The organism is Sphaerotilus mobilis, assembly GCF_004216565.1.
Lineage (GTDB): Bacteria > Pseudomonadota > Gammaproteobacteria > Burkholderiales > Burkholderiaceae_C > Sphaerotilus > Sphaerotilus mobilis.
Genome location: NZ_SGWV01000009.1, coordinates 565,148 through 621,741, shown reverse-complemented (window position 1 = coordinate 621,741; position 56,594 = coordinate 565,148). Strand labels below are relative to the sequence as shown.

Genomic DNA, 56,594 nt, shown 5'->3' with positions numbered 1-56,594 from the left:
TCGCGGCGCCAGCTTCGGCGTGCTGCGCAAGATGCGGCAGGACGTCGCCACCTTCGACGCCCAGGTGGCCGAGGCGGCGAATGCGCTGTCGGCCCTGGGCGGATTCCAGCGTGCCATGGCCGCCGGACTGGCTCCGGAGAACGCCCGCCGCCTGGCCGCCGGCCTCGCGGCGCGGGATGCGGGGGCGGTCGCGCAGGCCTACATCCGGGCCCAGTTCTGTGGCCGTTGGCCGGGTGGATCGGCCATGCAGCCGGCCGATGGCTGGTTCGAGCCACTGCCCGCGCCCGCCGGCACATCGCGCCAGCCGGACGGCGCGCGCGCCGAATGGCAGCGGCCCCATGCCGCGCCCGTCGACGGCGCGGCGCACCGCGCGTGTCCGGCCCATGGCTCGCACATCCGCCGCATGAACCCGCGTGACGACCCGGTCGTGCCACCGCGCCGCCGCGTCGTGCTGCGGCGCGGCCTGCCCTATGGCCGGCGCGGCGAGGCGGATGTCGGCCTGCTCGGCCTGTTCTTCTGCGCCAGCATCGAGGACCAGTTCGAGCACCTGCTCGGCGCCTGGGCCCAGCAGGTGCCGATGGGCACGGACCATGTCGGCACCGCCCGTGACCCGCTGATCGGGCAGCACGACAACGCCGCCGCGCTGTTGGAGATCTGGCTGCCCGACGGCGGCGTCCTGTCGGCCCGCTTCGACCGCCCGAGCGTGCTCACGCGCGGCACGCTCTACCTGCTCTACCCGGCCCGCTTCGGGCTCGACACGATCTGCGGAGACCGGCCATGAACGCCCCCATCGAGCCGCCACCGGCTGACCGCTTCTGCGACCTGGTGCTGACCGGCGGCGTCACCAGCGGCGTGCTCTACCCGACAGCGGTCTGCGAGCTGGCCCGGCACTACCGCTTTCACGCCCTGGGCGGCACCTCGGTCGGTGCGATCGCCGCTGCGATCGCCGCTGCCGCCGAATACCAGCGCCGGCTTGGCTCGGACGCCGGCTTCGACGTGCTGGCCCGTGTGCCCGAGACGCTGGCCAAGGCCGTGCCCCGCCCACGCGGCCGGGTCCACGAGGTCACCCAGGACCTGGAAGCGACGCCGACGACGCTGCTGTCGCTGTTCCATCCCAACACCCCGGCCGGCGTGCGGCTGCTGCGCCTGTTCCTCGCCGCAAGCCCGACCGCCCGGCCCGATCTGACGTGGGTGCAAAGGGTGCGCGCCGCGCTGCCCGAGCTGTGGCGCTCCTACGGGCTGGCGCTGGGCCTGACCGCGCTGCTGCTGCTGGCGGTCGTCGTCGCCGGCCTGTGCGCATGGCTGGCCGGCGGCGGTGGCTGGGCCACGGCGCGCACCTTCGCGCTGACCGGCATGGGCCTGATCGGCAGCCTGCTGATCGGCGCGGTCGTGCTGGCCGCGCTGCTCTGCCGCGACCTGCGCAAGGGCGTGCTGGGCAACCACCTCGGCCTGTGCACCGGCCTGGGTCAGCCCGACAGCGGCAAGGGCCTGACCGACTGGCTGCACGACTCGATCCAATGGGCCGCCGGCCGCCTGTCAGACGAGACGCCGATGACCTTCCGCGACCTGGCCGAGGCGCCCGAAGGCGAACTGCCACCGCCCGCCGATCCGTCCGGCGCACGCCGCCGATCGATCGACCTGCGCATGGTCACCACCTGCCTGAGCCACGGCCGGCCCTACGAGCTGCCGCTGGCCGACGGCGAGGACAGCGCCACGCTCTACTTCGCGCTGGAGGAGTGGCAAGCCTATTTCCCGCGCGCCGTCATCGACCTGCTGCGCGACACCTGCGCGGCCTACGAACCGGGCGCCGCAGCAGCGGTCTGCACGGGTCTGCCCGCCGGTCCACGCCTGACGCTGCTGCAGATGCCGCGCGAGCGCATGCCGCTGGTCGTCGCCTCGCGGCTGAGCCTGAGCTTCCCCGGCATCTTCTCGACCGTGCCGGCCTGGCGCCTGGACCTCGACCAGCGCTGCTGGCGCCGGGTGCGCTTCTCCGATGGCGGGATCTGCGCCAACTTCCCCATCCACCTGTTCGACGCCGCCGTGCCGCGCTGGCCGACCTTCGGCATCCTGCTCGACGACGCCGACCTGGGCAGCCAGGTGCCGCCGCACGCGACCATGATCCAGAGTCCGGTGACCCAGCAAAAGGGCTACGTCTGGATGCCCCGCAGCCACCGCGAAGGCGCCGAAAGCCATTGCCAGGACCTGCCCGAACGCGGCGTGCTGGCGGCGGTCTTCGCCTTCATCGCCCAGGTGCTCAACACCGCGCGCCGCTGGCAGGACTACACCCTCACCGGCATGCCCGGGGTGCGCGAACGGGTCGTGCGCATCTCGCTGGCGCGCGGCGAGGGCGAGCTGGACCTGCGTGTCAGTGGCGACGAGATCCAGCGCCTGGGCCAGACCTACGGCCGCTGCGCCGCCGGGCTGCTGCTCGACGCCTTCCTGCCACGCACCGACGGCCAGCCCTCGCCGGGCTGGTCCGAACACCGCTGGATCCGCTGGAACCTGATCGCCGACGGCCTGCGCCAGCGCCTGGCCGGCCTGACCGAAGCGGCCGAATCCGCCCCGCACAGCCCGCCACTGGCCGAACAGATCGAGTCCGCCCGGCACACCAGCCCATTCCGAAACTCCCGCAACCCCCGCAACCCCCACGATCCCCACGACGCCCCGCTCGCCGACGAGCAGCGCGCCGCCCTCGCCACCCTGCTCGACAGCCTCAGCGCCGTCGAACGCCAGACGGCCCAGATCTGGTGGGAGCAGCCCTACCAACCGGAACCCCGGCCGAGGGTGACCGTGAGGCCGGGCCTGTGAACACCACCCTGACGCGGCCCCTTGCCAGCGTCCGTGCCCTCAGCGGCCTCGGCATCGCCGCCGATCGCCACGCCGGCGCGCACTCGCCGCGCCAGGTGCTGATCGCCGGGGACGAGGCCTACCAGCGCTTCGGGCTGGCCGACGGCGTGCTGGGCGAGAGCCTGCGGGTGGCCGGCCGCACCGACGACTGGCGCGCCGGTGAGCTGCTGCAGGTCGGCGACGAGGTGCTGCTCTGGCTGACCTTCGCCTGCGAACCCTGCGGGCGGCTGGACCGGCACCGGCCGGGTCTGTCTGCGGTGATCGGCCGCCATCGCGGCATGCTGGCCCGCGTGCTGCGCGGCGGGACGATGCACCCAGGCGACCGGGTCCTGCCGGTCGGATCGGCCCTGCCGGCCGATGCGGACCTGTTCAGCGACGACTGGCGAGCGCGCGTGCTGGCCGTGGCCCGCGCCGTGCCGCCGGGGCGCTGGATCCGTTACGCCCAGCTCGCCGGCATGGCGGGTGTCGCGATGACGTACTGCCGCGCCTTCCCGAGGGTGCTGGCGGGACTGCCGGCCGAGGTCGGCGAGCGGGTGCGCACCGCCGCTCAGGCCACGTCCGGTCAGCCGTGGGATGGGGCGGGCCTGTTCGAGGCCAAGGTCGATGTCGATGTCGATGTCGACCCCGATGCGGCCCTCGCCGCTGCGCCGCCTCAGCGCCCGGGCGTCGAGAAGCGGTAGCCCAGGCCGAGGCCCAGGCTGTCGGCCTGGAAGCGCCGGCCGTCGCTGTGACGGGCGTGGATGCGTCCGGCCGACAGGTGCAGCGACCAGGGCGCGCCGATGTCCACATGCAGGCCGGCGCCGGCCTTGTAGGCCGGACCGTGCGGGTTGGTGCCGGCCAGCAGCTGACCGTAGACCTGCACCCGCTCGCCCGGCTCATGCCGGTTCTGCAGGCCGATGCCCGCCAGCAACTCGCCATAGCCGGGATAGGTCAGGTAGGCGTTCCACGCCACGCTGGCCTGCAGCGGCAGGAACCAGCGCTCGCTGAGCTGGGTGTCGAGCTGCGCGGCCAGCATCTGCAGCGGGTCGCGGTCGATGCCGCCGTAGCGCACGTTCGTCCCGGTCTGCTGGAACAGGCTGAAGCGCGACGCCCGGAAGACCGGCGCTGCATCGCCCGCCCGTCCGGCCGGCCGGACGTGGTAGTTCAGCGCCAGCCCGTAGGCCAGGTTGCGCGAGCTGCCACGCGGTGCCGTCAGGTAGCCGGCCGACAGCGCCAGACCCAGGTCCGGGCTGAGCGCATATTCGGCCGCTGCCTTCGGGTAGAGCAGCAAGCCCGCGCCGGTGTCGATGACATCGGGCGCATACCCGCCCGAGCCGACACCCAGTTGCGCAGACAGGCTGGTGCGCGGCGACAGCCAGACGCGCTGGCCCAGTCCACCCAGCAGCTGGTTGTAGAGCGGCCGGCCGCGATGGCCCACACCCAGCGCGGCGAACCAGTAGGTGTCGCGGTCGAAGAAATGGGCGTACTGCAGGTCCGCCGTGCCCAGCGTGCCCTTGAACGAGCCCTGCGGATCGCGCTGCCGGTACTGCTCCAGCGACAGCGTCAGCATGTTCTCGCGGGCCTGCCCGGCCGACAGCCGCGCCTCCAGCGGCGTCAGCGCCTCGCCGTGGGCGTCATAAGGCCCGGCCAGAAAGGCAAACGGCCACTGTACGAAGACGTTGGCATAGCGGTCGTCGATCGCCGCATCCTTGAAGCGCATCTGCGCCAGGTTCAGGCCGACCGACACCTGCGGGAAGGCATAGCCGAGCCCGACATGCCCCTTCACATAGCCGCCAGTGCCCGACAGGAAGCGGCTGTGCCCGGCACTGCGCCCACCGCCCCCACCGCCCGCCGCCAGCCCGGCCGTGGCAAACAGCCGCTGCGTCAGCGGCTGCTGCAGGTGCACGCCCACGTCAAAGGCCATGAAACCGCCGTATTCGCCCTTGAACAGCGGCGCATAGGCCCCCATGCCCAGGTAGACCCGCTCGCTGACCCGGTTCAAGACATGAAAGCCGCCCAGATCGATCGGCGCGTCACCGGGCACGTGGATGCTCTGGTAGTCGAGCACGACCAGGCCTTCACCCCGGAACAGGCGGGACGGCGTGTCCGGGGTGTCGGTGACGGCGGCAACAGGCATGACCGGCGCCGCCTGCACCGACACCACCGCACCGACCAGCCCGACCCCCGCAGCGCGCGCAAGCCACTCCAGGACGCGCCGCGCCCGCCCGCTCATCCCGGTCCGGGCCAAAGGAAATCGAGAACCATGCATGCGGCAGATTCTCGAATGCACCTGTGGTGGCAGATGCGGCCAAGGGCCGATGGATACGGCGCGTTTCGGTGAGCTTGCACGTGCATGCGGGCGGCGACGCCCCGTGTCGGTCGCCAGCAACCGTCATGCGGGCGTGGGCGCCGTGATCGATGCCGGGATCAATCCGCCGGACGGACGCTGGCGAGCAGGTAGGCCCGGATCGTCGGGTCCTCCGTCAAGCCGACGGCGCGTTCATGGGCCTCTTGTGCGACGGCATGTTGGCCCGTGGCGGCGGCCACCCGCGCCAACGTGACCCAGTAGGGCTGATAGGTCGAGACATCACCCGGCGCCAGGCGCGAGAGCAGCAAGCCCGCGCCGGTCGCATCGCCTGCCTCAAGCAGGGCGGCAGCCTGGGCCACGAACACGCCCACGGTCGGGCTGTGCTGCGCGAGCAGGCGGTAGAGGGTGGCCAGCGCCTCGTGGTTCGTGCGGCCCGTGATCGGGGTCTGCACATGAACCGACTGGATGGCCGCTTCGCACTGGTAACGGCCGAAGACCCCGCGTTGCGCAGCGGTGGTGAGATGCGCCTCGGCTTCGATGATCAGGTCGCGGCGCCACAGGCGTGCGTCCTGGTGCTTGAGCGGCACAAAGGCGCCGTCGGCCGCCCGGCGAGCGGGTCGACGGGCTTCGCAGTACAGCATCAGCGCGAGCAGACCTCGCGCTTCGGGCTGGTCGGGCAGCAGGGCAACCAGCAGGCGACTCAAGAAGATCGCCTCGCCGATCAAGCCCTGCTGTCCGGTGTCGGCACCGGGCACCGCGTCCCAGCTGGTGCCGTAGGCGGCATAGATCGCGGCGAGCACGTCGTCCAGCCGGTCCGGCATGTCTTCGGCGCCAGGCAGTTCAAAGCGCAGGCCGGCATCGCGGATCTTGGCCTTGGCGCGCACCAGCCGCTGACCCATCGTGGCCGGCGCGACGAGGAACGCCGCAGCGATCTGGCCGGCGTCCAGCCCCAGGACCGTCTGCAGCATCAGCGGCGTGCGTACAGCCGCGTCGATGGCCGGATGGGCGCAGACGAACAACAGCCTGAGCCGGTCATCCGGCAGGTCGGACGCCTCCGGCTCGGCCTCGTCCTGGAGGATGGCCAGATCGATCGCCGAGGCGTCGACCACGCCCTGGTGACGGCGCATGTTGTGCAGGCTGTTGCGCGCGGCCGTCAGCAGCCACGCTTGCGGATTGGCCGGCACGCCATCGTCGGGCCAGGTCCGCAGCGCTGCGAGGAAGGCTTCCGACAGCGCGTCCTCGGAGGCTGCGATGTCGCGCGACCGGCCCACCAGCAGGGCCAGCAGCCGGCCGTAGGCCTGACGTGCCGCCTGTTCGGCGGCCTGTCGTGCGCTCACGCGCTGGGCGGCGCCATCGGCGGCAACACCGGCCGCACCTCGACCGAGGCGCTGGCGGCCGAAGGCGCCCGCGCCGCCCACGCCAGCGCCGCGTCGAGGTCGGGCACCTCGATGACGAAATAGCCGCCGAGTTGCTCCTTGGTGTCGGCAAACGGGCCGTCCTGCACGACGCGCTTGCCGTCGCGGATGCGCACGGTGGTGGCCATGTGAGGCCCCTGCAGGCCGTCGCCCTTGACGATGACGCCTGCCTGCGCCATCGCCCCGATGAAGGCGTTCCAGCCGCCCCAGTAGCCGGCGGCCAGTTCCGGATCGTTGCGCTTGGCGAATTCGCTCTCGGTCTCGTTCAAAAGCAGCATGTATTGCATGGTGTCGGTCCTCAGTGATTTGAAAAGCGTAGCGGATCGGATGGTGGTTTCAGCGGGGCAGGGCGCGCGCGCGTGCCACCCAAGCGGTCGCGAACAAGACCGCGGCGACAACCAAGACGAGCACGAGGATCGCGAGCTGCCCCGGCAAGGCGTCAAAGACGCCGAAGTGCACGTCGCCGGCAAACAGCGCGACATAGCCTGCCAGCGACGTGGCCAGGACCGGCAGGGCCATGCCCGGGCGGACGAGCAGAGCCATCGACCCGAGCAAGCCCCCGAAGACGCCGACGGCAAAGCCAGCCGTCATCCAGCCCGGCAGCGAAAAATAGATCTGCGCCTGCGCCGCCGTCATGCCAGCCGCCATGGCCGACCGGCCCTCCGGTGTGAGCGTGCCCACGAACTGATAGATGCCGTACAGATTCCACAGCACGCCAAGGGCGGCCATGGCCCAAAGCCAGGCAGGCGCGCGAATGCCGCGCGGGTCGAGTGTGTATGCCGTCATGTGTCGCTCCTTCAAGGAGACAGCGACGAGGCGCCGGAATGGCTCCTCTTCTCGCTGCTCATGGGGATGACACCCGGGCCGGGTCGATTTCGACATCGACGACCCAGAAAAAACGCGCGCGCCGGACCGCCCACCGCCCACCCCACCCCGCCAACCTCGCTCGGTCTGGCGTCTGCCGGGGCCGGTTCCTCGCCGCCGCCTCGCATGACAACATCGCCAGCACCTCCTTGCCGAAGCGCCTGTCATGACCGATCTGTCCATCTCCCGTGCCGCCGACCTCATCGCTCAGGCAAACGCCCTGGTCATCGCGGCGGGTGCGGGCATGGGGGTCGATTCGGGCTTGCCGGACTTCCGGGGTGACAGTGGGTTCTGGCGGGCGTATCCGGCGCTGGGGGCAAGCGGCCTGCGATTCACCGAGGTGGCGTCGCCGGAGACCTTTCGGCGCGATCCGGCCCTGGCCTGGGGGTTCTACGGGCATCGGCTGGCGCTGTATCGGCGCACGGTGCCGCATGACGGCTTCGCGATCCTGCGGCGTTGGGCGGCGGCGATGGCAGGCGGGGCGTTTGTCTACACCAGCAACGTCGACGGGCAGTTTCAGCGGGCGGGCGTCGATCCGGCGCAGATCCATGAATGCCACGGCGCGATCGGGCGCTTGCAGTGCTCGCGCCCCTGTTCGCTGGCGACCTGGTCGGCCGACGGGCTGGTGCCCGACATCGACGAGGCGGCTTGCCGCTGGCGTGGACCCTTGCCGACTTGCCCGCACTGCGGCGCGCTGGCGCGGCCGGCGATCCTGATGTTTGGCGACAGCGCGTGGATCGAGCGCGAGTTCGAGGCCCAGGCCGAGCGGCTGGAAGACTGGCTGGCCGGCGTGCGGCATCCGGTGGTGGTGGAACTGGGCGCGGGCACGCACATCCCGTCGGTGCGGCATTTCGGCCAGCGGGTGGTGACCCGGCATGGCGGCCGGCTGGTGCGGATCAACCCGCGCGAGTCGGCCGTGGCCTTGTCCGATGACGTGGGCTTGCCGATGGGCGCGCTGGCCGGCCTGCGGGCGATCGACGCCCTGTTGCCCGGCCGATCGGGCTGAGCGCCCGGACGTGGGGCTTCAGCGGCTTCAGCGGCTTCAGCGGCTGGCCGCTGCGGCCGGCGCGGGTGGCACGGGCGGCGGCACGAGCGGCGGCAAGCCGACCATGGCGCGGGCTTGCGGGTGGCCATTGGTGGCGGCCTTGCGCAGCCAGACGAGGCTGAACAGCCGGTCCTGCTCGACGCCACGGCCCTCGCGGAACATCGCCGCCAGCGCGAACTGGGCATCGGGGTCGCCCAGGTGCGCCGCCTGTTCGTAGAGCTGGGCGGCCTTGCCCACGTCCTGCGGCACGCCCTCGCCGGTCTCGTAGCGGCGGGCCAGGCGGGTGCGGGCGGAGCGGTCGCCCTGGTCCGCCTGACCTTGCAGGACCGCCACGGATTCGCCCGCCGGCACCGGCTCTGCGGCGTGTGCGGCAGGCCAGCAGCACAGGTTGATCAGCGTCGACAGGGCAAGGGCGATCCAGGGGCGCATGGGGGGTCTCGTTCACAAGGGGCCGGGGTGAGGGCGAATTGTTCCAGCCAGCCGTGCGGGCTCGTGGCCGCACCGATGCACGCGGCGGGCGCTGCTGCGCACAATCACCGCGCGTCCGCTGCGGGCGCCCTGCTGTGTGCAGTGTTGTGTGATCACCGAGACAGGTCCGCCATGTCAGCCTCCACTTCCCGCCGCCGCTTCCATGCCCTGCTGGCCGGGGCCGCGCTGTCTCCGCTGGGCCTCCTCGCCCACCCGGCCCGTGCCGCCGGCGCCGCGATGCCGCTGTTCGATGCCCACATCCACTACAGCCACGACGCGGTCGAGCTGCTGCCGCCGCAGCAGGCGGTGGCAATGTTGCGGGCCGCCGGGCTGCGCGGGGCCTTCGTGTCGTCGTCGGACGACCGTGGCACGCAGCTGCTGGCCGCCGCCGCGCCCGACCTGATCGTGCCGCAGCTGCGCCCCTACCGGACCCGGGCGGATGTCGCCACCTGGGTGCGCGAGCCGCTGATCGTCGACTACGTCGAGCAACGCCTGGCGCGCCATCGCTACGTTGGCCTGGGCGAGTTCCACCTCTATGGCGAGGAAGCCGCGCTGCCGGTGCCGCGCCGGCTGGTCGCGCTGGCGCGCGAGCACGGCCTGATCCTGCATGCGCATTCGGACATCGACGCGGTCGAGCGCCTGTTCGCCCTGTGGCCCGAGGCGCGCGTGCTGTGGGCCCATTCCGGCTTCGAGCGGCCCGAATCGGTGCGCGCGATGCTGCGACGCCATCCGCGCCTGTGGTGTGACCTGGCCTTCCGTGGCGACCATGCCGACGGCGATCGCATCGAGCCGGCCTGGCGCGAGGCCTTCGACGAGTTCAGCACCCGCTTCGTCATCGGCACCGACACCTTCACGCCTGAACGCTGGCACGTCATCGGCGACCACGCCGAGCGTTCGCGCCGCTGGCTGGCGTCGCTGCGGCCGGCCCAGGCCGAGGCGATCGGCTGGCGCAACGCCGAGTCGCTGCTGCGCGGGGTGGCATGACGCCGCCACGATCGACACCAGGGTGGGCGGTCAGGCTGGGGGTCTGGCTGGGGGTCTTGCTGGGGGTGACGGCCCTGCCGGCGCGGGCCGCCTGCGGCGACACGCTGCCGCAGCCCGGCCGGGCGGTGATCGCGGCCAACGGCCTGCAGCTGGCCCATGCGCCGACGGTCTGGCCGCTGCCGGTGGGCGAGCCCTTCGGCCTGGACATCGAGCTGTGCGGCACGGCGGCTGCGCTGCTGCAGGTCGAGGCCGACATGCCGGCGCATCGGCATGGCCTGAACTACCGCGTCCAGCTGCGCCAGACCGCCCCGGGCCGCTACCGCGCCGACGGCCTGCTGCTGCACATGCCCGGTCGTTGGCGGCTGCTGTTCGACCTGGGGCCGGCCCAGTCGCCGCAGCGCCTGGTGCGGTCGGTCGATGTCGACTGAGGCCCGCCGGGTGCGCGGGACGCTGGCGACCCTGGCCGTCGCGCTGGCCCTGGCCCTGGCGCTGGCGTTGTCGCTGTCGACCGGCCTCGCCGCCGCAGCAAGCCGGGCGGAGCTGGCCGACGCCGAGGCGGCGCTGGAGCTGGCCGCCTTGCGCACGCTCGGACCCTGGCCACCCGCCACGCCGCGCGATGCCGGCAACCCGGTGTCCGGCCGGCCCGACGCGATCGCGCTGGGCCGTCGCCTGTTCGCCGACCGGCGCCTGTCGGGCGATGGCTCGCTGGCCTGCATCGACTGCCACCAGCCCGCGCAGGCGCTGGCCGACGGACTGCCGCGCTCGGTCGGCCGGGTCGTGCTGGCGCGCCATGCGCCGTCCTTGTGGAATGCCGGCCTGCAGCGCTGGCAGGGCTGGGACGGCGCGGCCGACAGCCTCTGGTCGCAGGCCATACGGCCCTTGCTCGATGCGCGCGAGATGGCCGCCACGCCCACCCATGTCGCCAAGCAGATCGCCGCCGATGCCGAGCTGGCCTGCCGCCACCGCGCGGTGTTCGGCACGCCGCCGGATGCCGGCACGCCCGCTGCGGCCGAGCGCACGCTGGTGCAGGTGGCGCAGGCCATGGGCGCCTGGCTGGCGACGCTGGTGTCCGGCCGCACCGCCTTCGACGATTTCCGCGATGCCCGACTGCGTGGCGATGGGCCGGCCGAGGCGGCTTACCCGGCCGCTGCCCGGCGCGGTCTGCGCCTGTTCATCGGCGAGGGCGGCTGCACCGTGTGCCACGGCGGGCCGCGCTTGAGCCATGGCGAGTTCGCCGACATCGGCCGGCCGCACTTCAGCGCGCCCGGTGTGGTCGACCGTGGCCGCGAGGCCGGCATCGACGCGCTGCGGGCCAGTCCCTACACCTTGACCGGTCCCTGGGCGCAACACCCGCCGACCAACGGATCAGCCGCTGCCACCGCTGCCGATCCGGCCCTCACCACCCGGGCCTTGCGGGCCCAGCCGCGCAATCTGGGCGAGTTCCGCATCCCCTCGCTGCGCAATGTCGCGGCCACGCCGCCCTACACACACGACGGTTCGGTCGCGAGCCTGGACGACATGCTGCGGCACTACGCCGACCTGGACCTCGAACGCCTGCACGCCGATGGCAGCGAGCTGCTGCGCCCCTTGGGCTGGAACGCCGCCCAGCGCGCCGACGTGATCGCCTTCCTGCGCACGCTCGACGACCCGGCGGCGCGGCGCCTGCCGATGCCGGTCGAACCCGAAGCGGTTGCGGGCTGCGGTGACAGGCTCACGCGATGAGCCTGACGATCTGATGGCCGGAACGTCCGGCGTCAGTCGTCAGTCGTCCTCATCGTGCGAGCCGCCGTCCTGCAGCAGCTGCGTGATCGCGCCCGGCGGGATCAGGCCCTTGGGCGAGTCCAGCCAGGCCCAGGTCCACCAGGCCAGCACGGCGACCAACACCAGCGCCGCGACACCGCGCAGCGGGCGCTTGACCAGATCCGGGCCAGCGCCTTCCTGACGACCGCTCAGCATCGGCATGGCCAGGTTGCGGCGGCGCAGCCAGATGCCCAGCGCGAGCAGGCCCAGGTGCGCCAGCACCAGCAGCAGCAGGCCGTTGCCGAAGAACTCGTGCACGCCCTCCAGCCACTCGCCGCCGACGTCGTTGTAGACCGACCAGCCGCTGGCCGTCAGCGGCACGACGAAGGCCATCAGCGCCAGCAGCGCGGCCGACATTGCCAGGCTGGCGCCGAGCGCCCAGTGGCTGCGCGGGACCTGGTCCGGGCGGGCATGGCGCCGTGCCTGGTCGAACCAGCCACGCACGCCCGCGAGCTTGCGCACCATCGGCGCGAGCCGTGCGTGGCGCGGGCCGAACAGGCCCCACAGCACGCGGGCGACCAGCAGGCCGGCCATCGTGTAGCCGAGCGTGACGTGCAGGGCGCGCAGCTTCTCGCCCTCGGAGGTCAGGTAGGCACCCAGGAAGCTGAGCGCGAACAGGGCGTGGAACATGCGCGTCGGCGCATCGGTGACCAGGCGCTGGCGCAGCGTGCGGGTGCCGGCAGGCGCGGCGGCGGGCGCGGCGGCGCGGCCGAGGTCGGCGGGGTGTGCGGTGGTGTTCATGGGGCGTGGATGTCCTGTGGGTCCTGTGGACGATGCGGACGTGCTCAGCGCGGGATGCGCACCGAGTCTTCGTCGTAGTCGCCGCGTTCGGCACCTTGGTGGCAGGCGGCGCAGTTGGCCGGGCTCTTGATCGAGGCGCGTTTCCAGATGTCGGCACGGATCTCGTCGTGCTTGCGCTCGAACCAGGCCGCGCGCGTGATGCGGTCCTCCGGCGGTTCGCTGCGGGCGCGCTTGCCGGTGCCGGCTTCGCGTTGCAGCCAGGCGCTGATCTCGGCGGTGGTCTTGGGGTCGAGCCCGGCGTCGCTGCCGTAGTGGTTGTCGAGCCGGCCCATCAGCCGGGTCCAGGACCCGGCCGGCAGCAGCGCCGGCGGGAAGGCGATGTGGCAGGCCGTGCACTCGGCGTCATAGGCCTTCAGCGGCGTGCGCGGCAGCAGGTTGCCGTCGGCCAGAGCCGGCGTGGCGAAGGCCAACCAGCCGGCCGCTGTCAGCGCCGTCAGCAAGGTGGCCGATGTGAGCCGTGTGCGGCGGATGCTCAGGCGGTCTGGGTGGGTCATGGCGGGGCTCCGTTTCACTTCAGGCTGACCAGGTAGGCCATCACGTCGGCCTTCTCGGCGGCGGTGCACTCGCGCGAGAGCACGTCCTTGCAGTTGCGCTTGAACCACTTGTCGGACTTGGCGACGTCGGTGAAGCGCTCGGCGTTCTTTGCCGGGGCGAGCGGCTGGATCGCCTTGCCGGTGCTGGCGTGCTTGCCGGTGGCCGTCGGCGGCTTGCCGTGGCAGCTGGCGCAGGACCACTCGCCGCCGTGCGTGGCGTTGAAGAAAGCCTCACCGCGGCCGGCCTGTCCGGGCGTGCCGGCGGCCTGGTTCCAGCGGGCCAGCTCAGCGGCGGGCGTCGTGTCGCCGGCAAGGGCCGGGGCGACCAGGCCGGCGCTCAGGCACAGGCTGGCGAGCCAGACCTGGCCGGTGCGGGCAAGGGTGCGGGAGATCTGCATGTCGGGACTCCTGGGTCAGGCTGCATGAGGGGATGGACGGCATCTTCGAGAACCCCCGCTGTACCCACCCTGAAGGCCGCATTCATGCGAGATTCATCGCCCCTTGCGCAGCATCGGTGCCCCATGCCTTGCCACCTGCCCTTCTGCCACCTGCCCTTTTGCCACCGCCCGACTGTTGCGGCCCTTGGCGTCCTGGCCGTCGCCCTGTGCCTGACCGGCCTCGCCCCGCCGGCCCGCGCCGATGACGACCATGACCGCGCCCGCGCCGCCGTGGCCAGCGGTCAGGTGCTGCCGCTGCGCAAGGTGCTGGAGGCGCTGGAGCGCCAGCAGCCAGCCGGCCAGGCCGCGCCGCAGGTGTTGGAGGTCGAGCTGGAGGAGCGCCGCGGCCGCTGGCACTACGAGATCAAGCTCCTGCAGGCCGACGGCCGCGTCACCAAGGTCAGGCTGGATGCCCGCACCGCCGAACCCTTGCGCCATGCAAAAGACCGTTGAGCGGCGCTGCGGCAAGATCGATCGCGCCCTCCCAACCACGAGTCCCGAACGATGAAGATCCTGCTGGTCGAAGACGACGCCGCGCTGGCGCAGCAGCTGCGCGCCGCACTGGCCGAGGCCGGCTACACGGTCGACCACGCCGCCGATGGCCGCGAGGGCCAGCACCTGGGCGAGGTCGAGACCTACGACGCCGCCGTGCTGGACCTAGGCCTGCCGCTGATCGACGGCCTGAGCGTGCTGAGGCGCTGGCGCAGCGCCGCTCGCACGCTGCCGGTGCTGATCCTGACCGCGCGTGACCACTGGCACGACAAGGTCGCCGGCATCGACGCCGGGGCCGACGACTACCTCGCCAAGCCCTTCCACATGGAAGAGCTGCTGGCCCGCGTGCGGGCCCTGATCCGCCGCGCCAACGGGCTGGCCAGCCCGACGCTGCACAGCGGTCCCGTCGCGCTGGACACCCGCAGCGGCCGGGTCACCATCGATGGCATGCCGGTCACGCTGACCAGCCACGAGTACAAGCTGCTGGCCTACCTGATGCACCGGGCCGGCCAGGTGGTCTCGCGCACCGAGCTGACCGAGCACCTCTACGCGCAGGACAGCGACCGCGACTCCAACACCATCGAGGTCTTCATCGGCCGGCTGCGCAAGAAGCTGCCGCCCGGCCTGATCGAGACCGTGCGCGGCCTCGGCTACCGGCTTGAAGGCGCGCCGGAAGGCCGATGAACACGGGCCTGTCGGTCATCGGACGTTTGCGCGATTCGCTGCGCGCCCGCCTGCTGGCGCTGACGCTGGCCGGCATCTGTGTCGCCTTGCTGCTGGCCGGCTGGGGCCTGTCGGCGCTGTTCGCCCGCCATGTCGAACGCCAGACCGAGGCCATGCTGCGCCTGCACCTCGACCAGCTGACCGGCCATGTCGAACGCAGCCCCGACGGCAGCCCGCAGGTCGACGCCAGTGCGCTGCTCGACCCGCGCTGGCGGCGTCCGTCCAGCGGCCTGTACTGGCAGGTCGACACGGCCGAGCGGCGCGGCGCGGCGCGCTCGCGCTCGCTGTGGGACAGCGCCCTGACCTTGCCCGATGACACGCCCGCGCCGGGCGAGCTGCATGCGCACCGCGTCGCCGGCCCGTTCGAGCCGGCGCTGATCGTGCTCGAACGGGTGGTCGTGCCGCCCGATGCGGTGCCGGTCAACGAGGACGTCGACCGGCCGGACCCGATCACATCGACGCTGGCCACAACGCCGCACTGGCGCCTGATCGTGGCGGTCGACGCAGCCGAGGTCGACGCCGCCACCCGGCCCTTCATCGGCAGCCTGGCGGCCTCGCTGGCGCTGCTCGGCCTGCTGCTGATGCTGGCGGCGCTGGCCCAGGTGCGGCTGGGCCTGGCGCCCTTGCGCGGCCTGCAGCGCGCACTGGCCGAGCTGCGCGACGGCCGCCAGCAACGCCTGGTCGCACCCGACGCTGGCGCGGCGTTTCCGGCCGAGGTCCAGCCGCTGATCGACGACTTCAACCAGGTGCTCGAACGGCAGTCGCAATGGATCGCCCGGGCCCGCAGCCAGGCCGGCAACCTCGCCCATGCGGTCAAGACGCCGCTGGCCGTTCTGGCCAACCAGGCTGCGCCGCATGCGGCCGCCGACGGCCCGCTCGGCGAGCTGGCCCGCCATGTCGCCGAACAGGTCGACACCGCCCGCCGTCAGGTCGACTGGCACCTCGCCCGCGCCCGCAGCGCCGCGCTGGCCGGTGGCAGCGGGCTGCGCACGCCGGTCGCGCCGCAGGTCGATGGCCTGGTCCGGGTCATGGCGCGTGTCCATCAGGCCCGCGAGCTGCGCATCGACTGGGACGCCGACCCGCCCGAGTTGGCCTTCCTGGGCGAACCGCAGGACCTGCAGGAGCTGCTCGGCAACCTGATCGACAACGCCTGCAAGTGGGCCCGCCAGCGGGTCGTCATCGACGCCGCCTGGGACACGTCCGGGCGGCTGCGCCTGCAGGTCGACGACGACGGCCCCGGCCTGGACGCCGCCCAGCGCGAGGCCGTCCTGCAACGCGGCGTGCGCGCCGACGAACAAGTCCCCGGCCACGGCCTGGGCCTGGCCATCGTGCGCGAATCGGTCGCCCTGTACGGCGGCGAACTGACACTGTCCACCAGCCCACTGGGCGGCCTGCGGGTGACGGTGTTCTTGCCAGGCGCCCCGGGCCTGCCGGGCTGAGCAAGGCGTGCTGGTCGCCGGGTTCACACCGCCCGGTCGATCGGGCACCCCGGGTCCGACGGCAACACGCACCGGCCGCAGCGTTCACGCCAACCGGAAGGTCGGACACCCCGGGTCCGACGGCAACGCGCACCGGCCGCCGCGTCCACACCACCCGGTAGGTCGGACACCCCGTGTCCGACGGGCTCGTGGCCGCAGCCGCGTTGGGGCTTTCGGCCGAAGGTGCCCAAGGCCATCTGATGGGCGCGTTCAAACGGGGTTGTTGGTGAACAGGCCCATCGGCACCAGCCCGTCGGACACGGGGTGTCCGACCTACCGGGCGGTGTGTCCGATCGGGGCGGTGTCGCCGTCCGACCATGGCGGCGTCTCAGACGGGTGAAGGTGACGGCTCGATCCAAGGCCTGGCGGCCTCGATGAACACGGCGCATGTCCCATCGAACATGACATCGGTGGCCCACCGTTGCCGACCCAGCAACACGCACCGATCGCCGCATTCACACCGCCCGGTCGATCGGGCACCCCGGGTCCAACGGCAACACGCACCGGCCACCGCGTCCACACCACCCGGTAGGTCGGACACCCCGTGTCCGACAGGCTCGCGGCCGCAGACGCGTTGGGGCTTTCGGCCGAAGGTGCCCAAGGCCGTCCGATGGGCGCGTTCAACGGGGTTGTTGGTGAACAGGCCCATCGGCACCAGCCCGTCGGACACGGGGTGTCCGACCTACCGGGCTGCATCTCCAGGGGTGACGACGGCGGGCCGATTCAAGGGCTGAGCTAGGCTTGCCGGGCCCATCTGACTGAAAGCCACGCCTTGCGCCTCCAGCTCCTCTCCGACCTGCACCTCGAATCCGATCCTGGCTACCAGCCGCCGCATGCGCCGGGGGCTGATGTGCTGGTGCTGGCGGGCGATGTGGGGTCCTACCAGACGGGCTCGAAGCTGGACGGCGACGACTTCGGGCTGGCGCGGTTTTCGCCGCTGCGCGGTGGGCCGTGGCGGCGGGTGATCTACCTGCCGGGCAACCATGAATACGACGAGCTGCCGCTGATCGAGACCCGCGCGCGCCTGCGCCGCCTGTGCAACGAGCTGGGGCTGATCTGGCTGGACCGCGAGGTGCTGGTGCTCGATGGCGTGCGCTTCATCGGCTGCACGCTGTGGACCGACTTCGAGGCCCTGGCGGCGGCGGAAGCGGCGGCGCCGCCGCCCAAGGGCGCTCACCTGCGCGGTGCGGCCGGCGCCGCGCACAGTCTGGCGGTGCGGCAGGCCAAGCAGCGCGACAAGGCGCTGCGGGCGGCCGACTTCTGGCTGCGTCGCCACACCACCCGCGACGCCGACGGCACGCCGATGCTGGCGCTCGCCCTGCGGGAACTGGGTCTGGCCGACCAGACCTGGTTGCGCGAGGCCCTGGCCGCGCCGCGACCGGACGGCGAGCCCACCGTCGTCGTCACCCACTTCGCGCCCAGCCTGCGCTGCGCCGATCCGCGCTACGGCCTGGTACCGGGCACGGCCGGCTTCTGCAACGCGCTGGACGCGCTGCTGCCGCAAGCCGATCTCTGGCTGCACGGCCACCTGCACTGCGCCATTGACTTCGTCGCCGAAGGCTCGCGCCCGGACGGCTCGACCGGCCGCTGCCGGGTCGTCGCCAACCCGCTCGGCTACCCGACCAAGGGCGAGCGCGACGGTCACCGGCCGACCTGGCTGATCGACGTGCCCGGCACCGCGTCGATCGCCTGAAGGGCCGATGGCATCGGGATAATCGGCCGATCGACAACCTTGCAGACCGCATCGCCATGACCGCTTCGACCGCCGCTACCGCCAGCCTCACGATGATCTCGTCCATGGCCACACGGGCCTTGCTGGCCGACCTGGTGGCGCGCTTCGAACGCGAAACCGGCCACATGGTCACGAGCGTCGCGGTGGGTGGCGTCGACGCCGCCAAGCGGGTGCGCGCGGGCGAGGTCTTCGACCTGGTCGCGCTGGCGTCCAACGCCATCGACGGCCTGATCGCCGATGGCCACGTGGCCGGGCCGCGGGTCGACCTGGTGCATTCCGGCGTGGCGGTGGCCGTGCGTGAAGGCGCGCCGCAGCCGGACCTGAGCAGCGAGGCAGCGGTGCGCGCGGCGGTGGCCGCTGCCCGCACCATCGGCTATTCGACCGGACCGAGCGGCGTGCAACTGGCCCAGCTGTTCGAGCGCTGGGGCCTGGCCGAATCGCTGGCCGCACGCATCGTCACCCCGCCGCCCGGCGTGCCGGTGGGCTCGCTGGTCGCCAGCGGCGAGGTCGAGCTGGGCTTCCAGCAACTCAGCGAGCTGATGTCCCTGCCCGGCATCACCGTGCTGGGCGCCCTGCCCAGCGAGATCCAGATCGTCACCACCTTCGCGGCCGCCCTCTCGACACGTTCCACCCAGGCCGACGCCGCACGCGCCTTGCTGACCTTCCTCGCCTCGCCGGACAGCGCCGCTGACAAGCGGCGCCACGGCATGGACCCGGCCTGAGGCGGCAAAAAAAAGACCCGGCAGGGGGCCGGGTCCAACGGGGGGTGTCGATCATTCATCGACGAAGGGGAACGGGGTCAGGGGGGTCAGGGCACCTGCCAGCTGATGCGGCCGCTGGTGTCGATGCGCCAGGGCTTGGCTTGATCCAGGCCCGCCGGTGCGGCATCGCTGCCGCGATCGGCTGCGGCGACGGTAAGTGCCACGTCGGGCATCGACCGTTCGGTCTGCCCGGTGGACACCTGGCGCGTCCCGGCCGGCACCGGCGGCATGTCGTGGCCGTGGCCGATGGCGAGCGCCGTGCCATAGGCCAGGATGGGCAGGCTCAGATGGGCGGCGACGAACAGCGTCATCCGTTGGCGATGGCTGAGCGGCCGGTCGCGGTCGAGCGTCTTCATGGGGAACTCCTGATCGGGCGGGCTCGTCGTCGACGACGGCAACACGCCCAAGGCGGGAACAGGACGGACGGCGAGCGTCCGCCTCACCGGGGCGGGATCAGGCGCGCAGGGGTGGTCCGCGTGGTCGGGCGATCGACGCGGCGAGGCGTGACACAGGGCGTGCCGGTGTCAGCGCCGGCAAGGGGTCCGATGCCAGGGGCGCCGGCGCGGCACGGCTGGCCTCGGTCGGCACCGGCACGGCAGCGACGCTGGCGGCCAGCACGCAGATCGCACAGGCATCCAGCGTGGCGTGTGCGGCACCTTCGGCCGGCGTGTCAGCGGGCGACGGGGCAGCGACCGCTGCACCTGCTGCACCCGCTGCACCCGCCACACGCAGGCTCCCGCACAGGTCCATCGGCAGGACCTGCCCCGCCTGGGTCAAGGCCCCCGTGTGCGCCACCGTGCGCACCAGCGTGGGCAGCAGCGCCAGCGCCAGCACCGCCCACCAGGCGATGTGGACGGCCAGACGCCGCCACGCCGGGCTGCGCAAGGGTTTGGATCGGGACACCATGGACGCCAGTCTAGGCAGCGCCGTCGCCGCGTCCAGGGGCGGCTTGACCGTGCTCAAGCAGGCGGGCAAGGCCGCGCCGGGATCGTGATGAAGTGGACGCCGGCTGACCGTGGTGTCGCGGCCCGCACCGCGCTCAGCGTGCTTGGGACGCCCGCGCGTGGGCGTCCATGCCGCCGCGCGCCTTCCACTCGGTGTAGCCGCCGCGCAGCACGCGCACGTTCTCCATGCCGTCCATGCGCAGGGCCATCGCGACCTGGGCGGCGAACGAGCTGGTGTTGCAGTAGACGAGCACCGTCCGGTCCTTGGGCAGGCGGGCGCGTTCGGCGAAGACCTGGCGCCATTCGATGTTGACCGCGCCCGGGATGTGGCTGACGGCGTACTGGCTGGCGTCGCGCACGTCCAGCACGTGCAGGCGGCGGTAGTCCTCGGCAGGGATCTGCTCGGCCATCAGCGTGCCGCCGTTGGCGTCGATGAAGTCGAAGTAGGACGCGAGCGATTCGGCCGCCGCCGGACTGAGCTGGGCTTGCGCCGCCAGGGGCGTGGCCAGGCCCGTCACGCTGGCGACGACGGCCAGGATCAGGGCGTGACGAAGCCGGGACCGGGTCCGAGGGTGGGTGAGGTTGTGGGTGCGGGGTGTGCTCACGATGGGTCTCCAGGGTGTCCGGTGGATCGGGGACGAAGCTGCGGGTGGGATTCCTCGCCCCAGCGCTGCAGCACCAGGGCCGATGCGGCCATCGAGGCGGCCACAAAGACAAAGGCGCTTTCGAGATCGCCGCCGAGGCTGGCCGCCACGCCCAGGCCGAGGGCGCCCAGGCCGTAGCCGAGGTCGCGCCAGCAGCGGTAGATGCCGATGGCCGAGGCGCGCCAGGCCGGCGCCGCCAGATCGGCCACCGCCGCGCTGAGGTTGGGGTAGAGCATGGCCATGCCCAGGCCGGTCAGCGTGGCCGCCGCGATCCAGCCCAGCGGGCCTGCACCCAGCGGCATCAGCGCGACGCCCAGGCCGCACAGCCACATGCCGCCGACGTTGAGGCGGTGCCGGCCCAGCCGGTCCGACAGGCGGCCGGTCAGCCATTGCGCCACGCCCCAGCTGAGGCCATAGGCGCCGACGATCCAGCCGATGCCCGGCAGGTCGACGCCTTGCCGGTGCAGCCAGACGGGCCACACGATCCAGACCAGCGCATCGACGAATTTCTCGACCAGGCCGGCCTGGCACAGCGCGGCCAACCGGCGGTCGCGCCAACTCGTCTGCAGGAAAACCTCGCGGGTTGACAGCGTCGGCTGGTGTGTCGTGTCGACAACCCACGGCAGGGTCTCGCGCACCGCGAACGCAGCCAGCAGCGTGGCCAGCCCGGTCACGCCGACGCCAAAGGTCAGCAGGCTCGCGCGCGGCCCCAGCCAGGTGGCCAGATAACCCGTGGCGACGCCGGCCAGCGCCACGCCCAGGTAGCCGGCGAACTCGTTCAGGCCGATCACACGGCCACGCTCGTCCGGGCGGGTCAGGTCGAGTGCGGCGGTCTGCGTCATCGACCAGGTCAGACCCTGCTGGAGGCCCAACAGCAGCGTGGCAGCCACAACCCAGTTCCAGCTCGTGCCGTAGGCCAGCATCCAGGGGATGGGCAAGGCCGCCAGCCAGCCGGCCAGCAGGACACGGCGGCGGCCGTGGCGATCGGCCAGCCGACCAGCCACCAGGTTCATCACGCCCTTGACGGCGCCGAAGGCGACCACGAAGGCCACCAGCAGCAGCATCGCGCCGCGCGGCACACCGAACTCGGACTCGGCCAGCGCCGGCACGACGTTGCGCATCATCCCGATCGTCATGCCGACCAGCAGCACCTGCAGCAGCTGGTGCGCGAACTGGGCCCGGTTGGCGCCGATGCCGTGGCGACGTGCCCGGTGCGGCGCGGCGCCCGGTGTCATGCAGCGACTTCCAGCGCCAGGCCGCTGGCGCGCCACTCGGCCACGCCCTCGCTCAGGTGATAGGCCTCGTGGCCCCGGGCGCGCAGCAGCGCGACGGCGTCGTGCGCCATCAGGCAGAAGGGGCCGCGGCAATAGGCCACCACCGGCACCCCGGCCGGCAACTCGGCCAGACGGGCGCGCAGCTGGTCCAGCGGCAGCGAGCGGGCATGGGGCAGGTGGGCGGCGTGGTACTCGTCCTCCGGACGCACGTCCAGCACCAGCACGTCGCCCGATTCAGCCGCCCTCAGGATGGCGCGCCGGTCCATGCCCTGCAGCTCGTCGCCGTGTTCGACCAGGTGGGCCAGCGCGACCTGCAGCTCGACCAGCCGGGCCTCGGCCTGGGACCGCAAGGCCACCCAGAGGTCCGCCACATCGGTGGCGGCCAGCCGGTAGAGCACGTATTTGCCGTCCTTGCGGCTGTCGACCAGCCGGGCCAGGCGCAGTTCCTTGAGGTGGGCGCTGGCCAGCTTGACGCTGACGGCCGACTGCGCGGCCAGCTGCTCGACCGTCTTCTCGCCCTGGCACAGCAGCTCGACCAGCTCCAGCCGCTTCGGGCTGGCCAGCGCCTTGCCGATGCGGGCGACCTGGGCGTAGAGGTGATCCTTGATGTCTCTCATGCAGACAGTCTAACGATCATTGGAATGATCGCCAGACTGCCCGCCTGCCAGCCGCCCGCTCAGGGCGGCCTGACTCAGCGCAGCGCCTGCGTCACGGCGGTGGCCAGCGGGGTGGTCGGGCGGCCGATCAGGCGCGACAGCGCGTGGCCGTCGTCGAACAGCACGCCCTTGCTGATCTCGAAGTCCCACTCGGCCAGCGCACCGGCCAGCCAGCCCGGCAGGCCGAAGCTGGCCAGTGCGGCGGCGTAGTCGGCCTGCGGCAGGTCCTTGTAGGGGATCGCCTTGCCGGACTGTGTCGAGATTTCGGCGGCCAGGTCCGACAGCGTGTAGGCCACGTCGCCGGCCAGCTCGTAGGTCTTGCCCTCGTGGCCCGCGCTGGTCAGCACGGCGACGGCAGCGGCGGCGTAGTCGGCCCGGGTCGCGCCGGAGATGCGGCCCGCGCCGGCACTGCCGATGAAGGCGCCAGCCTCGACCGCGCCCTTGGCCGAGACGGTGTGGTTCTCGATGTACCAGCTGTTGCGCAGCAGCGTGTGGGCGATGCCCGAATCGCGCAGCATGGCCTCGGTCTCGACGTGTTCGGCAGCCAGGCTCAGCGTCGACGTGTCGGCGCGCAGCAGGCTGGTGTAGACGATGCGCCGCACGCCTGCGGACTTTGCCGCGTCGATCACGGCGCGGTGCTGGGCGGCACGCTGGCCGACCTCGGACGAGGAGATCAGCAGCAAGGTGTCGACGCCGGCCAGCGCGGCCGGCAAGGTGTCCGGGCGGCTGTAGTCGGCCTCGCGGGCGCTCACGCCCAGGTCGGCGGCCTTGGCGGTGTTGCGCACCAGCGCGACGATGTCCGAAGCAGGTACCTTGGCCTTGAGCTGTTCGACAACGAGGCGGCCCAGTTGGCCGGTGGCACCGGTGATGGCGATGGTCATGATGAGGGTCCTGATCTGGCTGATTGCGCTCGCTCTGGCTTGCGCGTGGGTTGAAAGGAGTACACACTTTAAGTTAGCCACAAACTTTTCGTAAGTACGTACCTGAAGGTAAGCGCCCATGACGACCCACCGCCGCCGCCGTTCCGAGGACACCGCCGCCAGCGCCTTGCTCGATGCCCACCGTGGCAACCTGCTGGCCGAGGCCTGCCCGTCGCGCGAGGTCCTCAAGCACGTCACCAGCCGCTGGGGCGTGCTGGTGCTGATCGTGCTGGAGACCGGCACCCACCGCTTCAGCGAGCTGCGCCGCAGCATCGGCGGGGTCAGCGAGAAGATGCTGGCGCAGACGCTGCAATGGCTCGAAGGCGACGGCCTGGTCGAGCGCATCGCCTACGACGTGGTGCCGCCGCACGTCGACTACAGCCTGACCCCGCTGGGCCGGGAGGCGGCAGAGAAGGTGCGCCTGCTGTCGGACTGGATCGAGGTCAACCTGCCGCGCGTGATGGCCGCGCAGGCGCAGCGCGAGGTAGCCTGAGTGGTGGGGTGAGTGGTGGGATGAGTGATGGCGTGACCCCGCACGCCCGGCCAGCAGCGATCATCCGCACCATGAACAACACGCCTGTCCCGCCGCCGGACGAGAACCCGGCCACCCTGCCCGAAGCCCTGCCGGTCGATGCGCCCGAAGACCACGAGGCCAGCGCCGCCCAGGCCCGCAACCCCCTGCATGGCCTGACGCTCGAACGCATCGTCACCGAACTGTCCGAGCACTACGGCTGGCCCGGCCTGGGCCAGCGCATCACGCTGCGCTGCTTCACCAGCGAGCCCAGCGTGGCGTCGAGCCTGAAGTTCCTGCGCAAGACGCCGTGGGCGCGCGAGAAGGTCGAGAGCCTCTACCTCTTCATGCTGCGCGAGAAGAAGCGCGGCGATCACGCCCCGCCGCGTCCCAAGGGTCCGGCCCGAGGCGCCGGGCCGCGCCGCGAACGCCCGACCGCGCCGCGCAACACCGACCGGCCCTTCCTCAAGATCCGCTGAACTCGCCGGACCCGGCGTCGCCACCAGGCCCATCCATGTCGCTGCACACCTGGCTGCTCTACCTCGTCGCCGCCATCGGCCTGTCGCTCACGCCCGGCCCCAACAGCCTGCTGGTGATGACCCACGGCGCGCTGCACGGCCACCGCAAGACCGCCTGGACGGTGGCTGGCGGGGCGGTCGGCTTTGCGGCGCTGATCGCGCTGTCGATGCTCGGCATCGGCGCCCTGCTGCAGGCCAGCGCCCACGCGCTGACGGTGCTGAAGCTGGTCGGCGGCGGCTACCTGATCTGGCTGGGCATCCAGCTCTGGCGCGCCCCGCCGATCCACCTGCAGGCCGACACCAGCCCGGCCGACGCCCGCCGCGCGACGCTGTTCCGACAGGGCCTGCTGACGGCGGCGTCCAACCCCAAGGCGCTGCTGTTCTACGGCGCCTTCCTGCCGCAGTTCATCGACCCGTCGCGTCCGCTGCTGGCCCAGTTCATCGTCATGACGGCCACCTTCGTGGTCGTCGAGGTGCTGGTCGAGATGCTGCTCGCCCTGCTGGCCCAGCGCATCCGCTCGCTGCTGCAGCGTGTGGGCAAGGCCTTCAACCGCGTGTGCGGCGGCCTGTTCGTGGCGATGGGGCTGGCCTTGCCGATGACGCGCTGAGTCGCTGAGTCGCTGACGCCGTGACACGCTGAGGCGCGGTGATCGGCGCGCGCGCTACAGGCCGACGCGGCATGTGCCGGTCAGCGCAAGCCGGCTTCGAAGGTGTCGATGTCTTCGGGCCGGCCGAACAGGTAGCCCTGGAAATGGGCACAGCCGGCGGCGCACAGGAAGTCGCGCTGGGCGGCGGTCTCGACGCCTTCGGCGATGACGTCCAGCCCCATGCCGCGGCCGAGCGCGATGACGCTGCGCACGATGGTCGCGTCGTTGCCGTTGTCGGGCAGCGCGCGCACGAAGGACTGGTCGATCTTGAGCTGGTCCAGCGGCATGCGCTGAAGATAGGCCAGTGACGAGAAGCCGGTGCCGAAATCATCGAGCGCGAAACGCACCCCCAGCGCCCGCAGCCTGCGCATCGTGTCGACCACCCGGTCGATGTCGCCGGCCAGTGCGCTCTCGGTCAGTTCGAGCTTCAGCCGCGTCGGGTCGGCGCGGTGTTCCGACAGGGCCCGTTCGACCTGTCCGACGTAGCCGGGCTGGTTGAACTCGCGGGCGCTGACGTTGATCGACAGCACCAGCCCACGCGTGTGCGGCGCGTGGCTCCAGCGCTCGATCAGCTGGCAGGCGCTGGCGAGCACCCACTGGCCGATCGGCAGGATCAGGCCGGTCTCCTCGGCCAGCGGGATGAAGCGAGCCGGTGACACCTGACCCAGGCTCGGGTGCTGCCAGCGCAACAGCAGCTCGGCGCCGATGACCGTGCCCGCCTGGTCGACCTGGCGCTGCAGGACCGCGTGCAACTGCGAGGGGATGGCCAGGCGAAGCCGGTCTTCGAGCTGGACACGTTCGTCCAGCGCGGTCTGCATCGACGCGTCGAACAGGCAGACCGGGCTGTGCTCGGAGCGCTTGGCCTCGAACATCGCCACCTCGGCTTGCTGCAACACATCGGCCACTCCCAGCGGCGCCGCGCCAAAGGTGCGCACGCCCACCGACGCGCTGACATGGCCGTGTTCGCCCGCCAGGTCGATGGGCCTGCGGATCAGGTCCAGCAGCCGCTGCGCCTCGTCACAGGCGCGCCGGGCGGCGCTGGCCTCGTCAGGGCCGAGCCCGCGCAGCAGCAGCACGAACTCGTCGCTGCCCATGCGTGCCAGCGTGTCGCCGGGCCGCACGTTGTCGGCCAGCCGGCGCGCGGTCGCGATCAGCAGCTGGTCGCCGACCTCGTGGCCGCGGGTGTCGTTGACGTCGCTGAAGTCGTCCAGGTCGAACAACAGCACCGCGCCGAAGCCCGGCGGATCGCCCGGCGGCGCGGCGGTGTTTGTGGTGCTGGCGGTGTTTGTGGTGCTGACGCTGCTGGCGGCCAGCGCCGCGGCCAGCCGCTCGCTCAGCTGGCGCCGGTTGGCCAGGCCGGTCAGCACGTCGTGGAAGGCGAGCTGGTGCATGACCGCGCCGAGCACACCGGCCTCGTCGCGTGCCCCACCGCCCGGCCCGGCACCGGCGCCGGCGGGCTGATGCAGCCGGGCCGCATCGGCCAGCTCGACGATCGGGCGCACCACCCGGCCGGAAATCAGCCAGGCCACGGCACCGAAGACCAGCGCGGCCAGCGCGCTCAGCAGCACCATCAGACGACGGCTTTCGGCGATCGGGGCGTAGGCGTGGCGCAGCGGCTCTCGCGCCACCACCGTCCAGCCGAGGGCGACATCGGGGGTGCGGAAGGGCACCGGGGCGCTGGCGGTGAGGTGGTCGCTGGCGCTGGCCGGATCGGCCTGGAGCGCCGCCAGCGTGCTGGCCTTGACGCTGGCCGGACGCATCAGCAGCTCGCCGGCCGGGTTGGCGATCAGGATCTCGATGTCGGCGTGCGGGTCGAGGTCTTTCAGGGCGGTCGTCACGATGTCCTGGGCCCAGTCCCAGAACAGGTGGGCGCCGAGCACGCCCTGCAGCTCGCCGGCCGCATTGCGCACCGGCACGGCCACATCGACGAAACGCGGCGGATCGCCGTCGGCGGCCAGGGGCAGATGGGGCGCCAGCAACACGGCATGGTGCGGGTCGCCGATGAAGGGGCCGCGCAGGGCGCCCATGAACCAGGGTCGCTCGTGCACGTCGCGGCCTTCGAGCAGACCGCCGCTGGCGGCCAGCACCAGCCCGTCGCGGCTGGTGTAGCCCAGCCAGGCGTAGTCGGTCTGACGGCCTTTCACGCGGTCGAGGGACGCGCGGACGTGGCCGAGATCGGTCTGCGCCGACTGGCGGATCAGGTCGGCCAGCAGCATCACCTCCAGCTGGCGGTTCTCGAGGTCATCGACCAGCGACGAGGCGATCCGGTGCGCCGTCAGGTGCAGCGTGTCGTGAACGGCGGCCCGGGTGGCGCGTTCCCAGCGCCATTCCATGATGACGGTGACCAGTGAACCGAAAACGATCCCCGACAGGGCCATCACCAGCGAGAAGCGTGCACGCACGCTGCGCATCGGCGAGAGGGCGCGAAAGAAGTCGCGCGTGGGGGTGGTCATCGCTGGCAAGTTCGCGTGGCGCTGCCGCCACTGCTAGAGGTCAGGCAAGCATCTTGACCGTTCGAGCCGGGTCTGCAAAGGCCGTCGGCCCAAGCAGTCGGCGTCTTCGTGCAGACCCGACGCTGCTGCGCCCGCATCGCAGGCGCAGCGCCGCGAGGCCTCAAGCTGCCGGCGCGGATGCCGACGGCTTGGGGCCTTCGCCTCCGAATTCCTCGTAGGCCTGCAGCGCCTTGGCGGCATACATCAGCGACGGCCCGCCGCCCATGTAGACGCACATGCCGAGCATGTCCTCCAGCTCGGCGCGGGTGGTGCCGAGCTTGACCAGTGTCTCGGCGTGAAAGCCGATGCACGGGTCGCAGCGCGCGCCCACCGACAGCGCCATCGCGATCAGCTCCTTGGTCTTCTTGTCGAGCGCAGCGGGCTTGGTGGCGGCCTGAGCCAAGGCGGAAAAGCCGCGCATCGTGTCGGGCACATCGGCGCGCAGCCTGGCGAGGCTGGCGCTGATCGAGGCGGTCAGGGCGGGATACGTGGCGGGTGAGTGGGCGGGGGTGTCGGCAGAGCTGCTCATGGTGGGGGCGAGGGGGACTCGGGTGGGCGTCAGCCTGGGCTGCGAGAGCCTGGATTGAAGCGTGGCGGTGGCGCGTCAGGCTTGACTCAACTCAAGTTCAGGCCGTGACTCAGGCCGTGAGGATGCGCAGGTCGAAGACCCGCTCGACCAGCCACACCAGCGCCAGCACCAGCGTCAGCCACGAACCACCGGTCAGCACGACGCGCCGGTAGAACGCCGTGTCGCGGGCCCGGAAGGCCAGCGGCAGGAACAGCGCCACGATCGCGACCTGTCCCAGTTCCACGCCGATGTTGAAGCCCACCAGCGACAGCGACAGCGCATCGCTCGGCAGGCCCAGGTCGGCCAGCACGCTGGCGAAGCCGAAGCCGTGGATCAGGCCGAATCCGAAGGCGGCCAGCCAGCGTCGGCCCATCACGGTCGGACGCAGGTTGTTGGCCGCCGCCAGCGCGACGCTCAGTGCGATGACCGATTCGACCGCGCGCGACGGCAGCGAGATCCAGCCCAGCGTGGCCAGGCTCAGCGTCACCGAGTGCGCCAGCGTGAAGGCGGTGACGACGGCCAGCACCTCGCGCCCGGCATGACCGATGCGGGCGACGCCCTGCCAGCGCCCGCCGTCCCACAGCAACACGGCCGGCAGCAGCAGGGCCAGCAAGAACAGCACATGGTCATAGCCCAGCCAGATGTGCCAGACGCCTTCGACGACGTACTGGTGCAGGGTGGTCCAGACCGAGGGTGGGGTGGCGTCGATGCGCTGCTCCGGCCGTTCGGGCGAGAACACCAGCGAGCGGGCCGCGCCGTCGAGCGTCAGCCGGACCAGGCCGCGGTGCTGGGCATCCTGCTCGAACAGCAGCCGGTAGCCCAGCATCAGCGCGCCGGTGTCGACCGGACAACGGCCGGTCAGCGGCAACACCGCATAGCTGCCGTCGGTGTGCTGGTCGACCTGCAGCGCGCCAACGTCCAGCTGGCAGGCGTCGGTGCCGGTCTCGCCGCGCGTCAGGCTCAGGTGGCGCCGGGCCCAGCTGGCCAGGGCATCGCGGCGCTGGCGCAGCTCGCCCCAGGTGATCTGGCCGTCGTCGTCGGCATCCAGGCCGATGGCGACGTCGACATCGCGCATCGCCACGTCAAGCTGGCCGCTGACCACGGCGCCGTCGACCGACAGGCTCAGGTAGGCATCGCTCGCCTTGTGGGCCAGCGCCGCACCGGATCCGGCCATGGCGGCCAGCAGCAGGACGATCTGCAACAGGGCGCGCCTGTTCATGACCCGGCCACCGGCTTCAGGTCGGTCGCACCGAGTCGCCGGGCCAGGTCGCGCAGCCGGGCGTCCTCGAACCCGCTGCGGCGCAGCCAGTCGATCGCGGGTGCGGCGGCCGCCGGGTCACGGGCGGCGAGCGCACATTCGAGCAGCACCCGCGCGTCACGCGGTTCGCGCTGGACGGTGTAGTTGGCGCGGGCCAGCGCCAGCGCCCGCGCCGGGTCGCCGCGCAGGCCCAGCCAGTAGCGCGCCTCTTCGGCCCGGTGGGTGGTGTCGCCGCGTTGTCCGGCGGCGGCGAACCGTTCGGCGAGGGCGTCCAGCCGGGCCTGCAGCTGGGGCAGCTTCAGCGCCGACTCGGCCTCGGCGATGCGCAGCAGCAGCGGATCGGCGTTGTCCCAGCCCGCCAGCAGCCGCAGCACCTCGGCCGGCCGGCCCTGGTCGAGCAGGAAGTCGGCATGGGCGGCGAGCCGGTAAGCATCGTCCAGACCAAGCTGCTGCGCGGCGCGGTAGTGGCGTTCGGCGTCGACCGGCAGGCCACGCCAGCCGGCGACCTCGCCACGACGGGTCAGGAACCACTGTTGCGTCTCGGTCAAGGCGGCATCGGCCTGGCCTTGCGCGAGCGTGCGATCGGCCTGCGCGAGCTGGCCGCCATAGGCCTGCGCCAAGCCCAGGCAGCCGGCCCGAAGGATGTCGCGCTGGAGCCGGCCAAGCGCCTCGCACTCGGCCCGGGCGGCACCCAGGTCGGCCTGGACGAGGTAGATCGCACCGCGCCAGGAATGGGCTTCGGCCAGCGTCGGATCGCGCCGCAGCGCGGCGGCCAGGTCGGCCAGCGCACCGTCGAAGTCATGCCGGTACTGGCGCAGCTGGCCGCGCAGGCTCAACCACGCGGCCGACGCTTCGGCGGCCGGCCCGGCCACCCGCCGCAACTCGGCCTCGGCCTGCCCGACCGGACGCGGATCGCCCTGGGCCAGCGCCTGCGCGAACAGGAACTCGGCCAGCCGCAAGGCCGCTTCGATGCTGGCCGGTTCGCGCCGGGCGGCCAGCCGCAGCGCCGCCAGCTCGCCGCGCGCACGCGCACCGGCCTGGATCGGCAGGCGTTCGAGCACCTCGGCATCGTCGCTGGGGGTGCGCGGGGCGGCCTTCACCGACGTCGCCGGCAAGGCCAGCAGCATGGCCACCAGCCACGTCATCAGCGGGGCAAGAAAACCCTTCGCCATCGTGGGTATCGGTTGGGTTTTCATCCGTGGCTATATTAGCCACACGGCACTGGAAAAGATCCATGTGCCGGCAAGCGTCTCTTCCCTTCAACCCCTGTCATGAGGACCCCCTTACAGATGAAAAAGTACCTGTCGCTGTTGGTTGCCGCGCTGATGGCCACTGCATCTGTCACTGCGTTCGCTGGTTCTCACAGCAGCGCACCGAAGGATTGCAAGAAGGACGACATGCGCGCCGAATGCAAGAAGATGGAAGAGAAGAAGTAAAGCTTCGGACTTCCTTGAATCATCTGGAAAGCGGGCTACGGCCCGCTTTCTTCATGGGGCGACACATCGCGTTCGACCCCTTGCGGCTCACGCCCCCATCCCCACCCGCTGCGCGATCGCCTCGCCCATCTCCGAGGTCGACGCGCTGCCGCCCAGATCGGGCGTGCGCGGGCCCGTCGCCAGCACCTGCTCGATCGCCCGCACGATGTCGTCGTGGGCGGCGCGGTGGCCGAGGAAGTCCAGCATCAGCGCGCCCGACCAGATCATCGCCACCGGGTTGGCGATCTGGCGGCCGAAGATGTCCGGGGCCGAGCCGTGGACCGGCTCGAACAGGCTGGGGAAGCGTCGGTCCGGGTTGAGATTGGCCGACGGCGCCAGGCCGATCGTGCCGGTGCAGGCCGGGCCGAGGTCCGAGAGGATGTCGCCGAACAGGTTGCTGGCCACCACCACGTCGAAGCGGTCGGGCTGCAGCACGAAGCGGGCGGACAGGATGTCGATGTGCTGGAAATCCACCGACACCTCCGGGTAGCGTGCGTGCATCTCGCGCGCCCGGGTGTCCCACCACGGCATGCTGATGGCGATGCCATTGCTCTTGGTGGCGACCGTCAGATGGCGGCGCGGGCGCTGCATCGCCAGCTCGAAGGCATGTTTCAGGACCCGGTCGGTGCCATGCCGGCTGAAGACCGATTCCTGGATCACCAGCTCGCGCTCGGTGCCGGCGAACATCACGCCGCCGAGGTTGGTGTATTCGCCCTCGGTGTTCTCGCGCACCACCAGGAAGTCGATGTCGCCGGGCCGGCGTCCGGCCAGAGGGCAGGGCACGCCGTCGAACAGGCGCACCGGGCGCAGGTTGACGTACTGGTCGAACTCGCGCCGGAACTTCAGCAGCGAGCCCCACAGCGAGACATGGTCGGGCACCGTCGCCGGCCAGCCCACCGCGCCGAAGTACAGGGCGTCCATGCCGGCGAGCTGTGCCTTCCAGTCGTCCGGCATCATCTGGCCGGTCTGCAGATACCAGTCGCAGCTGGCCCAGGGGATCTCGGTCAGTTGCAGCGCGATGCCATGCCGTTCGGCAGCGGCCCGCAGCACGCGCAGGCCTTCGGGCATCACCTCCTGGCCGATGCCGTCGCCCGGGATGACGGCGATGCGATGGGGTTGGTTCATGGCGCGCTCCTGTGTCGAGGGTCGATGACGGGTCAGTCTAGGGCCGCCAGAATCCGGTCCCACCCCAGCCCTGAAGGCCCCGTCATGACGCACCCGACACGCGCACCCATCGTCCTCGTGCACGGCGCCTGGGGCGGCGCCTGGATCTGGCGGCGCGTGCTCGCACCGCTGCGTGCGGCCGGCCACGAGGTCCATGCGGTGACGCTGACCGGCGACGGCGAACGTGCGCACCTGCGCCAGCCCGGCATCCGGCTGAAGGACCATGTTGACGACGTCGTGGCGCTGGTCGAGGCCGAGGAGCTGCACGGCGTCATCCTGGTCGGCCACAGCTACGGCGGCATGGTCGTGACCGGGGCGGCGGACCGCCTGCTGGCCGGCGCGACCGACCGGGTGCGCAGCCTCGTCTATGTCGACGCGATGGTGCCGCTGCCCGGCGAGGGCTGGGGCGAGCAGCACAGCCCCGAGGTGATCGCCTCGCGCACGGCGGCGGCGCTCGCCAACGACCACGCGCTGCCGCCGCCGGACCCGGCCGACTTCGGCATCACCGGCGCCGACCGCGACTGGCTCCTGCGCCGCCAGGTGCCGCATCCCTTCGGACCCTACCGCGACCCGCTGGCCTTTGACGGCGCGCGCTGGGCTCGCCTGCCGCGCCTGTTCATCGACTGCACCGCGCCGGCCTACCCGACCATCGCGGCGATGCGCACGCGGGTGCGTGGCCTGCCCGGCTTCGAGGTGCGTGAGATCGCCACCGGCCATTGCCCCATGGTGACCGAGCCGGCCGCGTTGGTGGCCGAGTTGCTGCGGCACGCGGCGGGCTGATCGACCGCCCGCTGCGCCAGCATCCGACGCACGCCACGCACCAAGGCGGCGCAGCCCGCACCAGCAACAAGGCCTGCCGGCCCTTGGCAGGGGCCGCAGCAGCGGGCACGCACCTTGCAATCTCCCCGCAACGGGAAGCGACCTCACGTCGCCACCAGGGTGGCTAGGGTTCCGGCCGGTCGATGCAGACCGGTGTCTGGTCCGAGAGCCACCGGCCTCAAGGCCCGGAGCGTTGACGCGCTTCGACGGACCTCAGGCTCCACGGCGGGACAAAAGCCCGGGAGGACCCTCGCGACGCGAGGTGGCTTCCCCGATCCATCGGCTTTTGTCATCCACCACGCTTGGAGCCTCACATGCGCCACATCCTCCGCACCCGCCGCTCGACCGTCTCGACCCTGGCGGCGTTCGCGCTGGCCACCTCCTTTGGCCTGACGCTCGCCCCGGCCGCCCAGGCCGCGCCGGCCACGGTCTCGATCGGCACCACCGTGTGGATCGGCTACGGGCCCTTCTACGTGGCCGAGGCGCTGGACCTGTTCAAGAAGCACAACGTCAAGGTCAAGCTGCAGACCTTCAGCGATCCGGCCCTGCTGCTGCCCGGCATGGCCAGCGGCGCGGTCGACGGCGTGGTCGCCACCTACGACCAGGTGATCGGCGAGGTCGCCCAGGGCCGCTCGGCCAAGGTCGTCATGCCGATCGACTACTCCAACGGCGGCGACGCCATGCTGGGCGACGCCAGCATCAAGAGCGTGGCCGACCTCAAGGGCAAGGCCGTCGCGTTCAATCCGCTGTCGCCGTCGGACTTCCTGCTGGCCTATGCCATGTCCAAGGCCGGCCTGAGCGAGAAGGACATCAAGCCGGTCAACATGACCCCCGAGGCGATCCCGGCCGCGATGGCCTCGGGCAAGGTGCCCGTGGGCGTGACCTACGAGCCCAGCGTGTCGCAGATCCTGTCGCAAGGTGGCGGCAAGAAGTTCAAGGTGGTGTTCTCGTCCAAGGACGCGCCCGGCCTGATCGCCGACGTGCTGGTGTTCCCGGAGAAGACGATCAAGGCCCGCCCGGCCGACGTCAAGGCCGTCATCGCCGGCTACCTCGACGGCCTGGCCTACATGAAGGCCAAGCCCGCCGAGGCCCACAAGCTGATCGCCAAGGCCATGGGCCTGAAGCCCGCCGAGGTCAAGGAACAGCTGGCCGGCGTCTACAACATCCCACCGGCCGAGATGGGCCGCGCCTTCATGCCGGGGACGGACACGACGTCCTACTACGCCAGCGGCGCGGTGATCGGCAAGATCCTCAAGGACAAGGGCCAGATCACCACGATCCCGCCGACCGAGGCGACCTTCGACGCCCAGTTCGTCAAGGCCCTGGCCCCCTGAGCCGGCGCGCGCCATGAGCAAGTCCGACGCGATCGTGGTGCCGGCGCGCCGGCCTTCGCTCTGGCGCCATGCCGATGGCGCCCTGCTCAACACGCTGGCGCTCGGCTGGACGCTGAGCTGCTGGGCCGGCAGCCTCGCGCTGCTGGTGAGCGGGCCCAGCTGGCTGCGGGTCCTCGGCACGCTGGGACTGGCTCACGCGCTGATCCTGTCGGCCTACTTCCTGCACGAGTTCGCCCACCACAGCATCTTCCGCAAGCCGGCCGTCAACCGGCGCTGGGGCGAGGCGATGGGCTGGCTGGCCGGCAGCGCCTATGCCCGCTTCGACGATCTGCGCCACAAGCACATGCGCCACCACGTCGACCGGGCCGACGTCATCACCTTCGACGTGCGCCGCTTCCTGCGCGAGGGCCCGGCCTGGCTGCGCCGCCTGGTGCTGGCCTGCGAGTGGGCCCACATCCCGGCGGTGGAGGTGCTGATGCATGGCTACGTCATCGTCCAGCCCTTCCTGCTCGATGACCGGCGTGACCGGCGCGCACGGGTGATCGGCGTGCTGGCCGTGCGCCTGACGGCGTTCGCGCTGCTGGCCTGGGCCTCGCCCTGGGCGCTGTTGGGCTACCTCGTCGCCTGGCTGCTGATGGTTACGGCGCTGCGTTATGCCGATGCCTACCAGCACACCTACGAGGCGTTCGCGACCAATGACCTGCACGCGCCGATGCCACCGGTGGCCGACGGCGCCGCGCCGCGTGACCACGCCTACGAGCAGCACAACACCTACAGCAACCTGGTGTCGACGCGCTGGCCGTGGCTCAACCTGCTGCTGCTGAACTTCGCCTTCCACAACGCCCACCATGAGCGCCCGGTCGAGCCCTGGCACCGCCTGCCCGCGCTGCACGCCGCCCTCTACCCCGAGGCCGCTGGCGACGCCGAAGGCCATGCCCAGACCCTGCCGATGGCGCGCTACCTGCGCAGCTACCACCGCCACCGCCTGAGCCGCGTGCTGGACGACGACTACGGCGCGGTCGGCACGGGCCGGGACCGCGCGGATGGTTTCCGCGGTGCCTACGGTGTCTCCTTCCTCACGGCGGTCTGACATGGGCGCGCAACCCGTTCCCGACCGCCTCCAGGGCCTCTGGCGCCGCACCCGCCTGCGGGTGCCCGCCCGCACCGGCGCGACGCTGGACGACCGCAGCACCGCCGTCTGGTGGCTGCAGACGCCGCACTGGCATGCCGACCTGCGCGTGCCGGCCGCAAGGCCCGACTACTCGGGTGTGGCCTCGCTGGCCGACTGCAGCACGCCGCAGCTGCGCTGGCTGCTGACGCAGGAAGGCTTCGCGGGGCTGACCCATGTCGAGGGCGTCGACGGCGACACGGTCGCGAGCTGCCGCTGGCAACGCCTGATCGACCATGCCGAGAGCCGCATCGCCGATGTCGGCGCGCTGCGCTTCGATGCCGATGGCATGGACGAGTGGGGCCTGGCCGCCGACTACGACGAGCGCTGGGTCGCCGAGGACACCGGCCCTGGCTGGTCTGCCGAAGGCTCATGCGATGAGCCACCCGGCACACGCCTGACGCGCCTGCGCATCCGCGTCGGGCGCTGGCAGATCACCTTGCGCGCCCGGGCGCTGGACGCGGCCAGCACGCGCACGGTGCGCCACGCGGTCGCCACCGATCAGCCCATCGCCCGCAACGCGCTGATCGCCGCCGCCGACTGCGAGATCAGCCTGGCCGAACAGGTCGACGGACCGGACGGCGACTGGCGCGTGCGGCGCTCGACCTTGCCCTGGCTCGAAGGCCTGCCGCCGCGCGACCTGGGCCCTTGGCGCGCGCTCGAAGCGGCCGACCAGCCCGTGCTGATCGACCCCGCTGGCGCTTGACGGCATGGACCGCCCCACCATGGAACCCGCCCTGACCCCGCCGCCCGACCGCCACCGCCCGACCCGGCTGTGGCAGGTCCGGCAGGCGATCCCGCCGACCGCCTACTGGCTGCTGGCCCTGCTCGGCCTGCTGCTGCCGCTGCTGGGCTGGATCGGGCTGACGCTGCGCGAGGGCAATGACCCGGTCTTCCTGCCCGGGCCGTGGAGCGTGGTGCAGCGTGCGCTGGCCTGGGCCGTCGACGGCGACCTGGCCGGCGACGTCGGCATCAGCGTCTACCGGGTCGTCACCGGCTGGGCCCTGTCGGCCGTGCTGGCCCTGCCGCTGGGCCTGCTGATCGGCAGCTACCGGGGCGTGCAGGCGCTGCTGGAGCCGCTGACCGACTTCATCCGCTACATGCCGGCGGTGGCCTTCATCCCACTGGTGATGCTGTGGTTCGGCATCGAGGAAAGCTCGAAGGTGGCGGTGATCTTCATCGGCACCTTCTTCCAGATGGTGCTGATGGTGGCCGAGGACGTGAAGCGCGTGCCGATGTCGCAGGTCGAGGCCGCGCAGACGATGGGCGCCACCCGCCGCGAGCTGCTCGAACAGGTCATCCTGCCCTCGGCCAAGCCGGCCCTGCTGGACACGCTGCGCATCACCATGGGCTGGGCCTGGACCTACCTGGTGGTGGCCGAGCTGGTGGCCGCCAACTCGGGCCTGGGCTATTCGATCCTGAAGGCCCAGCGCTACCTGCAGACCGACCAGATCTTTGCCGGCATCTTGCTGATCGGCGCCATCGGCCTGGCGATGGACCAGGGCATGCGCTGGCTGCACCGCAAGGCCTTCCCCTGGCTGGTGGTGCGGCACTGAACCGTCACGCCCAACGACTGGATCACCCGATGAGCCACCCCGAACACGCCCAGGCAGCAGGCGCGGCCGATGCACACGCCCAGGCCCACATCCGCTGCAGCGGCCTGTGGAAGCACTACGGTCGTGGCCCGAGCCGCATGACCGCGCTGCAGGCGGTCGACCTAGCGATCGCGCCCAACGAGTTCGTCACGCTGGTGGGCGCCTCGGGCTGCGGCAAGTCGACGCTGCTGCGCACCATCGGCGGGCTGGAGAGCCACGACGCTGGCGAGCTGGTGGTCGATGGCCGGGCGGTCGACGGCCCCGGCCCGGACCGGGCGATGGTGTTCCAGCACTACAGCCTCTACCCGTGGCTGACGGTGATCGACAACATCAAGTTCAGCCGCCGCCTGGCCGTGCACACACAAGACCGCAGCAGCGCCGACGTGGAGGCCGCCTCCGGCCGCGCCGATGCGCTGCTGCGCCTGATGGGGCTGGGGCATGTCGCACACGCCTATCCGGGCCAGTTGTCCGGCGGCATGCAGCAGCGCGTGGCGATCGCGCGCGCCCTGATGAGCCGCCCGCCGGTGCTGCTGATGGACGAGCCCTTCGGCGCGCTCGATGCACAGACCCGCGAGGTCATGCACGACCTGATCCTGCATGTGCACCGGCTGGAACGCACCACCATCGTCTTCGTCACGCACGACGTCGAAGAGGCCCTCTACCTGGGCCAGCGCGTCGTGCTGATGGCGCCGCGCCCCGGCCGCATCGACAGCATCCACGCGGTGCCGCTGGGGCCGCGCCGCAGCCAGGACATGAAGCTCGCGCCCGAGTTCGTCGCGCTCAAGCGCGAGGTGCTGGCGCGCATCCGCGCCACCTCCGGCCTGCAGACCGACCACGAGCTGCTCGAACAGCTCTCGCAGGCCGCGACGCTGGACCAGACCCGCTGAACCCCCGCTGCCCCTCGCCCGCCTGCCCTCGCCATGACCGCACCGCTGCACACCCTCGACAACCCGCCGCCGACCCAGCCGATCGACGCCCCGCCGCTGTGGCAACGCTTTGCGCCCGAGCTGCCCGCCGAGCGCGTGGTCTGGAGCGAGATCGTGCCCGGCGGCGGCCACTGGAGCTGGCGCCTGAGCCGCGGCATGGCGCTGCGCTTCGTCGCGCTGGACGAGCGCGCCAACTGCGCCGTCGTGCTCTACGCCGCGCACGACCGGCTGGAGCGCTACAACATGCCCGACAGCCTCAAGGCCCAGCACACCGCGCACTACAGCACTGGCCATGTGCTGATGAGCGACATGGGCCGCGCGCTGGCGTCCTTCACGCACGACACGCTGGGCTGGCACGACCCCTTCGGCGGCCTGCTGGACACGCCGACGATGGAGGCCCGCCACGGCCTGCAGCGCTATGAAACGCACCGCAACGCGATGCACCGCAGCGGCCGCGACGGCCTGCTGATCGAGACCGGCAAACACGGCCTGACGCTGCGCGACCAGATCGCGCCGGTCAACCTGTTCAGCCGCGTGACGGTCGATGAACACGGCCGTTTTGCCTTCGACGCCGAACGTGTCGTGCGCGGCGGCGCGGTCGAGCTGCGCATGGACCTGGACGTCATCGTCGCCATCAGCACCGCCCCGCACCCGCTGGACCTGCGGCCCGGCTATGCGCCCGGCAAGGTCGGCATCGCCGCCTGGCGACGCGGCCCGGCCGAGGCCGACGACGTCTGCCGCCGGCACCGCCCGGAAGGCGCCCGTGCGCTGCACAACAGCGACGTGTTCGCGCTTTGCTGAACCCGGTCGACCCCAGGAGCCCACGCATGACTGCACCGACCTCCCTGCGTTTCCAGGAAAGCGCGCTGGCCCCCGAGGCCGCCGTGCGCCGCCACCGTCAGGCCGCTGGCGAGCCGTGGTTCACGACCGTCGATGCCGGCCAGACGCTGCGCATCGTCGACCTCGAAGGCAACCAGGCCGTGGACGTCATCTTCTACGCCCGCCACGACCTCGCGGAGCACTACAGCGCCAGCGACACGCTGCTGGCCCAGGGCGGCATCTACCTGACCACCGGCTCGGTGCTGATGAGCAACCTGGGCCGGCCGATGCTGACCATCAGCGCCGACACCTGCGGCCGCCACGACACGCTCGGCGGCGCCTGCGCGGCCGAGAGCAACACCGTGCGCTATGCGCTGCAGAAGAAGTTCATGCACAACTGCCGCGACAACTACCTGCTGGCGCTGCAGCAGGCCGACGTCGGCCTGGGCAAGCGCGACCTGGTGCCCAACATCAACTTCTTCATGAACGTGCCGGTGACGGCAGACGGCCGCCTGACCTTCGCCGACGGCGTCAGCGCGCCGGGCAAGTACGTCGAGCTGACCGCGCACATGGACCTGCACATGCTGGTCTCCAACTGCCCGCAGCTCAACAACCCGTGCAACGCCTACAACCCGACGCCGGTCGAGTTCCTGTTCTGGCAAGGGGAGACAGCATGACCCGGGCCGAGCGCCGGGCCGCTCCCAAGCCGGCCCGCATCCCCTCGGGGGATCGACCGATGTACCCGTCGTGCGAGGGGCAGTCATGAGTTTCGACACCGTCCTCATCGCCAATCGCGGCGCGATCGCGGTGCGCATCATCCGCACGCTGCGGGACCTGGGCCTGCGTGCGGTGGCGGTGCATTCGGAGGCCGATGCGGACGCGGCCCATGTCCGCCTGGCCGATGCCGCCGTCTGCATCGGCCCGGCCCCGGCGGCGCAGAGCTACCTTGACGGCGCGCGCATCCTGGCCGCCGCCCGCGAGACCGGCGCCGGTGCGATCCACCCGGGCTACGGCTTCCTGAGCGAGAACCCGGCCTTCGCCCAGGCCTGCGAGGACGCCGGCATCGCCTTCATCGGCCCGAGCCCGGCGCAGATGCGCGCCTTCGGGCTCAAGCACACGGCCCGCTCGCTGGCATCCGAACTGGGCGTGCCGCTGCTGCCCGGCACCGGCCTGCTGTCCGACGTCGATGCCGCGCGTGTCGCGGCCGAACGCATCGGCTACCCGGTGATGCTCAAGAGCACGGCCGGCGGCGGCGGCATCGGCATGCGCCGGGTCGACGACGCAGCGGCGCTGGGCGAGGCCTGGGCCTCGGTGCAGCGGCTGGCGCAGGCCAACTTCAAGGACGCCGGCCTCTACGTCGAGAAGTTCATCACCCGCGCCCGCCACATCGAGGTGCAGGTCTTCGGCGACGGGCGCGGCCAGGTCATTGCGCTCGGCGAACGCGACTGCTCAGCCCAGCGCCGTCACCAGAAGGTGGTCGAGGAAACGCCCGCGCCGCACCTGGACGCCGCCACCCGCGCCGACCTGTGCGCCTGCGCGGTCCGGCTGGCTCAGGCCGTGAGCTACCGCTCGGCCGGCACGGTCGAGTTCGTGCTCGATGCCGACAGCGGCGCCTTCCACTTCCTGGAGGTCAACACCCGGCTGCAGGTCGAACACGGCGTCACCGAGCAGGTCACCGGCGTCGACCTGGTCGCGTGGATGGTCAAGCTCGCGCGCGGCGACGCCTTCGAGCTGGTGGCGCCGGAACCGCGCGGCGCGGCGATCCAGGTCCGGCTGTATGCAGAGGACCCGGCGCGCCAGTTCCAGCCCAGCGCCGGGCTGCTGACCGAGGTGGTCTGGCCGGACCCCGCCAGCGGCGTGCGCGTCGACGGCTGGGTCGCCCGTGGCACCGATGTGCCGCCGCACTACGACCCGATGCTGGCCAAGCTGATCGTCACCGGCCGGGACCGCACCGATGCCCTGGCCCGGCTGCGCGCCGCGCTGGCCGAGACCCGGCTGGGCGGCATCGCCACCAACCTCGGCTACCTGCGTGCGCTGGTCGCCGCGCCGGTGTTCGAGCAGGGCCGCGTCGTCACCGCGACGCTGGCCGACTTCCGGCCGATGCCGCGTGCGCTGGAGGTGCTCGACGGCGGCGTCATGACCAGCGTGCAGGACTGGCCCGGCCGGCAGGGCTACTGGCATGTCGGCGTGCCGCCGTCCGGCCCGATGGACGAGCTGGGCCACCGCCTGGCCAACCGGCTGGTCGGCAACCCGGCCGATGCGGCCACGCTCGAATGCACGCTGGCCGGTCCGACGCTGCGTTGCCTGCAGCCGCTGGTCGTGGCGCTGGCCGGTGCGGCGATGCCGATGACGCTGGAGGTCGACGGCCGGCGCATCGCCCTGGCCACTGGCCGGGCGCATGAGTTGCCTGCCGGCGCCGTGCTGCGCCTGGGCGCGCTGGAGGCCGGGGCGCGCGCCTGCCTGGCCGTGCGCGGCGGCGTCGACGTGCCGGCCTACCTGGGCAGCCGCGCGACCTTCACGCTCGGCCAGTTCGGCGGACACGGCGGGCGCCACCTGCGGGTCGGCGACCTGCTGCCGGTGGGCGACGACGCGGCCTGCCCCGACGCGCCGCGCTTCGAGCCACCGGCGCTGGCCTTGCCCGCACCGGGCCGGCACTGGCGCATCGGCGTGCTGGACGGGCCGCATGGCGCGCCCGACTTCTTCACGCCCGAGGACATCGCCACCTTCTACGCCACCGACTGGCAGGTCCACCACAACTCCAGCCGCACGGGGGTGCGCCTGATCGGCCCGAAGCCGACCTGGGCCCGGCCGGACGGCGGCGAGGCCGGCCTGCACCCGTCCAACCTGCACGACAACGCCTACGCCATCGGCGCGGTCGACTACACCGGTGACATGCCGGTCATCCTGGGCCCCGACGGCCCCAGCCTGGGCGGCTTCGTCTGCCCCGCCGTGGTGGTGGCCGGCGAGCGCTGGAAGCTCGGCCAGCTGCGCCCCGGCGACACGCTGCGCTTCGTGCCGCTGTCACTGGCTCAGGCGCTGAGCCTGCACGCGCAGCTCGATGCCGCGCTGGCGACGCTGGAGGGGCCCTTGCCTGAACTGCCGGCCGCGACGCTTGCGCCGACCGGTCAAGCGGCCATCCTGTCGCGGCGTGAGGGCGAACCGGGCCGGCCCGCCCGTGTCATCCGTCAGTCGGGCGACCGCTACCTGCTGCTCGAATACGGCGAGCCGGTGCTCGACATCGCGCTGCGCCTGCGGGTCCATGCGCTGATGCGCTCGCTCGAAGCGCGCATCGAGGCCGGCGACCTGCGCGGCGTGATCGACCTGACGCCCGGCATCCGCAGCCTGCAGGTCCACCACGACCCGCGCGTGCTGGACCGCGAGGCCCTGCTCGCCCTGCTGGCCGAACGGGACGACGCCCTGGGCCCGACCGACGACCTGTCGGTGCCCTCGCGCACGGTCTGGCTGCCGCTGTCCTGGGACGACCCGAGCACGCGGCTGGCGATCGAGAAATACATGCAGTCGGTCCGCCCAGACGCGCCCTGGTGCCCGAGCAACATCGAGTTCATCCGCCGCATCAACGGGCTGGACCACATCGACGACGTCTACCGCACCGTCTTCGACGCGCGCTACCTGGTGCTGGGCCTGGGCGATGTCTACCTGGGCGCGCCCGTGGCCACGCCGCTGGACCCGCGCCATCGGCTGGTGACGACCAAGTACAACCCGGCGCGCACCTGGACGCCCGAGAACGCCGTGGGCATCGGCGGCGCCTACCTGTGTGTCTACGGCATGGAAGGCCCGGGCGGCTACCAGTTCGTCGGCCGCACGCTGCAGATGTGGAACCGCTGGCGCGACGCCCGCGACGGCGCCACCGACTTTGAGCCCGGCCAGCCCTGGCTGCTGCGCTTCTTCGACCAGATCCGCTTCTACCCGGTCGACGGCGAGGAGCTGGCGCGCATCCGGCGCGACTTCCCCGCCGGCCGCCACAAGCTGCGGACCGAACCGGGGCGCTTCTCGCTGCGCGACTACCAGGCCTTTCTGGACGATCAGGCCGACGCGATCGCCGCCTTCCGCACCACCCAGCGCGCCGCCTTCTCGGCCGAGCGTGAACGCTGGGCGGCGGCCGGTCAGGCCGAACACGTCGCCGAGGCCGATGGGGCCGCATCGACCGAGCCCGACGAGGCCCTGCCGCCCGGCGCCCGCGCGGTCGCCAGCCCCGTGCCCGGCAGCGTCTGGAAGCTGCTGGTCGAGCCCGGTGCGACGGTGCGCGAGGGCCAGCCGCTGCTGGTGGTCGAGAGCATGAAGATGGAATTCACCATCGCCGCGCCCAGCGACGGCCGGCTGCGCCGCCTGTTGTGCCGCGAAGGGGGTGCGGTCGCGGCGGGCCAGACCGTGGCCGTGATCGACAACGGCGACGTTGGCGACACCGGCAACAGCAGCAACAGCGGCGACACGAACGACGAGGAATCGACCCGATGAACACGCCCTCTTGGCCTTCGCTGGACCTGGCCACCCTGCGCGCCGACTACGCCGCCGGCCGGCGCGATCCGCTGGGCGTGATCGAGCAGGTCATCGCCGCCACCTCGGACGAGGACGCCCACCGCGCCTGGATCAGCCGCGTCGACCCCGAGCGGCTGCGCGCCCAGGCCCGGGCGCTGATGGCGCGCGATCCGGCCACGCTGCCGCTGTGGGGCGTGCCCTTCGCGGTCAAGGACAACATCGACGTGGCCGGCCTGCCGACCACCGCCGGCTGCCCCGCCTATGCCTATGCGCCGGATGCCCACGCGCCGGTCGTGCAGCGCCTGGTCGACGCGGGCGCCATCCCCGTCGGCAAGACCAACCTGGACCAGTTCGCCACCGGCCTGAACGGCACCCGCTCGCCGCACGGCGCCTGCCGCAATGCCTTCGATCCGGCCTATGTCTCGGGCGGTTCCAGCGCCGGCTCGGCGGTCTCGGTCGCGCTCGGCCAGGTCAGCTTCAGCCTGGGCACCGACACGGCCGGCTCGGGCCGCGTGCCGGCCGCCTTCAACCAGCTGGTGGGCCTCAAGCCGACCCGCGGCCTGCTGTCGACCCGGGGCGTGGTGCCGGCCTGCCGCACGCTCGATGTGGTCTCGATCTTTGCCCTGACCGCCGCCGACGCCGCCGCCGTGCTGGCCGTCGCGCAAGGCTTCGACGCCGAAGACCCCTGCAGCCGCGCCGCCTTGCCGCACGGCCACGACGTGGGTGCCGATCCGCGGCCGCGCCTGGGCGTGCCGCGCGGCGATCAGCGGGTCTGGACCGAGGCGGGCTGCGCGGCCTCCTTCGACCGTGCGATCGAACAGGCCCGCGCGCTCGGCGCCGAGCTGGTCGAGCTGGACTTCGAGCCCTTCTACGAGACCGCCCGCCTGCTCTACGAAGGCCCCTGGGTGGCCGAACGCTACGGTGCCATCCGCGACTTCATCGAGCGCCAGCCCGAGGCCGTCTTCCCCGTCACCCGCGAGATCACGCTCGGCGGCAAGGCCCTGCTGGCGGCCGACGCCTACGCGGCGCAGATCCGCCTGCAGGCGCTCAAGCGCCGCTGCGACGTGGTTTGGTCTCAGGTCGACGCGGTGCTGACACCCACCGCGCCCGGCCACCCGACGATCGCCGCGATGCTGGCCGAGCCCATCGTGCGCAACAGCGAGCTGGGCACGTACACCAACTTCATGAACCTGCTGGACTGCGCCGCCGTGGCCCTGCCCTCGGGCTGGCTGGCGGGCGACGGCAGCGCGCCGGGTCGCCCTTTCGGCATCACCCTGTTCGCCCCGGCCCATCAGGACGTGCCCCTGCTGCGCCTGGCCGCCCGCTGGCAGGCCACGTTGACGGGCCCCGCCGCCACGCTGGGCGCCACCGGCCACGCCTTGCCGGCTGCAGCGCTCGCGGCCCCGGCCAACCAGACACCGTCCGGCCAGGTCCGCGTGGCGGTCTGCGGCGCCCACCTGTCGGGCCAGCCGCTCAACCCCCAACTCACCTCACGCGGCGCCCGCCTGGTGGCGGCCACCCACACCGCCCCGGTCTACCGCCTCTACGCCCTGCCCGACGGCAAGCGCCCCGGCCTGCAACGCGTCGCCGACGGCGCGACACCGGGCGGCGTCGCCATCGAGGTCGAGGTCTGGGAACTCCCCGCCACCGCCTTCGGCAGCTTCGTCGCCGCCATCCCCGCCCCGCTCGGCATCGGCCGCACCCTGCTGGCCGACGGCAGCGAGGTGCCCGGCTTCATCTGCGAGGCCAGCGGCCTGGCCGGGGCGCGGGACGTGAGCGAGTTCGGGGGGTGGCGGGCTTGGCGGGCGAGCGGGATGACGGTCTGACCCGATGACGGACTCAGCCGCGTGAGCGGCGGTCCTTCAGGATCTGCCGGCCGTCGCGCACGAAGCCGGTGAACATGTCGCGCATCAGCGCCGTGGCTTCGGCCGGTGCCGTTTTTGGCGTGCCGGCGTTGAACGGCGGCTGTGGGGCGTATTCGGCCAGCAGCTGCACGCTCTGGGCATAGAGGCGATCGCGCAGGATCTCGACCAGGCTCAGGCCCAGGTCCAGTCCGGCGCTGACGCCCGCGCCCGTCAGCCGGTTGCGGTCGCGCACCACCCGCTCGTCGACCGGGGTGGCGCCGGCCTCGGCCAGCAAACCCAGCGCGACCCAGTGGCTGGTGGCGCGGTAGCCCTTGAGCAGCCCGGCCGCGCCCAGCACCAGCGAGCCGGTGCAGACGCTGGTGACCCAGCGGGCGCGAGATCCGCGGTCGGCCACGAAGGCCAGCAGGGCCTCGTCGCGCATCGCCGCCAGCGTGCCCTGGCCGCCGCCCGGCACGAACAGCACGTCCAGGTCACGCGGGCAATCGGCCAGCGTGACGGTGGGCACCAGGCCCAGACCGGTGTCGCTGGTGACCGGCTCCAGCGTGGCCGCGACGTGGTGCACGGTCGCCCCCATCAGGCTGGCAAACAGGTATTGCGGGCCGACGAAGTCCAGCGCCGTGCAGCCGGGGTAGAGCAGCATGCCGATCTGCTCGCTGCCGGTCCAATGGGCGGGCACGTGGCTCATGTCGTGCGATGGCGCGGGCTCGGCCGCAGCGGGTTGCGCGGCCTGTGCCAGCCAGGGCGAGGCGGCCAGCGCCGCTGCCGCTGCCTGCAGGAAATGTCGACGTTCGTTGTCCATGGTGTCGGGAGGTCCGGGGTGGTGTGGCGCGGTGCGTCACGGTGTGACGCGGCGTGCCTTGGGTTGCTTGTCTGGGACGTGACCCGGCGGGCGGACCGGCTGCGGCCCGTCCGCCGGATGCCGTCAGGCTCAGAACGCGAAAGTCGCGCTCGCCTGCACGGTGCGCGGCCGTGCCGGGATCACCTGACCGCCGCCGAAGTAGGTCGACGGCACGAAGTACTTCTTGTCGGCCAGGTTGTCGATGCGCAGCGCGTAGCGGGCATCGCCCATGCGGTAGCCGAGCTGCGCATCCCACAGCGTCGCGGCCGGTGTGAAGTAGGTGTTGGTCGTGTCACCGGCCAGTCGGCCGTGGTGCGTCAGGCCCAGGCCAGCGCTCAGGCCGGCCGCAGGACCCTGCAACCAGTCGTGGCGGGCGGCGATGCGGGCGCTGCGCTCGGGCACGTTGAACAACACCTTGCCGACGTTGGCGGCGGTGGTGTCTTCCTCGATGCGTGCCTTCATGCGCGTGGCCTGGGCCAGCCACGTCAGGGCCGGGCTGGCCTGCCATCGCAGGTCGGCCTCGATGCCGCGCGAGCGCTGCAGGCCGGTCTGCCGCGACTTGCCCGGATTCGCAGGGTCGCCCACCGCGACGTTCTCGCGCGCGAGGTCAAACCAGGCGAGCGATCCGCTCAGGCCACCCAGGTCCTTCAGACGCAGGCCGATCTCCTTCTGCAGCGAAGTCTCCGGCTTGGGTGGCGTGCTGAACACGCTGCCGATGGGCACCTTCACGCCCTTGGACAGACTGGCGAAGGTCGACACCTGGGTGGTCCAGTCGCGCACCACGCCGGCACGCGGCGTGAGGGTGCGGTTGCGGGTGACGTTGTCATGGCCGAAGAAGGCGTTGGCGTTGACGTCCGTGACCTGGATGTCGGTGTGCCGCAGGCTGCCCAGCACATGCCAGGCGCCGACGTCGACCTGGTCCTGCAGGTAGACCGTGCGCGAACGGTAGGTGTTGCGCTGGTCGGCCGGGTCGGGCGCGACCGGCTCGACCCAGGTCTGATAGCTCGTGCTGGGCAGGTTTGCGAAGGCGAAGAAGTCCAGCGGGCCGAGTCCGTTGGGGAAGGCCATGAAGGCCTCGTCGCGGGTCTTCTCCCAGTCCAGGCCGACCTGGGCGGTGTGCTGCACGGCACCGCTGCGGTAGCGCGCGGTCAGGGCCGGCGAGACGGTGGTGGTCGTGAAGCGGTCCCACAGCCGGGCGCCGCAGACGTAGTTGCCGGTCAGCGTCGCTGCGCCGAAGCCGCACACGAGCGGGTCACCCAGCCAGACACCACGCTGGTCGATCTCCGCGCTCTGGCGCGACAGCAGCAGCTGGCCGCTCCAGACCTCGTTGATCTGTTCGGTCCACTGCAGGTTGGCGCCTCGCGACATGAGCGTGTTGTCGGGCTGGCCCTGCGAGACGATCAGGTGGTCGCGCGCCAGCGTCAGCTGCGTGGTATCGAGCGTGCCGGTGCGCGGCAAGCCGCTGTAGTCCTGCCCCTTGGTGTCCTGGGAACGCAGGCGAAGGACCACCTGCGTGCGGCCATCGGGTTGCCAGGTCACGGACGGCGCCCAGGCCCGGTGGCGCTGGGTCAGGCCCTCGGTCTCGAAGCCGGTCTGGCCGACGTCGCCGACCAGGCGGACGGCCCAGTCTTCAGCCAGCGGCTGGTTGAGGTCGAGGTTGAACGCGCGGGTGTCGAAGCTGCCCACGCGCAGGCCGACCTCCCGGACCGTGCGCAGCGGATCGGCCGCTCGCGTGCTCAACGCGATCGTGCCGCCGGTGCTGGTGGTGCCCCCCTGGCCCTGGGTGGCACCGTAGAGCGCGCCGGCCGGGCCCTTGACGACATCGATCCGGTCGGCCGCCGACAGGCTCTCGAAGCCGGCAAAGTAGCCGGGCATCGCGACCCCGTCGACCACCGTCGACGCGTTGAAGCCGCGCACCTTGAAGTTGCTGTTCCAGGCGTCGCGCGAGTCCACCGCGTTGACGTTGCTGGCGTTGCGCAGGGCGTCGCTCAGCGTGGTCGAGCCCTGGTCCTGCAGCAGGTTGCGGTTGAGCGTGACGATGGACTGCGGAATCTGTTCGGTCGGCGTCGGGCTGCGCGTGCCGGCGCTGGTGGTCTCGGCGCGGTAGCGCTCGCGGGCGCCGGTGATGTCGACGCGGGGCAGGGTCGAGGTCGCGCCGTTGCCCGCGCTGGCGTCGGTCTGGGCCTGGACGGCAGGGCTGAGGGCGATCAGGCCGGCGCAAGCGATGGCGGCGGCGTGGGCGATGGGACGGAGGGTGTGCATGGTCGTTGGCCAGGGCAAGGCGTGCGCCCGGGCCGCGCTTCGGGCCCGGCGTGCGCCAGGAATGGGGGGCATCGCCCCGCCTCGTCAGGATGCGAGGGCAGGGGCGTTCAGCAGCGGTTGGTCGTGGCGGTCAGGGCCGCCACCCAGCTCACGCCACCCCAGGCGGCCCACGCGGCGCTGCGGCGTTGCGCAGCGGCCCCGAATCCAGCCGTGGCCGCTCGTCGCTCCGCAGCGCCACCAAGGTGACGGCCAACGGACGCGGCAGGTCATCGGGTTCGACGCCCGGCGGCCCCGCCAGCACCGCCAGCAGGCAGGCGCTGCAACGCGGCATCGACGCGGCGGTCTCGTCACCGGCATCGACTTGCCCGGCATCGGCCTGCCCAGCATCCCCCGCCGGCACCGCCCAGGCCTGGCCCGGCGACACGCCCGCCACGCACAACAGGGCCGGCCCCGGCACGCCACCCGGCCGCAGTGCCATCGCCCAATCCGGCAAGAGCGCCGCGCACAGCATCACCAGCACCAGCCAGAGGCTGGCAGGCGAGGCGGTGCGGGCAAGGGAAGCGGGACGGGCCGACATGACGGCGCCAATTCTCCCTGCGATCTTTTGGGTTTTCGCCCTCCGACAACCCCACGTCCCGGGTGAAGAACGGGGCGAGCGTGCAAACCGTTCCGCCTTGACGGGCGTTCCTGCGCGTCTGGGCCGGGCGCGGCAGGGTCGGGTGTTGTGCGGCGGAGACGGGGCCTTGATAGCTGTCAAGTCATCGATCGGGCATCACGGCGTTCAGGCCTCGGCATCAAGCCCACGGGCCGGGACCGTCGACATGCTGGTGTTGAGCAGCTGCGCTTGTAGAACCGTTCCCGTGCCTGCCAAAAGGCGTCTAGCAACTCGTTCGGGCCAGGCAAGATGCCAATGGCGCACTCTCGCCAGGCAGCGATTGCTACGTCGGCTTTGATCGCTCTCCAGAATAGGTCCGGCTGCGACAAGGCGCCGCAGTTGCCCAAAGGGCTCGATTTCAAAGCGGGAGTCATGTTTCCTTTCCTGTTGCGTCACACAGCTTGTGTTACGGGTACACGGCATATGTAAATCGCCTGGAAAAGTGTTGCTGAATTCGACGCGAACGATCCGTACTTAGCACAAACGCTACACGTTCAAATCCTAGAATGCATCTGACTACTGAGGAGAGTCCCGTGATCCGACTCAGATTGACCGAACTGTTGGCAGACGAGTCCTTCCGCCGAGGGCGGCGTGTCGAGCTGCTAGAGGTGGCTCAGGCCACCGGCATTCACCGCACCACGCTCTCGAAGATGGTGAACGTCAGGGGCTACAACGCCACGCTCGCGAACGTCGATGCCTTGTGCAAGTTCTTCCGCTGTGGGGTCGGCGATATCGCGACCTACGTCCGGGATGAGGACGTGCCCGCCGCGGCCGGCGATGTGCGCTCAGCGCCTGAGCAGCCTTGAACGTTTGCTACAGGCAGCACTGCATCGTCTTCGTCTTTCCACATCTCCGACTGACTGGCGCACCGCGCTGAACGTGCAGTAGCGCCTTCGTGTCGGCGACCAACATCAAGAATCAGCCACCGTGAACAAACAGCAGCTCGCATCCAAGATCTGGGAGTCCGCCAACCAGATGCGCTCGAAGATCGAGGCCAACGAATACAAGGACTACATCCTTGGCTTCATCTTCTACAAGTACCTCTCTGACAAGCTAGTAGCCTTCGCCGAGGCAGAGGAGTTCTCTGCCGAAGACTTCGCTGCCGTGACCGAGGACGACACGGAAACGGTCAATCACTTCAAGTCCAACTTGGGCTACTTCATTGCCCACAAGCACCTGTTCTCGACCTGGCTGGACCAAACGAGCGACTTTGACGTCGCCGACGTGCGCGAAGCCCTGTCAGCCTTCAGCCGCCTGATCCACCCCAACCACAAGCGACTGTTCGACGGCATCTTCAAGACGCTGGAAACCGGCCTGAGCAAGCTCGGCGACACCGCTGCGAAGCAGACCAAGGCGATCAGTGATCTGCTGCAGCTGATCAAAGACATCCCCATGGATGGCAAGCAGGGCTACGACGTGCTCGGCTTCATCTACGAGTACCTCATTGGCATGTTTGCCGCCAATGCAGGTAAAAAGGCTGGTGAGTTCTACACGCCGCACGAGGTATCCGTGCTGATGTCTGAGGTCATCGCGCACCATCTGAAAGACCGCGAGACCATCCAGATCTACGACTCCACCAGCGGCTCGGGCTCGCTGCTGCTCAACATTGGCCAAGCCATCGCCAAGCACATGGGCGACAAAGACAGCATCAAGTACTACGCCCAAGAGCAGAAGGAGAACACCTACAACCTCACGCGCATGAACCTGGTCATGCGCGGCATCCTCCCGGGCAACATCGTTACTCGCAATGCCGACACGCTGGAAGACGACTGGCCGTATTTCGACGAGCAAGATCCAGTTAACAGTTACAACCCGCTGTACCTGGATGCGGTGGTATCGAACCCGCCGTACTCCCAGAAATGGGACCCCCTGCACAAAGAGGCTGACCCGCGCTACGCCCGCTTCGGCGTGGCCCCAAAGTCCAAGGCCGACTACGCCTTCCTGCTGCACGACCTGTACCACCTGAAGCCCAACGGCATCATGGCCATCGTCCTGCCGCACGGCGTGCTGTTCCGGGGCGGTGAGGAAGGCGTCATCCGCAAGCAGTTGATCGAGAACGACCACCTCGAAACCATAATCGGCTTGCCGTCCAACATCTTCTTCGGCACCGGCATCCCGACCGCCATACTCGTGCTAAGGCAAAAGCGCGAGAGCAGCGATATGCTGTTCGTGGACGCCTCCAAGGGCTTCGGCAAAGAGGGCAAGAACAACAAGCTCCGCGCTTGCGACATCAAGAAGATCACCGATGTGGTGATCGCCCGCGCCACTGTGCCCGGCTTCAGCCGCCTCGTGCCCAAGACCGAGCTGCAAGGCGAGGCCAACGACTACAACCTCAACATTCCGCGGTACGTGGACTCGTCCGAGCCGCCCGAGAGCTGGGACTTGTACGCCTCGATGTTCGGAGGTATCCCGCTGAGTGAACTGGATGCGTTGTCCGCCTTCTGGAAAGCCTTCCCCTATCTGCGCGCGGCCTTGTTCACTTTGGACGGCACGCCTTACGCCCAGCCGAAGGCGGATGACCTGGCTGCGGCAGTGCAGCAGCACCCTGAGGTGAAGAAGTTCAATGACGCCTTCACCCGCGCGTTCGACGGCTTCAAGCCCTGGCTGCACAGCGAGCTGATCGGCAAGATGCTCACGCTTCGGGTTCCCCGCCAAGAGGCGCGGATCTGTGACGAGCTATTCGCCCGCCTGGCTAAGGTCGGCACGGTGCCGCTCATCGACAAGTATCAGGCTTACCAGGTTCTCGATGACCACTGGCAGCCCATCTCTGTGGACCTGGAAGTCCTTCAGACCGAGGGCTTTGGTGCCACGCGTGTGGTCGATCCGAACTTCGTCGTCAAGAAGAAGGACGGGAAGGACGTGGAAGTGCAGGACGGCTGGAAAGGCCGCATTCTGCCCTTTGACCTGGTGCAGCTGACCCACCACAAAAAGGAGTTGGACGCCCTTCGGAAGAAGGAGGTCGAACTGGCCGATGTGGTCGCTCAGCTGGAAGAACTGCTTGAAGGCTTCAGCGAGGAAGACAAGGCCAAAGACACTTTCAATGAAGCAGGCGATAAGTTCGTCGCCAAGGTCGTAGCCGCGGAAGCCAAAGAGTTGACGGCCGAAGCCAAGGTCTCGGGTGATTTCGGCTCAGACACGTACGAAGCCAAGATCATTCAAGCAGCCAAAGTGCTGGCCAAAGAGAAGTCGCTGAAAGCGGCAATCAAGAAGGACGCCTCTGTGCTTCACCTGAAGACCAAGGCCACCATTGAGAAGCTGAGCGACGAGCAGGTGTATGCCCTGCTCGAAGCCAAGTGGCTCACGCCGCTGGTGGACGAGCTGCATTGCTTGCCTGGCCTGATGATGACCAGCCTCGTAACCAAGCTGCAAGCCTTGGTTGAGAAATACCGGATCACCTATGCAGAAAACGCTCGCGAGATCCAGCAAGCCGAGGAAGCGCTGGTGGGCATGCTCGGAGAACTGGATGGCGACAATTTCGATCTCAAGGGCATCGAGGAACTGAAGACTCTGCTGTCTGGAGGCTGAGATGAGCGATCACACTGCAGGCGGAGTGCCGAAGATTCGCTTCAAGGGGTTTGATGCGGCATGGGAGCCCAAGAACCTTGGGCAGATTTACAAAGAACGAAACGAACGGGGCGACGACTCACTGCCCATCCTGTCGGTTTCCATTCATAGCGGAATCTCGAATAGTGAACTGAGTGACGAAACCCTTGGGAAGAAAGTGCGCCGCAGCGAAGATAAGTCGCTTTACAAACGCGTTCAAGCAGGGGATCTCGTATTGAACATGATGCGCGCGTGGCAGGGCGCGCTTGGCGTTGCAAAGACTGAGGGAATGGTAAGCCCAGCCTATCTGACAGCAGCCCCGGACGACACCGTCTATCCGTTATTCATGGACTGCGGCTTGAGGCGCCCCCAAGTCGTGGCCCAAATGAACAGGTTGTCCTATGGAGTCACAGACTTCAGAAAACGACTGTACTGGGACTCGTTTGTTCGCGTTCGGTTCGCTGCCCCATCTGTGTCAGAGCAGCACAAAATCGCCTCTTACTTCTCGAACCTCGACTCAATGATCTCCTTGCATCAGTACAAGCATGAAAAGCTTGTGGTGCTTAAGCGGGCGACCATGCAGAAGATGTTTCCGAAACCTGGCAACAAGATTCCTGAGGTTCGCTTTGACGGCTTTTCGGGCGCATGGTCGAGCGAAGAAATGAAGACTCTCGGCACCTTTTCGAAAGGGGCAGGGTTTTCAAAAGGTGATCTCAGGGCGTCAGGCACGCCAATCGTGCTCTACGGTAGGCTCTACACGGACTATCAAACCGCCATCACCCAGGTTGACACGTTTGTTGAGGACCGAAAGGGAACGGTCAAGAGCAAAGGGAACGAAGTAGTCGTTCCTGCGTCAGGGGAGACTTCCGAGGACATCGCCAGGGCTTCCGCGCTTCTTGCAAGTGGGATCATCATCGGTGGCGATCTGAACATCATCAGCCCTTGCGAGCGGCTAGATCCGTATTTCTTGGCGCTGGCGCTTTCACATGGACAGCCCAAATACGACTTGGCGAGGAGAGCTCAAGGGAAGACGGTCGTTCATGTCAGAGGAGCGGACATTTCATCAGTCTCCGTAAGCTTTCCCGAGCTGCGCGAGCAAGAGCGGATCGCTGCCTACTTCCGTTCAATAGATGAGCTCATTGTTCGGCACTCCAACCAGATCAAGAAGCTGCAGCAGGTCAAGTTGGCCTGCCAGGAAAGCATGTTTGCCTGAGGCCACGCCCCATCTATGACGATCTTTGCCAAAGAGTCGGACTTCGAAGCCGCAGTCATCCATGAGCTCCGTCAACGTGGGTGGGGTGAGTTAGAGGTCATCAAATGCCCCAGCGAGGCGGACCTGCTGGCGAACTGGAAGCAGATCCTCTTTGAAAACAACCGTGGCAAGGACCGGCTGAATGAGGTGCCGCTGACCGACGGCGAGATGCAGCAGGTGATGGAGCAGATCGTCGCCCTGCGCACACCGCTGAAGCTGAACGGCTTCATCAACGGCAAGACGGTGGCCATCACGCGGGACAACCCGGCCGACACGCTGCACTTCGGCAAAGAGGTGAGCCTGAAGGTCTACGACCGGCATGAGATTGCCGCTGGGCAAAGCCGCTACCAGATCGCCCAGCAGCCGCGCTACGCCCGCGCCTCAGAGCTGCAGCATGACCGCCGGGGTGATCTGCTGCTGCTCATCAATGGCATGCCGGTGATCCACATCGAGCTGAAGAAGAGCGGTGTGCCGGTCAGCCAGGCCTACAACCAGATTCAGAAGTACGCGCGCGAAGGCATGTTCACCGGGCTGTTCTCGCTGGTTCAGATCTTTGTGGCCATGGAACCCAGCGAGGCTCTGTACTTCGCCAACCCCGGGCCAGACGGCAAGTTCAACAAGGACTTCGCCTTCCACTGGGCCGACTTCAACAACGAGCACATCAACGACTGGAAAAACTTCACCTCCAGCCTGCTGTCCATCCCGATGGCGCACCAGCTGATTGGCTTCTACACCGTGGCCGACGAGGCCGACGGTGTGTTGAAGGTGATGCGCAGCTACCAGTACTACGCCGCACACGCCATTTCGGACAAGGTGGCCAAGACCGACTGGAAGAACCCGAACCGCCTAGGCGGCTACATCTGGCACACCACGGGTTCGGGCAAGACCATGACGAGCTTCAAGTCGGCCCAGCTCATCGCCAACTCCAAAGACGCCGACAAGGTGGTGTTTTTGCTGGACCGGGTGGAGCTGGGCACACAGACGCTGAAGGCCTACCGGGACTTTGCCGGTGACAGCAACCAGGTGCAGGCCACCGAGAACACCGGTGTGCTTGTCAGGACGCTGAAGAGCACCGCGCCGGCGGACACCCTGATCGTCACGTCCATCCAGAAGATGAGCCGGATCACGGACGACGCCGAGGGCTTGAAGACGCACGACCTGGAAACCATGCGCGGTAAGCGCATCGTGTTCATCGTGGACGAGTGCCACCGCTCCACCTTTGGCGACATGCTGGTCGACATCAAAGCGAGCTTCTCGGGGGCGGTGTTCTTCGGATTCAGCGGCACGCCCATCCACAAGGAGAACGTTCGCAAGGACAACACCACGACGGATGTCTTTGGGGACGAATTGCACCGCTACAGCATCGCCGACGGCATCCGCGATAAGAACGTACTGGGGTTCGACCCCTACCAAGTTCTGACATACCGAGACCGCGACCTGCGGCAGGCGGTGGCCCTGGAGCGGGCCAAGGCGGCGACCGTGGCCGAAGCATTGGCAGACGCCGCGAAGAAGAAAGTCTTCACCCGGTACATGAAAGAAGTGCCGATGGCGGGCCACCGCGACGCGGCGGGCGAGTACCAACGCGGCATTGAAGACTACCTGCCGAACGCGCAGTACGAGCGCGACGAGCACCACCAAGCCGTGCTGCAGGACATCGCCGACAACTGGGAAGTGCTGAGCCAGGCTGGGAAGTTCCACGCCATCTTTGCCACCAGCAGCATCACCGAGGCGATCACCTACTACCGCCTCATGAAGGCGCAGTGCCCCGCGCTGAAGATCACCGCGCTGTTCGATCCGCACATCAGCGATGACGACACCGGCAGCACCGATCCGGCCTTCAAGGCAGAAGGGCTGGAAGAAATCATCAAGGACTACAACGCCACCTTTGGGCAGAAGTTCGACATGGGCACCCACGCGAACTTCAAGAAGGATCTGGCTGCGCGTCTGGCTCACAAGGCGCCTTACCTTCGCGTCGAGGCCGAGCCCGAAAAGCGGCTGGATCTGCTGATCGTCGTGAACCAGATGCTGACCGGCTTCGACTCGAAGTGGGTCAACACGCTGTATTGCGACAAGCTGCTGGAGTACGAAAACATCATCCAGGCGTTCTCCCGCACCAACCGGCTTTTCGGGCCAGACAAGCCGTTTGGCACCGTCCGCTACTACCGCAAGCCGCACACGATGAAGCGCAACGTGGACGCGGCGGTGAAGCTGTACTCCGGCGACAAGCCCATTGGCCTGTTTGCCGATCAGTTGCCCAGGAACCTGGAGCGCTTGAACGATTGCTTCACCGAGATCAGCGCCATCTTCAGCGCGGCGGGTATTGCTGACTTTGCCAAGCTGCCGGATGACTTGACGGCGCGGGCGGCTTTTGCAAAGCAGTTCAACCGGTTCAACGCGATCCTGGAAGCCGCGAAGATTCAGGGCTTCACCTGGGATAAGTTGGTCTACGAGTTCGACACCGAGCCCAAGCAGTCGATTGCGGTGGCCCTCTCGAAGCTGCAGTACCTGACCCTGCTGCAGCGCTACAAGGAGCTTGGGGCAGGCGGTGGCGGTGCGGGCGAGAGCATCCCCTTCGACATCGACAGCCACATCACCGAGATCGACACCGGCAAGATCGACGCGGACTACATGAACTCGCGCTTTGCCAAGTACCTCAAGGAGTTGGAGAGTGGCGACGGGGGGTCCAGGGATGCAACCTTGGCCGAACTGCATCGGTCATTCACCTCGCTCTCTCAGGAGGATCAGAAATTCGCCGAGATCTTCTTGCATGACATCCAGCGCGGCGATGTGCAGATCGACCCCAGTCGGACCTTCCGCGACTACTTGGTGGACTACAAGGCCAGGGCCAAGAACAAGGACTTTGCGGCCGTCGTTGCGACGCTGGGCGTGGATGCTACGAAGCTGGCAGCCTTGCTGGACGCGCATGTGACCGAGGCCAACCTCAACGAGTACGGGCGCTTCGACGACCTGCGGGCAACCGTGAACATGGCGTCGGCCAAGGCCTACTTTGAGCGTATCGAAGGTGCCGCATTGCCGCCCTTCAAGGTCAAGATCAGGGCTGACAAGGTGCTGAAGGACTTCCTGATTCGCGGGGTGTTGTCGCTTAGCCTGCCGGATGACGTTGGGCCGCCAGGCACGGAGGCGGGACCAGCCTAGGCGGGCAATCACCTGGGCGTCCAAAACAGGCGGCATGCTTGTTGGCGCCGACCTAAGTTTGACGCAACGATTGAACTTTGAGCTATGGCTCTTTTGGCATGTCGCCACAACAAAAGCGCTCTGGGAG

At 70.1% G+C, this 56,594-nt stretch carries 51 protein-coding genes, 1 pseudogene and 1 riboswitch (1 of these 53 cut by a window edge); of the genes and pseudogenes, 30 read left to right on the top strand and 22 right to left on the bottom strand.

Annotated elements, in window-relative coordinates:
• The 3 genes in view from EV685_RS12110 to EV685_RS12100 are tightly spaced (each overlapping or abutting the next) and all read left to right on the top strand, a layout consistent with a single transcriptional unit that may run on beyond the window.
• Positions 1-781: the end of a hypothetical protein gene (locus EV685_RS12110; RefSeq protein ID WP_130482257.1), read on the top strand. Its footprint begins 854 nt before the window's first position; the window shows 781 of its 1,635 coding nt (coding positions 855-1,635); its start codon lies off the left edge, out of view; its stop codon occupies positions 779-781.
• Positions 778-2,808, top strand: a complete 2,031-nt coding sequence (locus EV685_RS20790) for a patatin-like phospholipase domain-containing protein (protein ID WP_207224811.1) — start codon at positions 778-780, stop codon at positions 2,806-2,808. The genes EV685_RS12110 and EV685_RS20790 overlap by 4 nt, the downstream gene beginning before the upstream one ends.
• Positions 2,805-3,527, top strand: a complete 723-nt coding sequence (locus EV685_RS12100) for an MOSC domain-containing protein (RefSeq protein ID WP_130482256.1) — start codon at positions 2,805-2,807, stop codon at positions 3,525-3,527. Before EV685_RS20790 ends, EV685_RS12100 begins: the two co-directional genes overlap by 4 nt.
• Here the strand turns inward: EV685_RS12100 and EV685_RS12095 are convergent.
• The 4 genes from EV685_RS12095 to EV685_RS12080 all read right to left on the bottom strand — a co-directional run bounded on the left by EV685_RS12095 (position 3,500) and on the right by EV685_RS12080 (position 7,335).
• A complete protein-coding gene (locus EV685_RS12095; RefSeq protein ID WP_130482255.1) occupies positions 3,500-4,963 on the bottom strand; it encodes a hypothetical protein in 1,464 nt (487 codons plus the stop codon). The genes EV685_RS12100 and EV685_RS12095 overlap by 28 nt on opposite strands.
• 290 nt (positions 4,964-5,253) lie before the next feature.
• Positions 5,254-6,471: an RNA polymerase sigma factor gene (locus tag EV685_RS12090; protein ID WP_130482254.1), complete on the bottom strand. Its 1,218-nt coding sequence runs from the start codon at positions 6,469-6,471 to the stop codon at positions 5,254-5,256.
• On the bottom strand, positions 6,468-6,836 hold the full coding sequence (locus EV685_RS12085) for a YciI family protein (protein WP_130482253.1): 369 nt from the start codon (positions 6,834-6,836) through the stop codon (positions 6,468-6,470). Before EV685_RS12085 ends, EV685_RS12090 begins: the two co-directional genes overlap by 4 nt.
• Positions 6,837-6,885: 49 nt before the next feature.
• The gene (locus EV685_RS12080; protein WP_130482252.1) at positions 6,886-7,335 is read right to left on the bottom strand and encodes a hypothetical protein; all 450 of its coding nucleotides are present in this window, start codon (positions 7,333-7,335) and stop codon (positions 6,886-6,888) included.
• A gap of 244 nt (positions 7,336-7,579) precedes the next feature.
• On the opposite strand from EV685_RS12080, the gene EV685_RS12075 reads away from it, so the two are divergent.
• A complete protein-coding gene (locus tag EV685_RS12075; protein ID WP_130482251.1) occupies positions 7,580-8,419 on the top strand; it encodes an SIR2 family NAD-dependent protein deacylase in 840 nt (279 codons plus the stop codon).
• A 36-nt stretch (positions 8,420-8,455) separates the two neighbouring features.
• On the opposite strand, the gene EV685_RS12070 is transcribed toward EV685_RS12075, so the two are convergent.
• Positions 8,456-8,887: a tetratricopeptide repeat protein gene (locus EV685_RS12070; RefSeq protein WP_130482250.1), complete on the bottom strand. Its 432-nt coding sequence runs from the start codon at positions 8,885-8,887 to the stop codon at positions 8,456-8,458.
• Positions 8,888-9,058: 171 nt separating this feature from the next.
• Between EV685_RS12070 and EV685_RS12065 the strand changes: the two genes are divergently transcribed.
• The 3 genes from EV685_RS12065 to EV685_RS12055 all read left to right on the top strand — a co-directional run bounded on the left by EV685_RS12065 (position 9,059) and on the right by EV685_RS12055 (position 11,632).
• Positions 9,059-9,910, top strand: coding sequence for an amidohydrolase family protein (locus tag EV685_RS12065; protein WP_130482249.1), 852 nt, complete (start codon positions 9,059-9,061; stop codon positions 9,908-9,910).
• A gap of 65 nt (positions 9,911-9,975) precedes the next feature.
• On the top strand, positions 9,976-10,338 hold the full coding sequence (locus EV685_RS12060) for a hypothetical protein (RefSeq protein ID WP_130482248.1): 363 nt from the start codon (positions 9,976-9,978) through the stop codon (positions 10,336-10,338).
• A complete protein-coding gene (locus EV685_RS12055; RefSeq protein WP_130482247.1) occupies positions 10,328-11,632 on the top strand; it encodes a cytochrome-c peroxidase in 1,305 nt (434 codons plus the stop codon). The genes EV685_RS12060 and EV685_RS12055 overlap by 11 nt, the downstream gene beginning before the upstream one ends.
• 39 nt (positions 11,633-11,671) lie before the next feature.
• On the opposite strand, the gene EV685_RS12050 is transcribed toward EV685_RS12055, so the two are convergent.
• The 3 genes from EV685_RS12050 to EV685_RS12040 are packed head-to-tail and all read right to left on the bottom strand — an operon-like array spanning position 11,672 to position 13,442.
• Complete coding sequence (locus tag EV685_RS12050) at positions 11,672-12,451, bottom strand: cytochrome b/b6 domain-containing protein (RefSeq protein ID WP_130482246.1); 780 nt, start codon at positions 12,449-12,451, stop codon at positions 11,672-11,674.
• A gap of 44 nt (positions 12,452-12,495) precedes the next feature.
• Entirely contained in the window at positions 12,496-13,005 is a 510-nt protein-coding gene (locus EV685_RS12045) for a diheme cytochrome c (RefSeq protein WP_130482245.1), read from the bottom strand.
• A gap of 14 nt (positions 13,006-13,019) precedes the next feature.
• Positions 13,020-13,442 (bottom strand): DUF1924 domain-containing protein, encoded by a 423-nt coding sequence (locus tag EV685_RS12040; RefSeq protein WP_130482244.1) that lies wholly within the window; start codon positions 13,440-13,442, stop codon positions 13,020-13,022.
• Positions 13,443-13,565: 123 nt separating this feature from the next.
• Between EV685_RS12040 and EV685_RS12035 the strand changes: the two genes are divergently transcribed.
• The 5 genes from EV685_RS12035 to EV685_RS12015 all read left to right on the top strand — a co-directional run bounded on the left by EV685_RS12035 (position 13,566) and on the right by EV685_RS12015 (position 18,628).
• Entirely contained in the window at positions 13,566-13,934 is a 369-nt protein-coding gene (locus tag EV685_RS12035; protein ID WP_242615546.1) for a PepSY domain-containing protein, read from the top strand.
• 51 nt (positions 13,935-13,985) lie between these two features.
• Complete coding sequence (locus tag EV685_RS12030) at positions 13,986-14,657, top strand: response regulator (protein ID WP_130482243.1); 672 nt, start codon at positions 13,986-13,988, stop codon at positions 14,655-14,657.
• A complete protein-coding gene (locus EV685_RS12025) occupies positions 14,654-16,135 on the top strand; it encodes an ATP-binding protein (RefSeq protein ID WP_207224810.1) in 1,482 nt (493 codons plus the stop codon). Before EV685_RS12030 ends, EV685_RS12025 begins: the two co-directional genes overlap by 4 nt.
• Positions 16,136-16,946: 811 nt before the next feature.
• The gene (locus EV685_RS12020) at positions 16,947-17,867 is read left to right on the top strand and encodes a metallophosphoesterase family protein (protein ID WP_130482242.1); all 921 of its coding nucleotides are present in this window, start codon (positions 16,947-16,949) and stop codon (positions 17,865-17,867) included.
• A gap of 56 nt (positions 17,868-17,923) precedes the next feature.
• Positions 17,924-18,628: a substrate-binding domain-containing protein gene (locus EV685_RS12015; protein WP_207224809.1), complete on the top strand. Its 705-nt coding sequence runs from the start codon at positions 17,924-17,926 to the stop codon at positions 18,626-18,628.
• 86 nt (positions 18,629-18,714) lie between these two features.
• Here EV685_RS12015 and EV685_RS12010 read toward each other — a convergent pair whose 3' ends face one another.
• The 6 genes from EV685_RS12010 to EV685_RS11985 all read right to left on the bottom strand — a co-directional run bounded on the left by EV685_RS12010 (position 18,715) and on the right by EV685_RS11985 (position 23,066).
• The gene (locus EV685_RS12010) at positions 18,715-19,023 is read right to left on the bottom strand and encodes a hypothetical protein (RefSeq protein ID WP_130482241.1); all 309 of its coding nucleotides are present in this window, start codon (positions 19,021-19,023) and stop codon (positions 18,715-18,717) included.
• Positions 19,024-19,120: 97 nt separating this feature from the next.
• Positions 19,121-19,573, bottom strand: coding sequence for a hypothetical protein (locus EV685_RS12005; protein ID WP_130482240.1), 453 nt, complete (start codon positions 19,571-19,573; stop codon positions 19,121-19,123).
• Positions 19,574-19,706: 133 nt separating this feature from the next.
• The gene (locus EV685_RS12000; protein WP_130482239.1) at positions 19,707-20,216 is read right to left on the bottom strand and encodes a rhodanese-like domain-containing protein; all 510 of its coding nucleotides are present in this window, start codon (positions 20,214-20,216) and stop codon (positions 19,707-19,709) included.
• Positions 20,213-21,490 carry an MFS transporter gene (locus EV685_RS11995; RefSeq protein ID WP_130482238.1) on the bottom strand — a complete coding sequence of 426 codons (1,278 nt, stop codon included), beginning with the start codon at positions 21,488-21,490 and terminating at the stop codon, positions 20,213-20,215. Before EV685_RS11995 ends, EV685_RS12000 begins: the two co-directional genes overlap by 4 nt.
• Complete coding sequence (locus tag EV685_RS11990; RefSeq protein ID WP_130482237.1) at positions 21,487-22,146, bottom strand: ArsR/SmtB family transcription factor; 660 nt, start codon at positions 22,144-22,146, stop codon at positions 21,487-21,489. The genes EV685_RS11995 and EV685_RS11990 overlap by 4 nt, the downstream gene beginning before the upstream one ends.
• A gap of 74 nt (positions 22,147-22,220) precedes the next feature.
• Positions 22,221-23,066, bottom strand: coding sequence for an SDR family oxidoreductase (locus EV685_RS11985; RefSeq protein WP_130482236.1), 846 nt, complete (start codon positions 23,064-23,066; stop codon positions 22,221-22,223).
• 118 nt (positions 23,067-23,184) lie between these two features.
• On the opposite strand from EV685_RS11985, the gene EV685_RS11980 reads away from it, so the two are divergent.
• From EV685_RS11980 to EV685_RS11970, 3 genes and pseudogenes are all read left to right on the top strand, one after another.
• Positions 23,185-23,598 carry a winged helix-turn-helix transcriptional regulator gene (locus tag EV685_RS11980; RefSeq protein WP_130482235.1) on the top strand — a complete coding sequence of 138 codons (414 nt, stop codon included), beginning with the start codon at positions 23,185-23,187 and terminating at the stop codon, positions 23,596-23,598.
• 71 nt (positions 23,599-23,669) lie between these two features.
• Positions 23,670-24,002, top strand: a pseudogene (locus tag EV685_RS11975) (VF530 family protein); the annotation flags it as partial.
• Positions 24,003-24,130: 128 nt separating this feature from the next.
• The gene (locus EV685_RS11970; RefSeq protein ID WP_130482233.1) at positions 24,131-24,742 is read left to right on the top strand and encodes a LysE family translocator; all 612 of its coding nucleotides are present in this window, start codon (positions 24,131-24,133) and stop codon (positions 24,740-24,742) included.
• Positions 24,743-24,822: 80 nt separating this feature from the next.
• Here the strand turns inward: EV685_RS11970 and EV685_RS11965 are convergent, their stop codons facing one another.
• The 4 genes from EV685_RS11965 to EV685_RS11950 form a co-directional block, all read right to left on the bottom strand.
• Positions 24,823-27,234, bottom strand: a complete 2,412-nt coding sequence (locus tag EV685_RS11965) for a putative bifunctional diguanylate cyclase/phosphodiesterase (protein ID WP_130482232.1) — start codon at positions 27,232-27,234, stop codon at positions 24,823-24,825.
• Between the two features lie 160 nt (positions 27,235-27,394).
• The gene (locus EV685_RS11960) at positions 27,395-27,802 is read right to left on the bottom strand and encodes a carboxymuconolactone decarboxylase family protein (RefSeq protein WP_130482231.1); all 408 of its coding nucleotides are present in this window, start codon (positions 27,800-27,802) and stop codon (positions 27,395-27,397) included.
• Between the two features lie 109 nt (positions 27,803-27,911).
• Positions 27,912-29,060 (bottom strand): HupE/UreJ family protein, encoded by a 1,149-nt coding sequence (locus tag EV685_RS11955; RefSeq protein ID WP_130482230.1) that lies wholly within the window; start codon positions 29,058-29,060, stop codon positions 27,912-27,914.
• Positions 29,057-30,271: a hypothetical protein gene (locus EV685_RS11950; RefSeq protein WP_130482229.1), complete on the bottom strand. Its 1,215-nt coding sequence runs from the start codon at positions 30,269-30,271 to the stop codon at positions 29,057-29,059. Before EV685_RS11950 ends, EV685_RS11955 begins: the two co-directional genes overlap by 4 nt.
• 117 nt (positions 30,272-30,388) lie before the next feature.
• Between EV685_RS11950 and EV685_RS20635 the strand changes: the two genes are divergently transcribed.
• Positions 30,389-30,535, top strand: coding sequence for a hypothetical protein (locus EV685_RS20635; RefSeq protein ID WP_165396782.1), 147 nt, complete (start codon positions 30,389-30,391; stop codon positions 30,533-30,535).
• 87 nt (positions 30,536-30,622) lie between these two features.
• Here the strand turns inward: EV685_RS20635 and EV685_RS11945 are convergent, their stop codons facing one another.
• Positions 30,623-31,699: a tartrate dehydrogenase gene (locus tag EV685_RS11945; protein WP_130482228.1), complete on the bottom strand. Its 1,077-nt coding sequence runs from the start codon at positions 31,697-31,699 to the stop codon at positions 30,623-30,625.
• Positions 31,700-31,783: 84 nt separating this feature from the next.
• Here EV685_RS11945 and EV685_RS11940 point away from each other — a divergent pair, with 84 nt between their 5' ends.
• The 10 genes from EV685_RS11940 (at position 31,784) to atzF (ending at position 44,722) form a co-directional block, all read left to right on the top strand.
• Positions 31,784-32,518, top strand: a complete 735-nt coding sequence (locus EV685_RS11940; protein WP_130482227.1) for an alpha/beta fold hydrolase — start codon at positions 31,784-31,786, stop codon at positions 32,516-32,518.
• Positions 32,519-32,670: 152 nt separating this feature from the next.
• Positions 32,671-32,804, top strand: a riboswitch (guanidine-I (ykkC/yxkD leader).
• A gap of 67 nt (positions 32,805-32,871) precedes the next feature.
• On the top strand, positions 32,872-33,891 hold the full coding sequence (locus EV685_RS11935; RefSeq protein WP_130482226.1) for an ABC transporter substrate-binding protein: 1,020 nt from the start codon (positions 32,872-32,874) through the stop codon (positions 33,889-33,891).
• A 13-nt stretch (positions 33,892-33,904) separates the two neighbouring features.
• Positions 33,905-34,981 (top strand): fatty acid desaturase family protein, encoded by a 1,077-nt coding sequence (locus tag EV685_RS11930; RefSeq protein ID WP_130482225.1) that lies wholly within the window; start codon positions 33,905-33,907, stop codon positions 34,979-34,981.
• A gap of 1 nt (position 34,982) precedes the next feature.
• Positions 34,983-35,765 (top strand): hypothetical protein, encoded by a 783-nt coding sequence (locus EV685_RS11925; RefSeq protein ID WP_130482224.1) that lies wholly within the window; start codon positions 34,983-34,985, stop codon positions 35,763-35,765.
• Positions 35,766-35,784: 19 nt separating this feature from the next.
• Entirely contained in the window at positions 35,785-36,615 is an 831-nt protein-coding gene (locus EV685_RS11920; RefSeq protein ID WP_207224808.1) for an ABC transporter permease, read from the top strand.
• 29 nt (positions 36,616-36,644) lie between these two features.
• The gene (locus tag EV685_RS11915) at positions 36,645-37,541 is read left to right on the top strand and encodes an ABC transporter ATP-binding protein (RefSeq protein WP_207224807.1); all 897 of its coding nucleotides are present in this window, start codon (positions 36,645-36,647) and stop codon (positions 37,539-37,541) included.
• Between the two features lie 33 nt (positions 37,542-37,574).
• Positions 37,575-38,381, top strand: coding sequence for an urea amidolyase associated protein UAAP1 (locus tag EV685_RS11910; RefSeq protein ID WP_130482222.1), 807 nt, complete (start codon positions 37,575-37,577; stop codon positions 38,379-38,381).
• Between the two features lie 26 nt (positions 38,382-38,407).
• Positions 38,408-39,076: an urea amidolyase associated protein UAAP2 gene (locus EV685_RS11905; RefSeq protein WP_130482221.1), complete on the top strand. Its 669-nt coding sequence runs from the start codon at positions 38,408-38,410 to the stop codon at positions 39,074-39,076.
• 85 nt (positions 39,077-39,161) lie between these two features.
• Positions 39,162-42,875 carry an urea carboxylase gene (uca, locus tag EV685_RS11900; RefSeq protein ID WP_130482220.1) on the top strand — a complete coding sequence of 1,238 codons (3,714 nt, stop codon included), beginning with the start codon at positions 39,162-39,164 and terminating at the stop codon, positions 42,873-42,875.
• Positions 42,872-44,722, top strand: a complete 1,851-nt coding sequence (gene atzF, locus EV685_RS11895; protein WP_130482219.1) for an allophanate hydrolase — start codon at positions 42,872-42,874, stop codon at positions 44,720-44,722. Before uca ends, atzF begins: the two co-directional genes overlap by 4 nt.
• Positions 44,723-44,735: 13 nt before the next feature.
• On the opposite strand, the gene EV685_RS11890 is transcribed toward atzF, so the two are convergent.
• The 3 genes from EV685_RS11890 to EV685_RS11880 all read right to left on the bottom strand — a co-directional run bounded on the left by EV685_RS11890 (position 44,736) and on the right by EV685_RS11880 (position 48,438).
• Positions 44,736-45,560 (bottom strand): DJ-1/PfpI family protein, encoded by an 825-nt coding sequence (locus EV685_RS11890; RefSeq protein WP_130482218.1) that lies wholly within the window; start codon positions 45,558-45,560, stop codon positions 44,736-44,738.
• A 129-nt stretch (positions 45,561-45,689) separates the two neighbouring features.
• Entirely contained in the window at positions 45,690-47,861 is a 2,172-nt protein-coding gene (locus EV685_RS11885) for a TonB-dependent siderophore receptor (RefSeq protein ID WP_165396781.1), read from the bottom strand.
• Between the two features lie 148 nt (positions 47,862-48,009).
• Entirely contained in the window at positions 48,010-48,438 is a 429-nt protein-coding gene (locus EV685_RS11880) for a hypothetical protein (RefSeq protein ID WP_130482216.1), read from the bottom strand.
• Positions 48,439-49,049: 611 nt separating this feature from the next.
• On the opposite strand from EV685_RS11880, the gene EV685_RS11875 reads away from it, so the two are divergent.
• From EV685_RS11875 to EV685_RS11860, 4 genes are all read left to right on the top strand, one after another.
• A complete protein-coding gene (locus tag EV685_RS11875) occupies positions 49,050-49,322 on the top strand; it encodes a helix-turn-helix domain-containing protein (RefSeq protein WP_130482215.1) in 273 nt (90 codons plus the stop codon).
• Positions 49,323-49,443: 121 nt separating this feature from the next.
• Positions 49,444-52,041, top strand: a complete 2,598-nt coding sequence (locus tag EV685_RS11870) for a type I restriction-modification system subunit M (protein WP_130482214.1) — start codon at positions 49,444-49,446, stop codon at positions 52,039-52,041.
• A 1-nt stretch (position 52,042) separates the two neighbouring features.
• Positions 52,043-53,272: a restriction endonuclease subunit S gene (locus tag EV685_RS11865; protein ID WP_130482213.1), complete on the top strand. Its 1,230-nt coding sequence runs from the start codon at positions 52,043-52,045 to the stop codon at positions 53,270-53,272.
• A gap of 15 nt (positions 53,273-53,287) precedes the next feature.
• Positions 53,288-56,467, top strand: coding sequence for a type I restriction endonuclease subunit R (locus EV685_RS11860; protein WP_130482212.1), 3,180 nt, complete (start codon positions 53,288-53,290; stop codon positions 56,465-56,467).
• Positions 56,468-56,594 lie beyond the last annotated feature (127 nt).

Coding starts and splice junctions, on each gene's coding strand:
- EV685_RS11885 (WP_165396781.1), bottom strand. CDS start 47,861: ATGCACACCCTCCGTCCCATCGCCCACGCCGCCGCCATCGCTTGCGCC.
- EV685_RS11945 (WP_130482228.1), bottom strand. CDS start 31,699: ATGAACCAACCCCATCGCATCGCCGTCATCCCGGGCGACGGCATCGGC.
- EV685_RS12010 (WP_130482241.1), bottom strand. CDS start 19,023: ATGAAGACGCTCGACCGCGACCGGCCGCTCAGCCATCGCCAACGGATG.
- EV685_RS11995 (WP_130482238.1), bottom strand. CDS start 21,490: ATGACACCGGGCGCCGCGCCGCACCGGGCACGTCGCCACGGCATCGGC.
- EV685_RS11965 (WP_130482232.1), bottom strand. CDS start 27,234: ATGACCACCCCCACGCGCGACTTCTTTCGCGCCCTCTCGCCGATGCGC.
- EV685_RS12015 (WP_207224809.1), top strand. CDS start 17,924: ATGACCGCTTCGACCGCCGCTACCGCCAGCCTCACGATGATCTCGTCC.
- EV685_RS12065 (WP_130482249.1), top strand. CDS start 9,059: ATGTCAGCCTCCACTTCCCGCCGCCGCTTCCATGCCCTGCTGGCCGGG.
- EV685_RS11865 (WP_130482213.1), top strand. CDS start 52,043: ATGAGCGATCACACTGCAGGCGGAGTGCCGAAGATTCGCTTCAAGGGG.
- EV685_RS11960 (WP_130482231.1), bottom strand. CDS start 27,802: ATGAGCAGCTCTGCCGACACCCCCGCCCACTCACCCGCCACGTATCCC.
- EV685_RS11880 (WP_130482216.1), bottom strand. CDS start 48,438: ATGTCGGCCCGTCCCGCTTCCCTTGCCCGCACCGCCTCGCCTGCCAGC.
- uca (WP_130482220.1), top strand. CDS start 39,162: ATGAGTTTCGACACCGTCCTCATCGCCAATCGCGGCGCGATCGCGGTG.
- EV685_RS11930 (WP_130482225.1), top strand. CDS start 33,905: ATGAGCAAGTCCGACGCGATCGTGGTGCCGGCGCGCCGGCCTTCGCTC.
- EV685_RS11920 (WP_207224808.1), top strand. CDS start 35,785: ATGGAACCCGCCCTGACCCCGCCGCCCGACCGCCACCGCCCGACCCGG.
- EV685_RS12035 (WP_242615546.1), top strand. CDS start 13,566: ATGCCTTGCCACCTGCCCTTCTGCCACCTGCCCTTTTGCCACCGCCCG.
- EV685_RS12055 (WP_130482247.1), top strand. CDS start 10,328: ATGTCGACTGAGGCCCGCCGGGTGCGCGGGACGCTGGCGACCCTGGCC.
- EV685_RS12085 (WP_130482253.1), bottom strand. CDS start 6,836: ATGCAATACATGCTGCTTTTGAACGAGACCGAGAGCGAATTCGCCAAG.
- EV685_RS12080 (WP_130482252.1), bottom strand. CDS start 7,335: ATGACGGCATACACACTCGACCCGCGCGGCATTCGCGCGCCTGCCTGG.
- EV685_RS11905 (WP_130482221.1), top strand. CDS start 38,408: ATGACTGCACCGACCTCCCTGCGTTTCCAGGAAAGCGCGCTGGCCCCC.
- EV685_RS20635 (WP_165396782.1), top strand. CDS start 30,389: ATGAAAAAGTACCTGTCGCTGTTGGTTGCCGCGCTGATGGCCACTGCA.
- EV685_RS11940 (WP_130482227.1), top strand. CDS start 31,784: ATGACGCACCCGACACGCGCACCCATCGTCCTCGTGCACGGCGCCTGG.
- EV685_RS11890 (WP_130482218.1), bottom strand. CDS start 45,560: ATGGACAACGAACGTCGACATTTCCTGCAGGCAGCGGCAGCGGCGCTG.
- atzF (WP_130482219.1), top strand. CDS start 42,872: ATGAACACGCCCTCTTGGCCTTCGCTGGACCTGGCCACCCTGCGCGCC.
- EV685_RS11970 (WP_130482233.1), top strand. CDS start 24,131: ATGTCGCTGCACACCTGGCTGCTCTACCTCGTCGCCGCCATCGGCCTG.
- EV685_RS11860 (WP_130482212.1), top strand. CDS start 53,288: ATGACGATCTTTGCCAAAGAGTCGGACTTCGAAGCCGCAGTCATCCAT.
- EV685_RS12095 (WP_130482255.1), bottom strand. CDS start 4,963: ATGCCTGTTGCCGCCGTCACCGACACCCCGGACACGCCGTCCCGCCTG.
- EV685_RS12070 (WP_130482250.1), bottom strand. CDS start 8,887: ATGCGCCCCTGGATCGCCCTTGCCCTGTCGACGCTGATCAACCTGTGC.
- EV685_RS11950 (WP_130482229.1), bottom strand. CDS start 30,271: ATGGCGAAGGGTTTTCTTGCCCCGCTGATGACGTGGCTGGTGGCCATG.
- EV685_RS12030 (WP_130482243.1), top strand. CDS start 13,986: ATGAAGATCCTGCTGGTCGAAGACGACGCCGCGCTGGCGCAGCAGCTG.
- EV685_RS11980 (WP_130482235.1), top strand. CDS start 23,185: ATGACGACCCACCGCCGCCGCCGTTCCGAGGACACCGCCGCCAGCGCC.
- EV685_RS11935 (WP_130482226.1), top strand. CDS start 32,872: ATGCGCCACATCCTCCGCACCCGCCGCTCGACCGTCTCGACCCTGGCG.
- EV685_RS20790 (WP_207224811.1), top strand. CDS start 778: ATGAACGCCCCCATCGAGCCGCCACCGGCTGACCGCTTCTGCGACCTG.
- EV685_RS11985 (WP_130482236.1), bottom strand. CDS start 23,066: ATGACCATCGCCATCACCGGTGCCACCGGCCAACTGGGCCGCCTCGTT.
- EV685_RS11910 (WP_130482222.1), top strand. CDS start 37,575: ATGACCGCACCGCTGCACACCCTCGACAACCCGCCGCCGACCCAGCCG.
- EV685_RS11915 (WP_207224807.1), top strand. CDS start 36,645: ATGAGCCACCCCGAACACGCCCAGGCAGCAGGCGCGGCCGATGCACAC.
- EV685_RS12040 (WP_130482244.1), bottom strand. CDS start 13,442: ATGCAGATCTCCCGCACCCTTGCCCGCACCGGCCAGGTCTGGCTCGCC.
- EV685_RS12050 (WP_130482246.1), bottom strand. CDS start 12,451: ATGAACACCACCGCACACCCCGCCGACCTCGGCCGCGCCGCCGCGCCC.
- EV685_RS11955 (WP_130482230.1), bottom strand. CDS start 29,060: ATGAACAGGCGCGCCCTGTTGCAGATCGTCCTGCTGCTGGCCGCCATG.
- EV685_RS12075 (WP_130482251.1), top strand. CDS start 7,580: ATGACCGATCTGTCCATCTCCCGTGCCGCCGACCTCATCGCTCAGGCA.
- EV685_RS12005 (WP_130482240.1), bottom strand. CDS start 19,573: ATGGTGTCCCGATCCAAACCCTTGCGCAGCCCGGCGTGGCGGCGTCTG.
- EV685_RS11925 (WP_130482224.1), top strand. CDS start 34,983: ATGGGCGCGCAACCCGTTCCCGACCGCCTCCAGGGCCTCTGGCGCCGC.
- EV685_RS12025 (WP_207224810.1), top strand. CDS start 14,654: ATGAACACGGGCCTGTCGGTCATCGGACGTTTGCGCGATTCGCTGCGC.
- EV685_RS11990 (WP_130482237.1), bottom strand. CDS start 22,146: ATGAGAGACATCAAGGATCACCTCTACGCCCAGGTCGCCCGCATCGGC.
- EV685_RS12045 (WP_130482245.1), bottom strand. CDS start 13,005: ATGACCCACCCAGACCGCCTGAGCATCCGCCGCACACGGCTCACATCG.